This is a genomic window from Enterococcus devriesei, from assembly GCF_001885905.1.
In the GTDB taxonomy this organism is placed as follows: domain Bacteria; phylum Bacillota; class Bacilli; order Lactobacillales; family Enterococcaceae; genus Enterococcus_A; species Enterococcus_A devriesei.
In genome coordinates this window covers 346,030-403,700 of sequence record NZ_JXKM01000003.1, presented here as the reverse complement: position 1 = coordinate 403,700, position 57,671 = coordinate 346,030, and the positions used below count along the sequence as shown (strand labels likewise).

Here is a 57,671-nt window from a genome sequence, read left to right as displayed (position 1 = left end):
CCACAGGAACATGCAAATCAGCAAGGAAAATTGATCGACTCGATCATAGTCGCGCTTCAGCAATATCCTGAGTTAAAGTTGATTCGCTTAGAGTTGGCGGGAAGTTGGCCGCTGTTTCAAACCGAAGCGGGCCGGTTAGATTTAACAGAGTAAACTGGGTTATTTAGTAACTGAATGACAAAAGATTAAGAGCATTTGAAAGGGTGAAGAAAATGGAAATGACATATTTTGAAGGACAGGCAGCTTTTTTTAAGGATTATCAAAAGGTCGCAAAGGCAGAAAAAATAGATCAGCAGCAGGTGATTGATGCGGTCATGAATGACTTGAACAAGCCGACACCAGATGACAGCTTATCCTATATTTTACCGGGATCTGAAACAAAAACAGGGCACTCGGTACGCTTTCCTTTCCGCAAAGAATTAATTGCAACGGACAATGAAGCGACTGTTTCCACCCAATTTTTCTACGAAGGTTCGCCTTATGAGTATGAAGTATTGGAAGATGAACAATTATAAGCGCGATCGCGCCGGATAATCAAAAGGGATCAGGGCTGTATTCAGCCCTGATCCCTCTTTCATTTTAAAAAATCAAACCCGTGATAATCGCGCTTAAAAAGCTGACGAGACTTGCACTTAATAGAATTTTCAAGCCGTGCTTGGCTACCAGATTGCCTTTTTCTTCATTCAAACCTTTCATCGCACCGGAAATGATCCCAATCGACGAGAAGTTTGCAAAGGAAACTAAGAAAACGGAGACGATGGCAGTCGTCCGTGGAGAGAAATGCCAATTTCCTTTGGCTAATTCGGTCATGGCGACGAACTCGTTGGTGACTAATTTAGTCGCCATCAAGCTGCCGGCATCAACGGCTTCTTTCCAAGGAATCCCAGTAATGAAGGCCAATGGGGCGAAGACATAACCAAGAATCTCTTGGAAAGTCAGTCCTGTGATCTTAGCGAAAATGAAGTTGATCATCGCGATCAAGGCGACAAATCCGATCAGCATCGCCGCAACGGTAACTGCGACATGGAAGCCGTCTAAAATATATTCCCCGAGCATTTGGAAAAAGGTTTGTTCTTTGTCCTCTTCAATCACTAATTCATCGTTCTCCAATTGATAAGGATTAACGATGGAGGCGATGATAAAGCCACCGAATAAGTTCAATACTAAAGCCGTAATGACATAGCGTGGTTGAATCAAAGCCATATAAGAACCAACGATCGACATGGAGACTGTTGACATTGCTGAGATACTCATCGTCGTTAGGCGTTGTTCTGACAAGGTCGGTAATTCCTTTTTGATGGAGATAAAGACTTCCGACTGTCCTAAAATCGCAGAAGCGATTCCGTTGTATGATTCCAGCTTGCCCATGCCGTTGATTTTACTTAATGCCAGACCGACACCTTTCATAAATAACGGCAAAATTTTAATGTAACGCAAGATTCCGATGATCGCAGAAATAAAGACGATCGGCATCAGAACGTTTAAGAAAAAGGGGAAGCTACCTTTGTTGGCAATTCCGCCAAAGACAAAGTCCACACCCGAACCGGCAAAACTTAGCAAAGCATCAAAAACGCTGGCCAAACTACCAACGATCTTGGTTCCCACTGATGTACGTAGTAAAATAAAACCTAATAAAAATTGCAAGACCAGCATGATCAAAAGCGGTGTAAAACGAATCTTTTTCCGATCATTGCTGATTAGAAAACTTAATGCCAGGACCAGTCCCAACCCAATAATACCCATTAAAAAATGCAAACAATCACTCCTGTTTCTATTTAATTTTTTTTGCGCTAAATAGATCGGCACAAAAAATAATCTGAACCAGTCTAGCCTTTTTTTGACAAAAAGGCGAAAGATAGCAGCGAAAAAAGTGCTTCTATGAAAAAAAACTAAAAGAAAAAGCACTAACATCTTCATTTAAGCGGTCATAGAATGGTTACAGCTTTTCTAAAAAAAATATGCTATGCTTGAAAAGAATTCTGCAAAAAAGGTAAGTTCCGTTTTTCGCAGTGTGCAGTTCTAATAGGCTGTTCTATAGTAGTTAGTCTGACGGCGTTTGCCGCTTTACCGGAAGGATCGATCCGGTAAGAATCAGACTCATTTTTTGAAAAATAGAAAATATTTAGACGAACTAGGAGGGGTCGAAATGGAAGGGGAAAACAAGAAGCGGGTCTTACTGCCTCGGTACCAACAAGTAGCGGTGGAGATCGCCGAACGGATCGCGGACAATCGCTATCGAGTAGGCGAAAAAATTCACGCTCGTTCTACGCTGGCTAGTAATTTCAATGTTTCACCAGAGACAGCTAGAAAAGCCATCAATGTCTTAGTTGACCTTGGCATCATGGAAGTTCGTCATGGCAGCGGTGCTTATGTACTTTCGCGAGAAAAAGCCAAAGTCTATTTCGAAAAATATCAAGACGTTCAATCCGCCCAAGAGATCAAAAATGATATTCAAACCAGTATTGAAAATCAAAAACAAGAATTAAATAATATGACGCAATTATTGGATCAATTATTTGCGCAGACCAAGCGGGTTCACAACGTCGCACCCTTTGTTCCTTACGAGCTGACTTTAACAGAAGCAGCGGAACATTTAGAACAGACCGTCAATGAATTAAATATTTGGCATGAGACGGGCGCAACCATTATTGCGATTCAGCAAAAAGAACAGCTGCTGCTATCACCAGGCCCCTACGCCAAAATTTGCGTAGGCGACACCTTGTTCTTTGTCGGTAATGAGCTGGTGCTGCAACGCATGCAGCATTTATTTTATCCAGATAAATAAAGCTAATAGAACCTGTGACAAAACGTTTGTCACAGGTTCTATTTACGTATAAACGGTGAGAAGCAGCTTCTTCGGCAATAAACTGAAATTTCTTGAAGCTGATCACTTCTGCCTCGTTCTCCGGTAGCTTATTTTGTTTAAAAGGCAAAATATTAAGAAATGATAACGCTTTCTGAATTACAAAAGTTATTTTTTTACTATTGGTTCTCTCCATGAGACACTTTGTTAACCCTTAATAACTTTTTGAATTTACGAACGGAGGATTTACCATGGAGAAAAAGCTACCAGAATTACCACATTCACTGAAGGATGTTGCAGTATTTCCAGAAGACCCTCGCTATGATGATGTTCGTTCAAACGATTATAAAGTAGGCCAGCCCAAAATTGTCATTTTAGCAGAGAACGAAGAACAAGTCCGAGACGCGATCACCTATGCTGCTAAGATCAAACAAGGGGCAGAATTTCCCTTTTCTGTCCGCTGCGGTGGTCATGGACTATCCGCGACTTCCGTGAACGACCAAGGAATGATCTTAGACCTCTCCCGGATGAATCAGATTCAAGTAATTGATAAAGAAAAAGGCATTGTTAAAATCCAAGCCGGTGCCCTCTGGTCAGATGTAGCGACCAAGCTGCTAGCCGATCAATTAGTGATTTCAAGTGGGGATCATGGTGATACCGGTGTCGGCGGCTTGGCGGTATCCGGTGGGATGGGGATCATTTTACGTTCTTTTGGCTTGACGATCGATCGGGTCATTGGCGGAACACTGATCACGGCGGACGGTGAACGACATGAGCTTGATGACCTGAATGAGCCGGAACTTTTTTGGGGCATTCGTGGAGGCGGCGGACAATTTGGTGTAGTAACGGAATTTCTTTTTCAAGCGGATAAAGTGACCACAACCGATTCGGAATTTTCGATTCCTATGGTCATTCAAACCATCAATTATACGATCACGGATCTTTATGGCTTTACGCAAGCGTGGCATGCATGGTTCAAAAATTCTTCAAATAAATTGACGAGTATTCTTTTGCTTAACAAAGGTGCAGATCAAACGATCACGGTACAGACGAGAAACTTTTGGTACGGCGAGGAAACCCCTGAAGCAAGAGCGGTGCTGGCTGAGGCTCTTCATTTAGGCAACGTTTCCGCTAAAACAGAAGTAGCGATGAACTACGCCGATTTCTTTCCCGATGAGCATGCCCGCATTGATGGAAAAAATACGGCTTTTGGGAAAAATACGTTGGTAACAGATATTCCGCAAGCAATAGCGGCCGAAATGGAAAAACTGCTGGAGCCGCCTTTTGTCTATGGCGTAGAATTGCGGGCACTCGGCGGAGCGATGAATGATAAAGCCGCCGATTTCAACGCATGGTCTTTTAGAGAAGCAGAGATTATGATTGCCTATTGGGTCAATCAAGCACATGCGGATGAAGCGCTTCGGCTTTTCCAACCGATCCAGGAATTTGGTCAAGGTATTTATGGCGCCTATTCAAGCGATACGAGTACGGCGGAAAATCTCCGCGTTTGGTCTAACCAAACCGCGGCTAGATTAAAAAAATTGAAACAAGTATACGATCCAATGCATTTCTTTACTCAAAATCGAGAAGTCTAGCTGATCCTTGTAGCGAAAAAATCTAAGCAGAAATGCTTAGATTTTTTTGCTTTGAATTTGTTTTCCTGAAAACTTTCTGCATCATTTTTGACAAAGTGACCACACCGTGTTAGTGTTGTATGGTCACTTTTTCAGTGAGAGCATTTTTTAATGCAGATGAAATTTGGTTTCGCGAACGAGGTTCGTAAAGCTTTTTAATAAGGAGGATACATTTTGAGTAAAGTTAAGGTTGAACATCTGACGAAAATCTTTGGTAAGAAGCAGCAACAAGCCCTTGCGATGATCCAAGAGAATCGCAGTAAGAACGAGATCGTCGAGCAAACGGGTGCGACAGTTGGTGTGTATGATGCCAGTTTTGAAGTCAATGAAGGAGAAATATTTGTGATTATGGGGCTTTCCGGTAGCGGAAAATCCACGATGATTCGTTTGTTAAATCGGTTGATCGATCCAACTTCTGGTGAGATTTATATTGATGGTGAGAATATTGCCCAAATGGATAAAGAAGCACTGCGGGAAGTGCGCCGCCATAAAATCAATATGGTCTTTCAAAATTTTGGATTGTTTCCACATCGAACGATTTTAGAAAATACGGAATACGGACTTGAAGTCCGGGGTGTACCGAAAGCGGAACGTCAAGCCAAGGCGGAGCAAGCCTTAGACAACTCCGGTTTGCTGACCTTTAAGGATCAATACCCTGATCAATTATCCGGTGGGATGCAGCAGCGGGTCGGTTTGGCGCGGGCCTTAGCCAACGATCCAGAAATCTTATTGATGGATGAAGCCTTCTCAGCGTTAGATCCATTGATTCGCCGTGAAATGCAAGATGAGCTATTGGATTTACAATCAAATGTGCAAAAAACGATTATCTTCATTACCCATGACTTGAATGAAGCCTTACGGATCGGTGATCGAATCGCCTTGATGAAGGACGGACAAATCATGCAGATCGGTACGGGGGAAGAAATTTTGACCCATCCAGCCAACCAATATGTCCGCGACTTCGTGGAAGACGTGGATCGTTCAAAAGTCCTGACTGCGCAAAATATCATGGTACCGGCTTTGACGACCAATATCGAAGTCGATGGTCCAAATGTGGCCTTGAACCGAATGCGGAAAGAAGAAGTCAGCATGCTGTTAGCCGTTGACCGCAAGCGTAAATTAAAAGGCAGCCTGACGGCGGATAAAGCCTTAGAAGCTCGGAAAAATAATCTAACCTTAAAAGAAGTCATTGATAAAAATGTCCGCCGTATTCCTAAAGACATGCTGGTGACCGACATTTTTAATCTGATTTTTGATTCGCCAGCTCCTTTAGCTGTGGTTGAAGGCGACCGCTTAGTCGGCGTTGTGATTCGCGGCAGTGTCTTAGAAGCGTTGGCAAATACAGAAGAAGAGGTGACGACGAATGTTTAGTTTTTTACAACAAGCTTTACCCGTTGCAGATTGGGTTGAAAATTTCACCGACTGGTTAACTAGCACCTTCGCAGGATTATTTTCAGCATTGCAACAGGCCGGACAATTTTTGATGGATGGCATGACGGGAATCTTAACAATGATTCCGCCACTCTTATTTATTTTAGTTTTGACAGTTGCCGCATTTTTCATCTCCAATAAAAAATGGGGATTAACCAGCTTTACCTTGATCGGACTATTATTCATTTATAATCAAGGTTTATGGATGGATTTAATGAGTACCGTTACGCTTGTGCTTTTATCTAGCTTGCTATCGATCATCATCGGGGTACCGTTAGGGATCTTGATGGCGAAAAACGAGACGGCGAAAAAGATCATTACACCGATTTTGGATTTCATGCAGACGATGCCTGGTTTTGTTTATTTGATCCCAGCCGTTGCCTTCTTTGGAATCGGTATGGTGCCAGGGGTCTTCGCGTCAGTGATTTTCGCCTTGCCACCAACGGTCCGTTTTACGAATTTAGGGATTCGTCAAATTCCAAAAGAGTTAGTCGAAGCTTCTGATTCATTCGGTGGTACTGCCAAACAAAAATTATTCAAATTAGAATTGCCGTTAGCTAAAAGTACTATTTTAGCCGGGATCAACCAAACAACGATGCTGGCTTTATCAATGGTAGTAATCGCCTCAATGATCGGTGCTCCCGGTCTAGGACGTGGGGTCTTATCTGCCTTGCAACGAGCACAGGTCGGAAATGGGTTCGTCAATGGTTTAGCACTAGTTATTTTAGCAATCATCATTGACCGCTTTACCCAAAATATCAATAAACCGAAACAACAAGCCGCTGAAAAAATGCCGAAGAGCAAGAAGAGAAAATTGGGTATTGCAGCCGGTGTGGTCGCTGCTGTTGTGTTGTTGGCGTCATTTGGTTTTGGCGGGGCGTCTGAGAAAACCAAAGGTACGATCAATCTTTCTTACGTGGAATGGGATACCGAAGTCGCTTCAACCCACGTTGTGGGAGAAGTATTGAAAGAAATGGGCTACAAAGTCAACACGACCCCATTAGATAATGCGATTATGTGGGAATCCGTTGCAAAAGGCGAATCGGATGCAATGGTTGCGGCTTGGCTGCCAAATACCCACAAATCACAATATGCCCAATATAAAGATCAAGTCGATGATTTAGGCGTCAACTTGAAAGGTGCTAAAGTTGGAATCGTCGTACCGGATTATATGGATGTAAATTCCATCGCAGATCTATCCGACCAAGCCAATAAAACCATCACCGGGATTGAACCTGGTGCGGGCGTTGTCAATGCGGCGGAAAATACGGTGAAGGCTTATCCAAACTTAGCGGATTGGAAAGTTTCAACCTCTTCTTCTGGAGCAATGACCGTCGCACTAGGCCAAGCAATCAAAAACAAACAACCCATCGTAATCACCGGCTGGTCACCCCACTGGATGTTTGCAAAATATGGTTTGAAATATTTAGAAGATCCTAAAAATGCGATGGGCTCAGCCGAATCGATCCACACTATGGCTCGCCAAGGTCTAAAAAAAGACCAGCCCGAAGCTTATAAAGTATTAGACAACTTCCACTGGATCCAAAAAGATATGGAAAGTGTCATGTTAGCAATCAACGAAGGTGAAGATCCATCGCAAGCAGCGAAGGACTGGATCAAAGATCATCAAAAAGAAGTTGATGAGTGGAAGAAATAAGATAAGAGAAAATTGCTGGTCGATATGATCAGCAATTTTTTTGTGGCTAATTATTTCTTTCCTAGTTCCTCGTCTTTTCGAATCGTCGCATCGATTCCCTTGATAACGGTCGAGATAAAGGCGTTGTCTTCTAACTCCACGATCCCTGCGACTGTCGTTCCGCCTGGTGAGCTGACCCGATCGATCAAGGTCCACGGATTTTCTTGACTAGTGGCCAAAGTTTGAGCGCTGCCTAGAATGGCTTGGGTCGCCATTTCTAGAGCGAGATCCTTTGGCAAGCCATTCTTCACTGCAGCCCGAGCGATTGAGTCGATAAATAAGAAGGTATAGGCTGGTGAACTGCCAGCGATCGCAGTAAAGATGGAGAAATATTTCTCTTCTAAAGGCCAAGCTTTCCCTACAGCGTTGAAGAGATCAATGATTTGTTTAACATCTTCCTCAGTCGCGGCACTGTTTCCGCAGACTGCCGCCGCCCCTTCACCAACCATGGCGTTCATATTCGGCATGACTCGGACGATGCGGATCGGCTGATCGGTCTCGAAAACGTCATATAACGCAGCCGTGCTAGTTCCCGCTGCGATAGAGACGATCAGTGGATCATTGGCAACGATCGCTTCTTTGGCTGCTAACAAGACTCCTTTAATGACATTCGGTTTGACTGCTAGGATCAACGTGTCGACAGTTTGAATAACGGCTTGCGGGTCTTTCAGCGCATGCGCGCCGATTTTTTCCGCGAAGGCTTGGACTTTCTCCGTTGCGATATCATATAAATAAATGTCTTCTGGATTGCTGAAGCCCTTTTGTACGATTCCTTCCACGATTGCCGTGGCCATGTTGCCGGCACCGATAAAACCAATTTTCATAATAAATCCCCCTTAGAAGTGTTTGAATCTAATGTAATGAAACGCTAAAAATGCTACAATCAATAAATAAATTATATGCTGATAAGCAGCTGTTTGAAATAGTGTAGATAAAGAAAAAAGTGTTCGATTCTAAGGTGGTGGAAAAGTGAAGGTAACGGAGCAGCAATATGATCAGTTTTATCAGTTTTTGGAAACATTGGATTGCTATCTTGTTGAGGATAAAGAAATGAAAAACGAGGTCCGGCAGTTTGCGGAAAATCCCAAGCGTGAGATCGCGGCTTTTGTAACGCGCAAGAGTGAACAGCGGATCGAAGTTTCTTCGGAATTTATTCGGGTATTCTATGTACTGAAAGGTTCGGTTGAGGTGAAACTTGATACCTCTGAAAGACGGCTTGATATGGGTGGATTAATCTTGATGAATGGTGCGGCGCGACTTTCTTTTCAAGGAGACCAGAACGCGGAAGTCATCACGTTTTATTTTAAAGCTAGCTATTTCACCGATTCATTATTAGGCCAATTTTTTGAAGAACCGCTGTTGTATCGCTTTTTTATCGAGGCAATAAGTTCAGAATTTTTAGGAGTTAGCCGCTATTTGGTGTATGATTTTGCGACATTAACGGATATTCATTTTTATACGTTGCTGTTGTTAAAACAGGTGGTCAAGATGGCTTATTTCAATAATAAGGTAACGAAGGCGGCCTTTGTACTGCTGATTGTTGAGATCAGTCAGGCCGAGACGGGACATCTTGTTGCCAGAGACAGCTTCGTGTCCAGCGGTCAATTAACGGAAGAAATTTTAGCCTATATCGATGTCCGCTTGGAGCAAGTGACACTAGAAGAGGTCGCTCAGAAATTTCATTTTCACCCGAATTATTTGTCGAGCTTATTAAAGGAAAAAACGGGGCAGGCCTTTACGGAGATCGTATTGCTGCGCCGCATCCAGCGTTGTAAGCTCTATTTAGAGCAAACAGATCTGACTATCCAAACAATTGTCGAACGCTTAGGCTACAAAGATAAGGCCTTTTTCTATAAACGTTTCAAGCAAATCGAAGGCCTTACCCCGCGTCAATATCGAGAAATTCAGGAGGAAAAAACCAATGTATGAAGATATTTTTGCTGACGTTCAACTGACCGTCGTAGAACAGCCGATCGAGTGGCTGGAAAACTTGCCTCTTTATCGCGGTCATTTGAAGGAACTTCCATTTATTACTGGCGAAGGTTCCTCGAAAAAAGCGCTGTACCGTCAATTAGCGGAGCAGTACCAAGAATACGTCGCGTTGAATCAAGTGGAGGAAGAAAAGGACGAAGAAATGACCTCTTCTTTATTAACGGCAGATCAATTATTGAAATATTATGATGGTGAGACCTTTGACGGCTTTTCTTTAGGGGAGAACGTGAAGGAAGAATAGAGCAGTTTTGTATCCCTTTTCAACCTTTTCCGCTAGACTAAAAGAAAAAAGGACGTGAAGCGATGACAGCAATCGAAGAATATATCAATGAGGCTGAAAAAGATCAGCAGCCCAAGCTAAAAGAAATTTATCAAGTAATTAAAGAAACGGTTCCACCCGAAACGAAAGAGAAGATTTCTTACCAGATGCCAACCTTTTATTTAAAAGAAAATCTGGTTCATTTCGGGGCAATGAAAAAGCATATCGGCTTTTATCCGACACCTAGCGCTATGGAAGCTTTTGAAAAACAATTAAAGGACTACAAAACTTCTAAGGGAGCCGTCCAGTTTCCTTATGACCAAGATTTGCCAATTGATTTGATTAAAGAAATGGTGCGCTTTCGTTTACAAGAAGTCATGGAAGATCAATAAATGAAGAGCTGTAAGGAGGTTGGGACAGAAGTGTTCAGCTTCAAGAAATTTTGGCTTATTTCCGAAGAAACTACTTCTGTCACACCGTTTATACGGAAATAGGAGCTGAGACAAATTAATGTCCCAGCTCCTTTTTTTGTGTGAAGCTTAGCACTTTTTATAAGATTTATTTGACGAATATCATCAAATTGTTATTTAATTTCAGTCAAAAAGTATGTGAATTGTTGTACCATCTTTACAGGTAAAAGAGCTTTCATTCAATTAAATATTCAAAGGAGAGAATTATGGTACAGATTTTATTGGGACTTTTAGCAGTCCTCTTGGTTTACTATCTTTTTTATTTTATTCGCGATTTGGTTGCGGAACGAAAAAATTTAGGCGGCGGGAATTGGCTCGTTGCCGGGTTGATCGGATTGGTGACGGACGCGATGGACACGCTGGGAATCGGGAGTTTTGCACCGACGACGATGCTATTAGAAACGACGAAGCAATTAGACAATGATCGTCAATTACCGGGAACATTGAATGTTTCTCACACGGTACCGGTGATTATTGAAGCGTTCATTTTTATTACGGTAGTAAAAGTAGCGCCGTTGACTTTATTTTCGCTAGTCATTGCCGCAATTGTCGGTTCTTACATTGGTTCGAAAACGGTCAGCAAGCTGCCTGAGAAAAAAGTCCAATTTTACATGGGAATCGCCTTGATCGTCACAGCCGCACTAATGGCGCTAAAACAATTAGGATTATTGGATCTATTAGGAACAGGCAATCATTTAACCGGTTTGACGGGTTCAAAATTAATCATTGGTATTATCGGTAATTTTATTTTGGGCGCCTTGATGACGATTGGAGTAGGACTTTACGCACCGTGTATGGCGTTGGTTTATATGCTTGGCTTAAGTCCGTTGGTGGCTTTTCCAATCATGATGGCTTCATGTGCAGGTCTAATGCCAGTTGCTGGTACAAACTTTATTAAATCGGGGGATTATTCTCGTAAAGTTAGTTTGGGGATTACGATCGGTGGAATTATCGGAGTAATCATCGCGACGCGCTTTGTCACCGGGTTGAACATGAACGTTTTGACATGGATTGTTATCGTAGTCGTGCTTTATTCCGGTTTTACCTATATTCGTAAAGGGAAGCAGGCCTTTGCGGGGAATTTGAAGAAGAGCTAAAAACGAAGCCACTGAAAAGTTCACTTTTCAGTGGCTTTATTTTTTTAATTAATAACACTTCGCACAGGCGGTTAATCCGCGACCTTGTGCTTCCTCTAGTGTAGCGGGGCTGTAAGTGCCGTTGCCGCACTTGTGCGTATGATATTTGCTGCCTGTCGGTGTGACATAAACGGTCTGACCTTGAGCCGGCTGGGCTGCTTGCTGAACCTGTGCTTCTTGTTGGGCACGAGCATCCGCCTCTGACTGTGCTTGAGCCGCGACTTGTTGCTCTTCCGCTTGTTTTCTTGCAGCTGCTTCTTGTGCGACGCGCTGTTCTTCTGCCTTACGAGTCGCTTCTGCTTCTTCTGCAATTCGTTTTTCCTCGGCCTGTTTGGCAACCTCCGCTTGTTCCGCTGCTTGTTTCTCGGCGGCAGCCTGAGCTTCTTGTTCTTTGCGTTGCTGTTCTTCTTCGGCTTTCTTCGTATTGGCTAATTCCCTTTGTTTTTGCTCTTGCTCGGCGTTCTGTGTTTTTTCCTTCGCCGCTTTTTCTTTTTCAAAAGAATTCACGGTCTTCTCTAAAGATGAGACGGTCGCCTTTAAGTCTTGATTGCTTTTTTCCAGCGAGCTGATTGTTTGCGACTGACTGGTAGTGGTTTCATTAGTGGCATTGTCACCACAACCAACAAAAGTCAATCCTAATGCGAGAACAAGTCCTAACTTAATAAATTTTTTCATATCCGTTCCTCCTAATCTGATTTTTTTCGGGGAAAATAATGATCAAACAACAAAAAAAGTTTTATTATAAATAAATTATACTATAATTAAGTTTTTGTTAGAAATAAAAATGATTTTAGATGGATTAAATACAATGAACGATATTTATTTAGGAAGAATGAGTTTTTCTTCAACCTAGAATAGGTTAATAAAGTTAGAACTCTAATTTTTAGAAAACGAATCTTTTCCGTTGACTTTTATTTTAACGGCGTGTATATTCTTTTCGAACAGTTAGATATCTAATAGTTAGCGAGGAGGAATTCTTTTGGATAGAATGGTCGTTTCCAATCTACTGCGCTCGATTATGCACAAATCTCGTGAATTGATGAAAGATCGTGCGGAATCGTTAGGTGTCAGTCCGCAACAAGCTCGAATGATTGCGTATATTGCGCAGAACGAAGACAAAGGCTTGATCCAAAAAGATTTAGCGGAAGTCTTTCAACGACGCGGTGCCAGTATTACCAGTATGCTGCAAGGCTTAGAAAAAAAAGGGTATATCGAACGTCGAATTCCAGCCGATAATGAGCGGCAAAAAAATATTTATGTTCTTCCTAAGGGAAAAGCGATCGTCAATGAAACCAATGAGGCGTTTTATGCGGCGGAAAAAGAATTGGTCAAAGCGCTAGACCCGGAAGAAGTGCAAGAATTGACCGAACTGCTTAGAAAAATCGACCGCAGTTTATAAGAACAAGCAGCGCAAAACTGCTTGCACCTAAATAGTTAGAATTCTAACTATTATAAATGAATAGAAGAAGGTAGTATCATGGAAGAATTTGAAGTCAACGAATCGAATATTTATTATTTAAAGGAAAGTCCCATTCGCAAAGCCATCGCCCATTTGTCGATCCCGATGATGGTGGGGATCTCAGCCACGACGATCTACAATTTGATCAACGCTTATTTTATTGGTCGGATCCATGACACGAATATGATGTCGGCGATTACGTTGGCGATGCCGATCACGATCATTTTGATGGCGGTCGGAAATATGTTTGGTGTCGGTGGCGGCAGCTTTATTACGCGGCTATTAGGCAGCGGGGATACTCAGAAGGGGAAGAAAGTCGCTGGCTATTCCTTTTACACAAGCATTATTCTTGGGTTGGTTATCGGAGCAGTCGCTATCTTATTTATGACACCGTTTGTTCACTTACTTGGCGCCGACGGACAAACACTGCTTTACACAAAACAATATTCAACGATTTTATTTGCTGGTGGATTTGCCTTTATTCTGAACTTTGCCTTGGAGCAAATGGTTCGCTCAGAAGGCGCCTCAAAGGAATCGATGTATGGAATGTTTATTAGTGTGGCTGTTAGTATTGCGCTGGATGCGCTATTGATCTTGGTTTTTAACCTGCATGTGATTGGGGCCGGAATCTCAACAGTTATTGCCAATTTGGCTTCCACCGCTTATTATGTTTGGTTTTTAGAAAATAGAAGCGAATCCTTGAAGGGCTTCTTGAAACATTTCAAACTTTCTTTTAGCGATCAATTAGAAGTCTATAAAATCGGTGTTTCAGAACTGTTTAAATCAGCCTTTATGATCGTAACAACGTTATTGTTGAACAATTTTTCAGTTGAATATGGCGATAATGTTGTCGCCAGCTTCGGGATCGCGGTGCGGATTACACAGTTGCCTGAATTTTTGACGATGGGTCTATTTTTAGGCGCCATGCCGTTATTTGCTTATAGTTTCTCCGCCCACAATACCAAACGTCTAAAAGAAGCGTTGAAAGAAGTTTCTTTATGGATTGGTGGTATCTCAATCATTTTCGCGGTCGCCGTTTATCTCTTCCGAGTGCCCGTACTAAGCGTATTTACTAGCGACCCTCGCGTAGTACAAGTTGGTTTAACGATTTTAGCAGCACAATTAGTTTCTTCCGTCTTTAACGGATTCTCGGGTTTATTTACCGGAATCTTCCAATCCTCAGGTTTTGGCGCTCAAACGGGAATCATGTCTACGATCCAAGGAACCTTTTTCATTCCAGTCGTTCTTTTACTGCACCATTTTTATGGTTTGAACGGCTTGATTTGGTCAATGACTATTACCGAAGGGATCGCCTTTATCGCTGGTACAATCATGATGATCCCTTACTTGAATAAATTAAATAAAAACGAATTACCAGCGATGCAAGAATAATCAACGGGTGAATAAAAAAAGAACGTGCTATTAAAGGAAAAGAAATCCTTTAGTAGCACGTTCGTCTTTAAAAAATTATTCTGTCTCGTCATTTTTTTCTGACCAATGCAAGGCGAGATAGTATCCAGTAATTCCCATACCTAGCAAAAAGCAGGCTGCATCAAAGCTATTGATGTCTGGCTTGAAGAGTGCAAACAAAATAATCACCACTAACCAATTCGTAATCGCCCACAAGACATTCGTTGGAGCGGATGCGAATGTTTTCCAAGGAACAGGCCATTTTTCTGCGGTAATCCCTTTGACAAAATGGGGGATGCCGTTTGCGAAGATCATTCCTAGAACGATACAAAAAATTGAATCCATCGTCATCTTCTCCTCTCATTGCTATTCAATTTGTAGTATACCTCTTTCTTACTTTTTTTTCTGCCGATCTAAGAAAAAATTGCTTACGCTGAGCAGAGAATTTAACAAGGCCAAGAATTTGGTGGTAAGGTGGAATGGTGATGAGAAGATACACTTAAACATGAGTATTTTTTTAACTTGTGGAAGGATAAATAAAAATTAGGAGGAATTTGCTGATGACTGCACCATTGATAACATTGAATGACGGACATTTTTTACCGGCTGTTGGACTGGGAACCTATCAGATCCGAGGAGGTCAAGGGGTGGATCAAGTGTTGACAGCGATCCAAGATGGCTATCGCTTGTTAGACACGTCAACGAATTATGACAGCGAAGGAATTGTGGGGGAAGCGATTCGCCGTTCAGGACTTCCTCGTTCGGAATTTTTTGTAACGACGAAGCTACCAGGAAAATACCACCATTATGCTGATGCCTTAATGATGATTCAAGAATCCTTATTTCGGATGGGCTTAACGTATTTTGATCTGTATTTGATTCATTGGCCATTACCTAAGCGGGGTCTGTATACTGAAGCGTGGCAGGCATTAGTTGATGCGCAAAAGTTAGGCTTGATTCGCTCGATTGGTGTTTCTAATTTTGAGCCAGAGCATTTGGATAAAATTATCGAAGCAACCGGTGTGACACCGGCGGTCAATCAAATCGAGATCCATCCTTACTGGGTCCAAGAACGAATGGTTGCTGAAAATAAAAAACGCGGCATTCTAACAGAGGCTTGGAGTCCGTTAGGCCGCGGCAATGACGCGCTAACGGAATCGGTGATTCAAGAACTCGCAGAAAAATATCACAAGACTCCGGCGCAAATCGTTTTACGTTGGCATCATCAACGTGGAATTGTGCCAATCCCAAAATCGCGCAACTTGCAGCATCAACGGGAGAATTTGACGATATTTGATTTTGAATTGTCACAAACAGAGCTCGAAAGAATCAATCTATTAGAAAAAGCGGACGGTCGAATCGACGATCAAGACCCAAATGAATACGAAGAATTCGAGTAAAAAACACAGCTAAGAACCCTTACAGGTTTTTAGCTTTTTTTGATTCAGTCAAAGCCTATTTATCGAGAAAGACTGCTTTTCATTCAAAAACGCTTTCAATTATGGCATACTAATAATAAACAGAATCGTTGGAGGCGGATTGGATGAAAAAAATTGCAGCGCTTGTTGTTGTGTTAGCAGCCGTTTTACTCTTTTTTTGGTTTGATCAGAAGGACCAAGTCGCGGTCGAACCGACGACGGAGTTTTCACAAACCGAGCCAGAGGAGCGAATGGAGGATTTTTTCACGAATCGCGATCTCAATGAGTTGGAGGCCGTCGTTTATCCAGAGTACAAAGCGTTGATGGATGATTTAAGCGGCGAAGGTGATTTAGTCAGAAAATCAACTCAAAAAGCCTTCGTAGGAGCAAAGGTCAACGAAGAAGATCGCTCTTGGACGGGGTATTTTGAAAAGTAACATTTAACTATAAAAGAAGGGACAAACTCGATGAACGATGTTTGCCCCTTCTTTTTTTAGCTTCCACCCATTAGGAAGTCTAGAATATTCCAACCATCCGACGTTGTTCCGCGATAGAGTTCGGTGTAGCCGCATTGTTTGCAGCTAATAGTCGTGAATTTTTTATTTTGTACATCGAAGATCTTTGCGAAATTTCCCCCCGTTGCTTGGAATTGGTCAGATGTATAATGCTGGCATCCGCACTTGTCACAAACATATTGTTTTCTTTCCATCTTTCATTCTCCTTATCCTTATCTGACAGTACAGCTAACTCATTTCCGACTGGAAAAGTAACGAACAGCTGTGGTTATGTCTAAAAGTATAGCAAATTCTCAAATGACGTCATCCGTCTTTAGAAGTATCTCACAAGAAAATTTTTGACAAAGAAGACTTTCTTTGGTTAAATAAGAACATAGGTTCGATAAAAAGGAGAGCTTTCGATGGAGCTGGAAAGAAAAATTGAAATTTTGGCTGAGTCAGCGAAATATGATGTATCCTGTTCCAGCAGTGGTGTGGAAAATAATACCAGGAAGGGGACGGTAGGTAGTACGCAAGTCTCTGGGATTTGTCATTCCTTTACGCCCGATGGACGGTGCGTATCGTTATTAAAATTATTGTTCACTAATGCCTGCATCTTTGATTGTCATTATTGCATCAATCGAAAATCGAATGCGATTCCGCGAGCGACTTTCACGCCGCAAGAGGTGGCGGATTTGACGATGGATTTCTATATGCGTAATTATATCGAAGGCCTGTTTTTGAGCTCTGCAATTATTAAGAATCCGGACTACACTTGCGAGCTCTTAATCAAGACGCTAAAAATTTTAAGGGAAGAAAAAGGTTTTCGTGGCTATATCCACGTTAAGGCGATTCCAGGCGCGGATGAAAAATTAATCGAAGAACTTGGTTTTCTGGCGGATCGAATGAGTGTCAATGTTGAACTGCCTTCCCGCGAAAGTCTAAAATTGCTGGCTCCAGATAAAGATCCCTTTGACTTATACAAGCCGATGAAGCAGATTACGACGGTAAAAAAAGAACAGGAATTTTTACCCATGGTGCGGAATGCACCAAGTTTTGTGCCAGCCGGACAGTCAACCCAGATGATCATCGGAGCTAGCCCTGAGAGTGATCGCTCGATCGTGAAGATTTCGGAGAATTTATATCAAAAATATCAATTGAAGCGGGTCTATTATTCGGCCTATATTCCCGTCAATCAAGATAATTTATTGCCGGCAGTGACGACAGATCCACCACTATTAAGAGAACATCGCTTGTATCAGGCGGATTGGTTGCTGCGCTATTACAAATTTACCGCGGACGAGATTTTGTCTGAGGACAAACCAAACTTTAATTTGTATCTCGATCCGAAAGCCAATTGGGCGGTCCAAAATTACCAACGCTTCCCCGTTGACGTCCAGACGGCATCCTACGATCAGTTGTTGCGCGTTCCCGGGATCGGGCCGAAAAGTGCGCAAAATATCGTAAAGGCAAGAAAATATTATCGATTGCATCTAACCGATTTAAAAAAATTGGGTATCGTAATCAAGCGGGCGCAATATTTTATCGCCTGTAATCATGAAACGCCTGCCGGATTGATCAAAGATCCGGAATGGATCATCACCTCGTTGATTTCTTCAAAGCAATATGAGGTATTAAAGAAACACAACACGCAATCCACCAGTGAACAGCTATCCTTATTTGATGTGGAACGTTTTGAACATGCGAAAAGTAGGTGAGTTTCATGGAAGAATCCGCGGACCATTGGGAGTATGACGGTAGCTTTTTAGGGTTTATGACCATTGTGGATCGTAGCTTTCGGGAGAAAAAGTTTCCGACACTGATCTTATCACCGGAGACAGCGGTCGAAAATTTATTTTTGGCGGAGTGGATCGAAACCGACGTGCTGAGAGGGAAAAAAATCTATCGCCGTCTGCGTCAACGCTTGCGATCAGAAAATTTTCAATTTATTCAAAATGGTTTTTACGCCACACTAGAGGGGAAAGAACGCTATTTATTAGAAGCGATCGAGATTGCATTACAAACAAAGGATCTATTAGAAAACCATTTAGGGCACCCTGCGATCTTAGCGTTAGCCAAAAGTATTCGGACCCTGCTTGGAGAAAATCATGCATTGACGGGGTTTGTTCGGTTTGAATATGTTGGCGACGTGTTATTCAGCAAAATCCATCCAAAGCACTATGTCATGCCTTATCTTTGTCCTCATTTCGCCGAGCGCTATCCTCAAGAAAAAATCATGATTTATGATGAGACCCATGAACTTTTGGGAATCATTGATCAGGGGGACATCCATTTGATGGAAAATACTAGCTGTCCCGAGTTTTCGGATTCCGGTGATGAACAGGACATTCGCCAGCAATGGAAGACTTTTTTACGAGCAGTGACGATTGATGAACGTGCCAATTATCGGGCTCAACGAAATCATTTACCTTTGCGTTTTCGCGGGGATATGACCGAGTTCAAGGCTTAGTCAAAAAGATGCCTTTTTGCACCAGATTCAGCAGACATTCTGTTAGATAATCTTCATTATGTTCGGGATAGATCGGACGAGTGAGGGCCAATGGCTGGATCGCTACTAAAGGAGATAAGTTTTTCCCACGGTACAGCGGATCGAACCATAAGGAATCAGGCTTGTAGCCACGGCGCTTCATTTCCTCCATAACCAACAAATGAAATTGATACAATTTGTAATAAGGATGAGTGAAAACATAATCCACCGTGGCGTGCTTTTTGCCCCAACCTTTGCCCCGCAACGCCGCAACTTCGCGATGCTGTCCTAATAATTGTTGTCGCGGAAGCGCGGGTATCAGTGCTTCATGCCATAGACGCATAAAAATCCCTCCTAGCTTTCTTTTGATTTTTCCACAATTCAGCTTTAAAGACGAGCGATTTGCTTCACGAATGGAAAGAGATATGTTTTTATGATTTTTCCTTTCTGATTTATAATAGATACAATCAGGAAGTGAGTGAATCAAATGGAAGAGAAAAAAACGCAAGGGTCGATGGCCGTACTGGCTGCGCTGTTAGCGAATATTTTAGTAGCAGTCAGCAAATTTGTCGGCTATATGCTTAGCGGTAGTGCCGCAATGATGAATGAAAGCATCCATAGTGTGGTGGATTGCAGCAATCAAATTTTACTATTATTCGGCAATCGCCGGGCGAATCGGGGCCAAAGTGAGCTGCATCAGTTTGGTGAAGGCCGGGCCAAATATTTCTTTAGTACCATTGTAGCAACAATGCTGTTTTTTGGTGGGGGTGCTTTAGGGATTTGGGAGGCCGTGGAAAAATTGTTCCATCCCAGCCATGAAGTAGAAAATCCTTTAATCATCTTAGCAATCCTCGTTTTCGGGATTCTAGTTGAAGGCAGTTCGTTGCGGGTCGCAATTAAGGAAATTCATGAGCTGAATACGGAAAAGCTGCCGCTATTCCAATTTTTACATGAAAGTCGTCACAGTGAAATCTTGATTATTTTTACAGAAGATTTTTGTGCGGTGATTGGGTTAGTTTTAGCGATTATCGGAACTATTTTAACGATGCTGACTGGCAACCCGATGTTTGACGCATTGAGTGGGTTGTTGATCGGGATGATGCTTTTGTTTGCCTCGATCTTTTTAGCGCGAGAATTTTACAGCTTGATTATTGGCGAAAGTGTCTCAAAAGCAGACCTATTGAAAATTCAAACGGCCTTCAACCGCGAAGAAGTCAAAAAAGTCATTGACATTAAAACGGTGCACTTAGGCCCAACTGAAGTGATGATCGCCGCCAAGATCGATATCGCGGATTCTTACGAAGGCGTCAGTTACGATGTCGTCAATCAGATCGAGCGAGTGATCCGCCAAGCACTGCCAGATAAAAAAGCCTATATTTATATCGAAACCGACGAATTTGATCCCAACTACGATCAAAAACGCCAAACCCAATCGGACACATAACCATTCTGTGCCCGATTATTCTTGTCAGTCCAACTTTTCACAGTTCTTAAATTTCAATTTCAATACTAGGATTTGAATGAAAATAATAGTATAAGCTGTTTAATTGGATGATATGCGTACGAGGATCACCTTTCTTTTTCCGATTTTGAAAAAAGAAAAACCATAAAACGAGTTAGCGGTCAGTCCAACTTTTCGCAGTTCTTAAATTTCAATTTCAATACTAGGATTTGAATGAAAATAATAGTATAAGCTGTTTAATTGGATGATATGCGTACGAGGATCACCTTTCTTTTTCCGATTTTGAAAAAAGAAAAACCATAAAACGAGTTAGCGGTCAGTCCAACTTTTCGCAGTTCTTAAATTTCAATTTCAATACTAGGATTTGAATGAAAATAATAGTATAAGCTGTTTAATTGGATGATATGCGTACGAGGATCACCTTTCTTTTTCCGATTTTGGAAAAAGAAAAACCATAAATCGAGTTAGCGGTCAGTTATGCTTTTCGCAGTTGCTTAAAGTGTTTTATCTTTATTAAGGAGGGATGCAGAGTGTCTTCACTTCGGTTTTTCTTTACCTATTCACGGGAATTTCTGCGTCATTGGGGCAGCTATATTCTTTTGATTGTTGGTACGAATATTGTCTTAGAGATGCTAGTAATTCCTGTGGTCCAATTTTTAGTGGTCTTTATTTTACAACGAGGTAATATTCCTTATGTTTCTAACACAAATATTTTAACGATCATCACGAAGCATCCAGCCGTCTTGATTGCGCTGCTCTTGTTGCTTGCTTTAGTTTTGACCTTAGTTTTTTTACAATTTACGTTTCAATTATTTGGCATCAAAAGTATTCAAACGAAGGAAGATCGGTCGCTGTGGGGGATTTTTAAGCAATCGCTCTATCACATGCGGCATCTACGTCCAGCGACGTTCTTTTTCTTTCTATTTTATTTTCTCTTGATTTTGCCTTTTGCTAATGCAATTTTTCGAACACCTTTATTAAGTAAAGTCACGATTCCGGTTTTTATTTTGGAATATTTGAATGAAAATGTGGTTTTCGCCCTTTTACTAGTAGCGGGTTCGATCGTAGTGTCTTATATCGGAATACGGTTATTATTTGTCTTGCCGCTAATGATTTTCTCTGACGAAAGACCAAAGGCTGCGATTGAAAAAAGTTTAAAACTGACACATCATCGGTTCTGGCACTACGGTTGGCGTATTTTTATTTTGACGATGTTCTTGACCTTTATTTCTTATGTTGGTTACGGATTCAGCTATCTTTGCCAAACAATCTTTGATTTATTGCCCGCACCTTTTCCAGCGGTGGGAGCGATGCTGACTTTGACGAGTATTCAATTTTTTAGTCAATTAATGCTGGCTTGGGCGACAGTCCTTTACTTCAGTATCTTAGTACAAAAATTTTATCCGCTGATAATTAGCGGCGAACGGCCTTTGCGCTTGATTCGTCCGAGTCTTTGGACACGAATCGCAGCCGGAGCATTGTGCCTCTTTTTTGGCGGTTCGATTCTAATCAGCAATGCCCTGTATCTCACTGGTTTGGCTGATGCGATTCCGCTAACCATTTCTCATCGAGGAGTGGATGATGGAAACGGTGTTCAAAATACGATTCCCGCGATGGCTGAAACAATCAAAGAAAAGCCGGATTATATTGAGATGGATATTCAAGAAACCAAGGATCATCAATTCGTTGTGATGCATGATAAAAATCTGAAAAATTTAACTGGGCAAGACAAAACGACCCATGACTTGACCTTAGTGGAATTACAGGATTTGTTTGCGACGGAAAATGGTCATGTGGCACCGGTGGCAAGTTTTGACGATTATTTAGCTTATGCCAATCAGCATCAGCAAAAATTGTTGATTGAAATCAAAACAAGCGCTGCAGATTCGAAAGATATGGTGAAAAATTTTGTCAAAAAATATCAAAAAAATATTTTGACCCACCATCATCGCATTCATTCGTTAGACTATGATGTAGTGGTAGATTTGAAAAAGGAAGCGCCAAAGTTGTTTGTCAGCTACATCCTGCCGTATAATTTAGTATTCCCTCAAACAGTGGCGAATGGTTATACGATGGAGGAAACGACACTGACGAGTGATTTTGTTCAACGAGCCCATCAGGAGAAGAAGAGCGTCTATGCTTGGACAGTGAATGATGCGGATTCAATGGATCGAATGATCTCGTTAAACGTGAATGGCATCATAACAGATGATTTGGGAACATTGAAGAATCAAATCAAAACGTATGAGGAAAAACCTTCTTATGCGAAGCGGATCGAGATGTATATTAATCGGATTCCGGCACTGGATCAACGGATCAGTGAAAATTAATAAAAAAGAAAAAAATTCATTAAATTTACCCAGAGTTTTCGTAAAAGAATGACGAATCCAAAGGCTCACTATGTTAAAATAGCTATATGTTTCACAAAGAACGAGCGTCTTATTTTGACCAGAGTTTCTTTAGGTTTTCGGACGATTCGTTAAATCGTCTGAGCAATGATCAAAAAAGCATTTTTGTTTTTAAAAAAAGGGAGTCTAACATGACAGTAAGAGGGTTTGAAATTACAACCGCATATCAAGCTAAAGGTATCAATTTGCCAATACGGGCAACAAAAAATGCTGCTGGCTATGATTTTGAAGCGGCAGAGGATATCGTTATTCCGGCAATTTGGAAGCAAGTGATCCAACATTTCACGAAAGGCGCAGAAGCTTCAGAGAAAATCCTTAAGCCAGTTTTGGTCCCAACTGGAATCAAAGCTTATATGGGCGAGGATGAGTATTTGCAGTTAGCCAATCGCTCTAGCAATCCGTTGAAACGTTTCATTACCTTAAGCAACGGGATCGGCGTGATCGATAGCGATTATTACAACAATCCTGATAACGAGGGACACATCATGTTCCAATTTTCGAATTTTGGTTTAACTGATGTAAAAATTAAAAAAGGTGAACGCATCGGCCAAGGCATTTTCTTGCCATTTCTTAAAGCGGATAATGACCGGGCTGAAACGCTTAGGACTGGCGGATTTGGTTCATCTGATCAACAATAAAATTTAATCTGAGTGAGGCGAAAGTTTTGGCAAAAAAATCCAAGACGCAATTTATCTGTCAAGAGTGCGGTTATGTTTCGCCTAAATATCTGGGGCGCTGTCCCAACTGTGGCAATTGGAATACGATGGTGGAGGAAATCGAACAAAATCATCCAGAAGATCGCCGCAACCGGGTCAGTTTAACCGGTGAACGAGCACAGCCAACCAAATTAAAAGACGTGGTCTTCAAAAAGGAGACGCGTGTTCAAACGGAGCTCGCCGAATTGAACCGCGTGCTGGGCGGTGGCGTGGTACCAGGTTCGCTCGTCTTAATCGGTGGTGATCCCGGAATCGGGAAGTCGACACTGCTTTTACAAGTTTCGCATCAATTAGCGGCGACTGGCGGTACAGTTTTGTATGTGTCTGGTGAGGAAAGCGCGCAGCAAATTAAGTTGCGGGCAGAACGTCTAGGTTCTAGCGATACTGATTTTTACTTGTATGCCGAGACAGACATGGGAGAAATCAGCCGTACGATTGAAAATCTGAAGCCGGATTATGTGATCATCGACTCGATCCAAACCATGACCCAGCCAGACATTACCAGTGTGGCGGGTTCGGTCAGTCAAGTGCGAGAAACGACCGCGGAATTATTGAAGTTAGCGAAGACCAATGGCATTGCGATCTTTATCGTCGGTCACGTGACTAAAGAAGGAAACATCGCTGGTCCGCGAATGTTAGAGCATATGGTGGACACTGTGTTGTACTTTGAAGGCGAGAAGCACCACAGCTTCCGGATCTTGCGGGCGGTGAAAAATCGTTTTGGTTCGACTAATGAGATCGGAATTTTTGAAATGCGGGAAAGCGGCTTAGTTGAAGTGGCCAATCCTTCGCAGGTTTTCTTAGAAGAACGCTTGGAAGGAGCTACCGGTTCGGCGATCGTCGTCGCCATGGAAGGCAGCCGGCCAATTTTAGTGGAGGTCCAGGCCTTAGTCACGCCAACGGTTTTCGGCAATGCTAAACGGACGACGACGGGACTCGATTTTAATCGCGTTTCATTAATCATGGCGGTTCTAGAAAAACGGGCCGGCCTACTGCTGCAAAACCAAGATGCCTATTTGAAAGCCGCTGGCGGCGTCAAGCTAAATGAGCCGGCGATTGACTTGGCGGTAGCGGTAGCGATTGCTTCCAGCTACAAAGAAAACGGTACGGAGGCCACCGAGTGTTTTATCGGTGAAATTGGTTTGACCGGCGAGATTCGCCGCGTCAGCAGTATTGAACAACGTGTCAAAGAAGCAAGTAAATTAGGCTTCAAAAAAATCTATTTACCGAAGAACAATATGGGTGAATGGACACCGCCGAAGGGCATCGAATTGATTCCAGTGGCGACTTTAGGGGAAACCTTGAGAAAAGTATTTCGTTAATCACGGGTGTGGAGATCTTTCTCCGCACCATTGAATAATTTTTTAGGAGGGATGGCATGCAAAAACGTGTGTTGACAGTGATCGTTACCATTGTTGGGATTAGTTTAGGGATTACCTTATTACCCATAGCATGGTTAGCGGTCGGTTATGCAAACAATATGTGGTTGAATAATTCATTTACGAACGGCCTGATCGGTGCAATTATTTTTTATCTTATTTCTTTGGCGATCGTAGAACCAATCACAGTTGGTGTAAAGAAAATCGAAAAACAATTAAATGAACTGAGCTTAACTTATATTTTATTTGGAGTGGTCGGTGCGATCTTAGGATTGACGCTAGGATTGATTGGTACGACGCCGTTGTATCAAATCCCGATCCCCTTCATTAATAGCGCGTTACCGATCTTGATTATGCTGCTATTAGGTTATTTAGGTTTTCGGATGGGGACGACCCGGATCGATGAATTAAAAAAATTCTTCGGTGGCCGGAATAAAAAAGCCGAGACGAACGATGGAGAAGTGTTAGAACGTAAAGCCGATGATCATTTTCATAAGTACAAGATCTTGGATACTAGCGTGATCATCGATGGTCGAATCTACGATATTGCGAAGACTGGTTTTTTAGAAGGCGTCTTGATGATTCCGAATTTTGTCTTATATGAATTGCAATATATCGCGGACTCTGGTGACAGCTTGAAACGTGTTCGTGGGCGTCGCGGGTTAGATATCTTGAATGCTTTGCAAAAAGAAGAAGGCATCGCTGTTGAAATGTATGATGGCGATTTTGAAGATATTAGCGAAGTCGATAGTAAATTGATTAAATTAGCAAAATTGTTAGATGGTGTGATCGTAACCAACGATTATAACTTGAATAAAGTATCCGAATTTCAAAATGTCGCGGTCTTGAACATCAATGCTCTAGCCAATGCGGTGAAGCCGGTTGTGATCCCGGGGGAAAATATGAATGTCTTAGTCGTTAAAGCCGGAACAGAACGGCAACAAGGGGTCGCTTATTTAGACGACGGTACGATGGTAGTTGTAGAAGATGGTCAGCATTACATGAATGAGCATATCGAAGTCGTCGTGACTAGTGCCTTGCAAACAGCCGCTGGACGGATGATTTTTGCGAAACCAGCCCATTCGAGCCGCAATATCAAAGACGATTCACCTGAAAAGAAATTAGATTATACCAATGATAAGACAGCAAAGTAACGCTGTGACTTTACTAAACAATGGATTGATTGTACAATTTGAGCTATGGAGCAGACGTTTCGTTTGCTAAAAAAGCGGGAAAGAGGAACCAAATATGTCAAAAATTCGTGTACGTTATGCACCAAGTCCAACTGGACACTTACACATCGGAAATGCTCGAACAGCATTATTCAATTATTTATTCGCTCGTCACAATGATGGAGAATTCATCATTCGGATCGAGGATACTGACTTGAAACGCAACATTGAAGATGGTGAAAAAAGTCAGCTAGAAAACTTGGCATGGTTAGGGATCGACTGGGATGAATCACCAGCAAATCCAGGAGAATACGGGCCTTACCGTCAATCTGAACGCAGAGATATTTATCAACCATTGATCGACCAATTACTGGCTAGTAATTTGGCTTATAAATGTTATTGCACCCCAGAAGAATTAGAAGCCGAACGTGAAGCACAACGCGCTCGTGGCGAGATGCCTCATTATGGCGGCAAATGTGCCAACTTAACACCTGAACAACAAGCTGAAAAAGAAGCACAAGGTTTAGAACCAGTGATTCGTTTCCGAGTTCCTCGCAATACTAGCTTTGCTTTTGACGATATGGTCAAAGGCGAAATCAGCTTTGAATCGGATAATGTCGGTGGCGATTTTGTTATTCAAAAACGTGATGGCATGCCAACCTATAACTTTGCGGTAGCCGTTGATGATCACTTTATGAAGATCACACATGTATTGCGTGGGGACGATCATATCGCCAACACGCCAAAACAATTAATGATTTACGACGCTTTCGGTTGGACACGTCCAACCTTTGGTCACATGACGTTGATCATTAACAGTGAAACAGGTAAAAAATTAAGTAAACGTGATGAAAGTATTCTACAATTCATTGAACAATACCGTGAATTAGGTTATTTGCCAGAAGCAATGTTTAACTTCATTACTTTACTAGGCTGGTCTCCAGTTGGCGAAGATGAAATCTTTTCTCAAGAAGAATTGATTAAGTTGTTTGATACAAAACGTTTAAGCAAATCACCAGCAGCCTTTGATCCGAAGAAACTAGAATGGGTCAATAACCATTACATCAAAGCAATGGACTTAGACAAATTAACTGAATTGTGTCTGCCATTCTTGATCAAAGCTGGCAAAGTTGAAGAAAATCCAACACCTGAACGCAAAGATTGGGTGAAACGAGTAGTCAGCTTGTACCAACCACAAATGAGCTACACCGCAGAAATTACGGAAGTCTCAAACTTATTCTTTGAAGAACATCCTGTTTTGGATGATGCTGCTAAAGAAGTTTTGGCTGAAGAAGATGTACCAACGGTATTGAAGGCTTTTAAAGCCCAATTAGAAGCAATGGAAACTGTGGATGCAGCGAATGTTTTGGCTGCGATCAAAGCTGTTCAAAAAGAAACCGGCGTTAAAGGAAAAAAATTGTGGATGCCGATTCGTGTAGCCGTCAGCGGCGTGACCCACGGACCTGAATTACCTGAAACGGTTGAATTATTAGGCAAAGAAAAAGCCTTAGCACATTTAAATCAAGTTATGTAAACACATAGAAGAGAAGAAGTAGCAACGAAGGATTTTTCAGAGAGACTGCGGCCGGTGCAAGCAGTCAAGTCAACCGTTGTGAAATGCATCTCGGAGTGGCCTTAGCGATACGTAGCTAAGGACGATTCACAGACGTTACCTGTTTCAAGGCAAGCAATTGCAAACAAAAGTGGGACCACGTCTAAGCGTCTTTTGAGGAAACTCAAAAGACGCTTTTTTGCGAGTTGGACTTTTCGCAGTGTAATTTTTCAAGATCAAGTTGATATTATTAAAACTAGATATGAAACGAACCGTTTAGTCCAATCGTATGCGCAGTGAAAATCAAATTCATTTTTCTGGTTTTTAGAAAAATGAGTTCATACAAACGAAATAGCTGCCAGTTCCCCTTCGCGTCTTCAGTGGGATTAGTGGAATGGTATGCGAAGCGAGAATCAGAATTATTTTTCGCAGTTTACTTGGTTCAAAAATAAAAAATGAAGGTTGTTACTCAAGGCAAGGCGCAAACGTTGGGAACGTGGCGCCGCTCAGAAAAGGAGTTGAGTTTAATGGGATGGTGGCAAGAAGCGATTGTAGCAGCAAAACGTAATGATCCAGCGGTTCGTTCAGGTGTTGAGGTAGTCCTTACCTATCCGGGTGTCCATGCGTTGTTCTTTCACAAGTTTTCGCATTTTCTCTATCGACACAAGCGGTTTTTGTTGGCACGGATTCATTCGCAATTTTGGCGCTTTTTGACCGGAATCGAGATCCATCCCGGTGCTAAGATTGCTCCCGGTGTTTTTATTGATCACGGAATGGGTGTCGTGATTGGGGAGACAGCGGAAATCGAACGGGACGTGGTATTGTTCCATGGCGTAACTTTGGGTGGAACCGGCAAAGACACCGGCAAGCGGCATCCTACCGTTCGGCAAGGGGCGTTTATTTCCGCCAACGCACAAATTTTAGGACCAATCGAGATTGGTGCAAGGGTCAAAATTGGTGCTGGTGCCGTCGTATTGAAAAGTATACCAACAGATGCAACAGCCGTGGGTGTCCCAGCAAAAGTAGTAAAAATAAATGGAAAGAAGGTTCCTCATGATTAAAATACACAATACATTAACACGAGAGAAAGAACTTTTTAAACCAATCGAAGAAAATAAAGTTCGGATGTATGTCTGCGGACCAACAGTGTATAACTATATCCATATTGGTAATGCCCGTAGCTCAATCGCTTTTGATGTGATTCGCCGCTATTTTGAGTACCGCGGTTATGAAGTGAATTATGTTTCGAATTTTACCGATGTGGATGATAAGATCATCAAAGCAGCAAAAGAATTAGCAGTCACCGCACCAGAGTTGGCCGATCGTTTTATCGCCGCCTTTGAAGAAGACACCGCCGCTTTGAATGTCAAACCGGCGACACTGCATCCTCGAGTAATGGATCATATTCCAGATATCTTGTCCTTCATTGAAGCCTTGATCGAAAAAGGCTATGCCTATGAAGTGGCTGGTGATGTTTATTACCGGACACGGAAATTTGAGCATTATGGTGAGCTAAGCGACCAATCGATTGATGAACTAGAAATTGGTGCTAGCCAACGAACGGGCGTGGAGCAAGCAATCAAAGAAGATCCCTTGGACTTTGCTTTGTGGAAGAGTGCGAAGCCAGATGAAATCTCGTGGGAATCTCCGTGGGGCGCTGGTCGTCCAGGCTGGCATATTGAGTGCTCGGTAATGGCAACGAAGCATTTGGGCGAAACCATCGACATTCATGGCGGCGGCCAAGATTTGGAGTTTCCCCACCATGAAAACGAGATCGCCCAAAGTGAAGCGAAGACCGGCAAACGTTTCGCCAATTATTGGATGCATAACGGTTATGTGACGATTGGTGAAGATGACGCTAAGATGAGTAAATCTCTAGGCAACTTTGTCACGGTTCATGATCTAGTGAAAGAGATCGATCCGCAGATTTTACGTTTCTTTATGGCGACGACTCAATATCGCCGTCCGATCCGTTATAGCGAAACGACGATGAAGGATGCACAAGCAAATCTACAAAAATTGCGCACGGCTTTTGAAAACGCGACTTTCCGTCAAGCGACGGCAGAAAATGAATTAGCTGACGATCAAGCAAAATTAGTTGAACTGCGTACCTTGAAAGATCGTTTTATTGAAGAGATGGACGATGATTTCAATGCAGCCAATGGAATCACTGTGGTTTATGAAGTAGCGAAATGGTTGAATCACTACAGTGAGCAAGACCAAGTTTCGGCGGCGGTCTTGACTGCAGCGTTGGAAGAATTTACGAAGCTTTTGTCTGTTTTTGGCATCGAGTTTCAAACGGCTGGTTTATTAGATGAGGAAGTTGACCAATTGATCGAAGAACGGAATCAAGCGCGGAAAGATAAAAATTTTGCCCGCAGCGATGAGATTCGTGACCAATTGAAAGAACAAGGAATTATTTTAGAAGATACCCCACAAGGTGTCCGTTGGAGAAGAGCCTAATGACTGATTACAAACAATTAAATGCCTTAGCGTTAGCCTACGTAGGCGATGCGATCTATGAAACGTACATTCGCGATCATCTTGTTCGTTCGGGACAAACGCGTCCGAATAAATTGCATCATTTGGCGACTCATTATGTTTCAGCCAAGGCGCAAGCAATGTTGATCCAAAAAATGCTGGAAGATGGTATGCTGACAGAAGAAGAAGCCGGCATTTATCGGCGCGGACGAAATGCGAAAAGCTATACCTCCGCTAAGAATACCGATATCATGACCTACCGGATGTCTACGGGCTTTGAAGCCTTGATGGGCTATTTACATTTATTGGAACAAACAGAGCGTTTAGAAGAATTAATCGCTTGGTGTATCGAGAAAGCGGGTGAAACAATTGAAGGATAAAAAACCACGTCGAAGCAATGATCGTCGGAATCAACGAAAAAATGATCGGCCAAAAGAGCGACGGGTCGAACCAATCGTACCAACGGAATCAGAAGAAAATAATTTTGTCTTTGGTCACCATGCCAGTGTGGAAGCATTGCAAGCTGGCCGCGGTAATAAATTATTTATGCAAGAAGATGCCCACGGCGATAAAATCGATCAGTTAAAAAGCTTAGCTAAAGAGCAAGCTGTACCGGTGAAATGGGTACCAAAGCAAAAATTAGACACGTTAAGTGACGGTGGTGTCCACCAAGGGATCGTTTTAGGCATCACGCCTTATGAGTATTTAACGTTGGATGAGCTACTAGGAAAAACGTCTGCCGAAGAAGCGCCTTTTCTGTTGATTTTGGATAGCTTGGAGGACCCACATAATTTTGGGTCGATCTTGCGAACCGCAGACGCTAGTGGCGTCTCTGGCGTGATTATTCCCAAACATCGTTCTGTCGGCATTACACCGGTGGTGACGAAGGCTTCAACAGGCGCGGTGGAATATGTACCGATCGCGCGAGTGACGAATCTCGCTCAAAGTATCAAGCAATTGAAAGATGCCGGTTATTGGATTTTTGGTACCGACATGGAAGGAACAGATTATCGTCAGTGGAAAGTGACGGGACCGATCGCGTTGATCATCGGAAATGAAGGCAAAGGCATGAGTGCCGGCTTGAAAAAAGATGTCGATGAAATGCTGACGATTCCAATGACCGGGCATGTCCAAAGTCTAAATGCCGGTGTGGCAGCGGGGCTTTTGATGTATGAGGTGTTCCGAAAGCGAAGTGAGCTCTAATGAAAAAGCAATTACTGATCGTGGATGGCTACAATATGATTGGTGCTTGGCCGGAGCTCGTGAGCTTGAAAAATCAAGATCGTTTGGAAGAAGCTCGTGAAGCCTTGCTATTCCGCTTGTCGAATTTCGCGAAATACCAAGGCTTGGAAATCATCATTGTTTTTGATGCGCAATTTGTTCCCGGTGTGACTCAAAGCTATAAGAAATATTTGCTGACAGTGGTCTTTACAGAAGAAGGCGAAACCGCGGATAGCTATATCGAACGGGTCGCCGGAGAATTAAATGATCGGTTGACGCAAGTGACTGTGGCGACTAGTGATTTGGCTGAACAGTGGACGGTTTTTTCTCAAGGAGCCTTACGAACCTCTGCGCGGGAGTTGTATAAAACAGTGCAACAAACCGAAGCTTTGATCGCTGGTGACACCGAAGATACGCATTATCAAAATTTTCGCCGGAATTCTCCTTGGAATAATGCACAATTACAAAAATTGTCGCAAAAATTGGACGAACTTAGTCGAAAAAAATAAATTTTCCGAATATACTCCTCTCTTATTTTAGTTACGTGTATGCTTTTACGTGACGAGAGGGGTGTAAAAATGGAAAACGTTGAGTATCTGGAAACAATTGATAGTATGGTCTTTGAAGAAATGTTTCAACAGTATGTGCCGATCATTTATAAAATGGAGTCTCGCTATCTTATTCGGGACTTTGAACATGATGATTGGTTGCAGGAGGGCCGAATTGCTTTGAACAGTGCGTTGAGGAGCTATCGCACGGATCGCGGAACAACATTCGGTCTCTACTATAAAATGATTCTAGAAAATCGGATTCGGTCACTTTTACGACGTCAGCAGGCGAAGAAACGCCTTGCTCAGCAGCAGGCTGTGTCGATTGAAAAAGTCGGCAGCGAGACCTTCAGCGAATATTTTCACTACCACCAACAGTTGGAGGAAAGTCTTTCAATTAGCGAACTCCTATTGAAGGGCGAAATTACCTTGTCTCAGTTAGAAACGTACGCGCTTTATTATTATATTAGAGGCGAAGAACCTTTTGAGATCGCCAAGCGCTTGGGAGAAACGGAAAAAGCAATTCGTAATGCCTTGAATCGAACCAAGAACAAAATCAAGAAAGAGCTAGCTGCGGAGCTTTCATAAAATGAAAACGGATTCTTTTTAACGACGCCATTAAAATCAAAAATAATAAATCATAGTCCAGATCTGTCGCTAGCAGATCTGGACTATGATTTTTTTTAAGCCGTTTTCGAATATGTTACAATTATTGTATGGAAGCGATTGCGAATAAAAAACTAGCTTCTCCAAGAAAAATAGTGGAGCTAGTGATGTTGATGCCGTAACTAGTCAATTGAAGGATAACAAGTGAAATTGTAAACAAGCGGAAGAATTCAAGGTTAAAAATGGCTGCTGAATAATCGTAGAAGACAAAAGGGAGTAAATGTATGGAAGTGAAGAAGGTTGGTTTTACTGAGACTGTTTTACGAGACGCCCATCAAAGTTTGATGGCGACTCGCATGTCAATTGAAGACATGCTGCCGATTTTGCCGGTATTAGATGAAATTGGTTTCGATTCGGTGGAGTGCTGGGGCGGTGCGACGTTTGACGCCTGTATTCGTTTTTTAAATGAAGATCCGTGGGAACGATTGCGAGTGATCAAAAAAAATATGCCTAAGACGCCGCTGCAGATGCTGCTACGGGGACAAAACATTTTAGGTTATCGCCATTATGCAGATGATGTCGTTGAAAAATTTGTTCAAGCCTCAGCTGAAAATGGGATCGCCATTTTTCGTATATTCGATGCCTTAAATGATTTAAGAAATTTAGAGACCGTATTGCGAGCCGTAAAAAAAACGGGAAAAGAAGCCCAGCTGGTCTTAGCCTACACAATCAGTGAAGTGCATACTATTGATTATTTTGTGGAATTGGCTCAAAAAATGGAAGCGATGGGAGCGGATTCCATTTGCATCAAAGATATGGCGGGAATTTTGACGCCGGTCAAAGGTGCTCAGCTAGTCCGTCGCCTGAAAGCAGCTGTGGAGGTGCCGATCATCGTGCATACCCATTGTACTAGCGGAGTGGCAGCCATGACCTATCAAGCTGTCGTTGAAGCCGGCGCGGATCGGATCGATACGGCCCTCTCTCCTTTTAGCGAAGGAACTAGCCAGCCTGCCACCGAAACGATGGCGATGGTTTTGCAGGAGGAAGGTTACCGTGTTTCTTTAGACTTGGAAAAGCTAGAAGAGGCAGCCGGCTATTTCCGAAAAATCAAAGATCATTATTTGGAGGCAGGTATCTTAGATCCAAAGATGCTATCGCCGGATCCTCGTGCGTTGATCTATCAAATTCCCGGCGGCATGCTGTCTAATATGTATTCACAGCTAAAAAAAGCGAATGCGGTAGATAAGTACGAAGCCGTTTTAAAGGAAGTCCCTCATGTTCGTGCAGCTTTGGGCTATCCGCCATTAGTGACACCATTGAGTCAAATGGTAGGCACACAGGCGGCGATGAATGTAATTACCGGAACGGCCTATTCAATGGTCTCCAATGAAATCAAAGCTTATCTCGCAGGAGAATATGGTAAGTCACCGGTCCCGATTGCGGATGATTTTCGCCGCAGTATCATCGGGGATAAAAAAGTGATGACGGATCGTCCCGCCGATCATTTGAAACCTGAGTTCGCTGTCTTGCAATCAGAGATTGGCTCATTGGCTAAAAACGAAGAGGACGTCTTAATCTATGCGCTATTTCCAAAAGTTGGCAAAGAATTTTTAACGGCGCGCACAACGCCGAAAAAAAATGATTTGGTCATTAAAGTAGCGGGTTTTTTATAAAAAATGATGAGTTGAAATGAGGGGAATTAGATGCACTATTCATTAATAGAGGTTTTAAGATTAACGGTATTTTCGATGGCGGTCGTTTTTCTGATCCTGTTAGGCATCATGGGTTTAATGATGCTCAGTGCCAAGCTTTTCGCTGAAAAGCCAGTCGAAGAGGCACAGACGTCCTTTAGTAAAGAGGCGACTGAGCTATCAACGAAGGAACTATTTACCCAAGACCCGTTAGCCAAAGCTGCGGCGATTATTGCTTTGGCTGAGGCTAGCGGCGAGAAGGACGGGAAAAAATTTAAAATTCAAACGATTAGAAAGATCAAGTAAGCGGAGGCGAAAACATGACGATGAAAAAGTATGAAGTAACCATTGAAGGACAAGTGTATCAAGTGACGCTAAAAGAATTAACCGCTGAGGAAGCGGAGCAAATGCCGCAAACAGCAGCTCCTTCTGCGGATCCCTTGGAAAAGCCGGCGGCCGCTTCAACGGGTTCACCGGTTGTTGCGCCGATGGCAGGTACGATTTTGTCTATTAAGGTGAAGTTGGGAGAAACCGTTAAAAAAGGCGATACCTTGTGTGTGTTGGAGGCGATGAAGATGGAGACACCGGTCTTGGCCCCAGCCGACGGTAAAGTTGCCAGTATTGAAGTTTCTGAAAACCAAACGGTCGAATCCAATCAGCAGCTTTTAGCGATTTAGGAGGTAGCGTATGAGTGAAATAGTCCAGCAATTGATTGATACCTCAGGTTTTGCCAACCTAACCTTCAATAATTTATTTATGATTGTGCTGGCTTGCTTTTTTCTTTATTTAGGAATCAAGAAACAGTACGAGCCGTATCTAATGATTCCGATTTCTTTTGGAATCTTATTGGTGAATCTGCCGTTGGCTAATTTGATGGCTAGCGGCTCGGATGGGACACCAGGAGGCTTATTATATTATCTTTATCAAGGAACCAATTTAGGGATTTATCCACCGTTGATCTTTTTATGTTTAGGGGCATCAACGGATTTTGGTCCGTTATTAGCTAATCCCAAAACGATTTTGTTAGGCGGTGCGGCACAATTTGGGATTTTTGCGGCTTTCTTCTTAGCGGTAGTTTTAGGCATGACTCCTAACGAAGCCGCCTCGATTGGAATCATCGGTGGGGCAGACGGACCGACGTCGATCTTTTTGACGACTCGCTTAGCTCCTCATCTGCTTTCGGCGATCGCTTTAGCCGCTTATTCGTATATGGCGCTGGTGCCGATCATTCAGCCGCCGATCATACGTTTATTAACGACAAAAAAAGAGCGGCAAGTGCAAATGAAGGAAGCTCGGAAAGTCAGTCAAAAGGAAAAAATTGTTTTTCCAATCATCGTCACGATCTTCGTTAGTCTGCTCGTACCGAGTGCGACGACCTTGATCGGGATGCTGATGCTAGGAAACCTGATTCGTGAATGCAAGCTGGTACCGAAATTGACAGACGCTTTACAAAACTCATTGATGTATATTGTGACGATTCTTTTAGGTGTTACCGTCGGTGCAAAGGCGGACGGTGATATCTTTTTGTCGGTCACGACCTTAAAAATTATTTTCTTAGGCTTGCTGGCTTTTTGTGTCGGAACGGCAGCCGGGGTACTGTTAGGGAAGGTAATGTATCGTCTTAGCGGTGGGAAAATCAATCCGATGATTGGAGCCGCCGGAGTCTCAGCGGTCCCAATGGCTGCGCGAGTTGTACAAAATGAAGGACAAAAAGAAAATCCCCATAATTATCTGCTGATGCATGCGATGGGGCCAAATGTCGCTGGAGTCATCGGTTCGGCGGTGGCAGCGGGTGTGCTGCTGGCCTTTTTTGGTAGGTAAGGTCTTTAGGGAGAAAAACGCCTTAGGATCATCGTTTTGTTCGAGAATAATTTGCAAATTATTTTATCTTATGATACATTGAAAAGTTTTGGATTTGTGCTATAATGTATGTTGAGGTGAACTGTATGCCAACAACTTTAGCGACTATCAAGAAAAACTTGGAAGATCGTATCGGCGCTCCAATTATGCTTGTAGCTCAAACGGGACGTAAGCGTCAAACGCAACGTAAAGGGATTTTAACTGAAACATATCCTTCCGTCTTTGTTGTCGATTTGGACCCAGAGGAAAATTCTTTCGAACGTGTTTCATACAGCTATTCCGATGTATTGACTCGCACAGTAGAGATCGAATTTTTAAGTGAAGCAATTTAAAAACCATGGAGCGTTCGCTCCATGGTTTTTATTTGTCTTCAGTTTGGTCGAAGTTTTCTCGCGTGGCTTTTTTTTGTTCGACTAAGAGGTCGCGAATGTCCGCTAAGTAATCTTCGGCCGTCGGCATTTTAACTTCTGGAACCACTGCTTCTTCCTCTTTGGTACCTTTTTCTTTGGCTTTATTAGCCGCTTTGACGATTAGAAACAGCACAAACCCGGTAATCACAAACGTAATCAGCGCACTGACCACATCTCCAAAGGCAAAGGTAACGCCTTTGACTGGCTTCCAGTCTAATACAGACATCGCTTCGTTTAAATCTTTTCCTTTAGTAAACAACGAAACGATCAGTCCTACCAATGGTGTGATCAAGCCGTTCACCACGTTGGTCACGATTGCCGTAAAGGCAGTCCCAATAACGACACCAACTGCTAGATCAAGGACATTGCCTCGCATCAAAAATTCTTTAAATTCTTTAATCATCGTGTCACTCCCTATCTTAAATAATATTCCCGCCTGTTTCCGCCAGTGCTTTTTCCAAGTAGGTTTTCTCATAAAGCTCGGTACATTGGCTCGGCATCATTTTCTTTATATTTTAGTATAGCGAAAGAAGAAAAAAATTTGAAATAAAAGCGACTATTCGCTGAAGCTGATTTCAGTCCTTAAAGAGCGCCTGTGCTATAATTGTTCTTAACGATGAGACGAAGGAGCTTTGTGATGATCGAACTAAAAAAAGGCGTGCGCTTGCACGTTATCGCCACAAAAAAATATAAAACGATTCAACTCTACGGGCGTTTTACGACTCGTTTAACGAAAGAAATTATGACCAGACGGGCACTCTTAGCAAATTTATTAGAAACAAATTCGCTACATTATCCCGATCAAACTAAATTAAGCGGGAAATTGGCGGAGCTTTACGGGGCCAGCTTTGGTTTAAGTGTTGGACGCAAAGGCAATCTGCATTGGCTAGACGTTGGTCTTGGGGTCGTGAACGGAAAATATGTTGAAGATCCGCAGCTATTACCTGACGCGTTAGACTTTTTACAGGAAATTTTATTCAATCCCAATATTCGTGAAGGAAAATTCGATGAGCAGACCTTCCGTTTAGAAAAGGAGAATCTGCAAAGCTATATCGAGACGCTGCAGGAAGATAAACAAACGTTGGCCTCTTTAAAGATCAAAGAGACCTATTTCACTGACGACGCGCAAAAACTGCCAAGCTTCGGTACGGTCGAAGACTTGGCTAATGAGACCAGCGAAGGCTTGGCGGCGTATTATCAGGAAATGATCACGCAGGATCAAGTAGACTTGTTTGTGATTGGGGATGTAGAAGAAGCAGAGATGTTAGAGCTGTTCAAGCGCTTGCCCTTTACTGAGCGCGAAGAAAGTTTCCCATCAATTTATTATCATCAAGCCCATGACAATGTGATTCGCCAACAACAGATTCAAGAAACCGTGACGCAAGGAAAGCTGAATTTGGCTTATGCGACAGATGTCTATTACGAAGACCTCGATCGTTTCGCGCTGTTAGTTTTTAATGGCCTGTTCGGCGGCTTCCCTCATTCAAAATTATTTATGAATGTACGAGAAAAAGCTAGTCTAGCATATTACGCCTCCAGCTCCTTTGATACCTTCCGGGGCTACTTGCAAGTTCAAACTGGGATCAACAGCGACAATCGCGAAAAGGTTCTGCACTTGATCGCAGAGCAATTGCTTGAGTTGCAGGCGGGAAAATTCACTGAGTTGGCCTTCCAGCAAACCAAAGCGATGCTGAAAAATCATTATTTGTTAGGTCTGGATAGTATGCAAAATACGATCGAGACAACTTATTTGGCGCAATGGCTGCCGCAAAGTAAACTGACAGACGAAGAATGGTTGAAACGGTTAGCGGCTGTGACACCGGAAGATGTCCAACGAGTCGCGAAAAAAATTCGTTTGCAGGCGATCTTCTTCTTAGATGGAGGACAGCAACATGGATAAAGTAGCGTATCAAAAAATCAATGAGACCTTGTATAAAGAAATTCTGCCCAATGGCTTGACGGTCTATCTTTTGCCGAAAGCCGGCTATCATAAAACGTACGGTCTATTCAGTACTAATTATGGCTCGATCGACAATGAATTCATTCCCCGCGGTGGTCAAGACTATGTCAAAGTACCAGATGGGATCGCGCATTTTTTAGAACATAAAATGTTTGAAAAAGAAGATGGGGATGTCTTCCAAAAATTCGGTGAGCAAGGGGCATCAGCCAATGCCTTCACCAGCTTTACCCGGACCAGCTATCTATTTTCAACGACGGATCAATTGGAATTAAACTTAGGAACGTTGTTAGACTTTGTTCAAGCACCCTATTTCACGGAAGAATCGGTGCAAAAAGAGCAAGGCATCATCGGTCAAGAAATTCAAATGTATCAAGACGATCCAAGCTGGCAGCAGTTTTTCGCAATTTTGAAAAATATGTATCCGAAGCATCCGCTGCATATCGATATCGCTGGAACGATTGAGTCGATCGCGGAGATCACGGCGGAGGATTTGTACACCTGCTACAATACCTTTTATCATCCTAGCAACATGACGCTGTTTGTTGTGGGGAATCTAGAACCGGAAGCTTTGATGGACTTCATTCGGGAAAATCAAGCCGCGAAAACGTTTGAGGCACCGGAAACGATCCAACGTCGCTTCCCGCAAGAGACACCAGCAGAGATTATCAAGCTCAGTGAAGAAAACATGCCGATTACGATTCCTAAAGCGATCGTCGGTGTCAAAGGTCTGGCGGAATTACCAACAGATGACAAGGAACGATTGATCTTCAAAGTTTCGCTGGATTTATTGTTCCAAATGTTGCTAGGGACGACCTCACAAAATTATTTACAGCTGTATAATGAAGGTCTGCTAGATGATAGCTTCGGCTATGAATTCTCGCTAGATCGCAGTTTCTATTTTGCGGATTTTGGCGGCGATAGTGAGGAGCCACAAAAATTAGCGGATCGTTTGACGGAGATTTTACTGCATTTTGCGACGGACCCAGAGCTTAATCAAGCAAATTTAGACTTACTGAAGAAAAAGATGTTAGGAAAATATTTTCAATCTTTGAATTCCTTAGAATACGTTGCAAATCAATTCACGCAATCATTGTTTGGTGATTGGACGTTGTTTGATATGCCGGAAATTATTCAGGAAATCGAATTAGCGGATGTGTTAGCGGCGGGGAAATTATTTATTAAAGAAGAGGCCTTCACCCGTTTTTATATGGAAAAGGAGGCGTAAGATGCCTTACGCGTTAGTCATGGGTGCCAGTGGAGATATCGGCCAAGCCATCTGTGAGAAATTGGCAGGAGAAGGCTGGTCCCTTTACTGCCACTACAATCAACAAAAAGCGAAAGTCTTAAGTTTCGTTTCAGACTTACAGAAACGTTATCCTCAGCAAGATTTTTTTATGGTATCCTTAGACATGTTGAGGGAAGCGGAAATCCCTCATTTCTTAGATCAACTCTTTCAAGTGGACGGGATCGTTTTTGCCTCAGGTTTTACTTTTTATGAGTTATTACCAGAGACCAAAGCTGATCAGATGGAAGCTTTATGGCAAGTTCATTTAAAGACACCGTTACTTTTGCTACAAGCCTTACAGGAAAAATTGGCTAGAAATAACAATGGGCGCGTGGTCTTTATCGGTTCAGTCTATGGTCATCGTGGCAGCAGCATGGAGACGGTCTATAGTGCTGTCAAAGGGGCGCAGGAGGCTTTTGCTAAGGCGTATGCCAAAGAAGTTGCCACCTTGGGCATCACGGTCAATGTGGTGGCGCCTGGAGCGGTTCAGACAAAGATGAACACGAATTGGACGGAGCAGGAATTAGCGGAGTTAAACGCGGAGATTCCTTTGGGACGGTTAGCCGATCCGAAAGAAATCGCAGCAGCCTGTCAGTATTTATTTTCAAAAGAGGCCAGTTATACGACCGGGATCGTTTTGCCGGTAGCTGGTGGTTGGATGGAATAAAATCCCTTGTTTAGTGAAAGTCTGCAGTGTCTGTGAGAAAATGATCGAAGAATGACAGTGAGATGAATGAGCTGCCAAATTCATTTTATGAATGGGCAAGCATAATGAAAATAGGATATAGGAGTCGAGAATCAAGTGGCTAGTATTAATATTGGAGAAACGTTACGCAAAGCCCGTATCGATAAAAAAATTAGTTTAGATGAACTGCAGCAGCGCACAAAAATCCAAAAGCGCTATTTATTAGCGATTGAAGAAAATGACTTTCATGAGTTGCCGAGTGATTATTATTTGCGGACGTTTATTCGCCAATATGCAGATGAGGTAAACGTGGACGGCAATCATTTGATCGATGTTTTAGACGGTAAGGATCGGCCGTTGCCGACGTATCCGGAGCTTCAAACCGTCGATGAGTTGCGAAAAAATAAACACGCGGAGAATCCTACTCGGGCTCGTTTTAGAGCGACGCTGCCGATGGTTGTTTTAGGCTTGGTAGCTTTGGCAATCATTTCAGTGGTTGGGTATATGACTTGGCTGGATCATCAAGAGACCGCTATTATTCCCGAAAACAGTTCTGTCCAAGTCGAGCGCTCAGAAAATACGTCATCACAGGCAGAAAAAGTTTCGTCGTCACAGCCAAAACCAACGGTGGAATCTTCTAAGCCGCCGGAAAAACCAAAAATGGCCTTAGCGATGGAAAACAATACCGTCAATGCTGCAACAATGAAGGTCGATCACGCGGAAAAACCATTGAAGCTTACTTTTACAGGTAAAGAACGCGTGTGGATCGGGGTGCAAGTTAACGGTGCTTTGATTTATCAATATACCTTACAGCCGGGTGAGTCACAAACGACCGAATTACCCGCGGATACTGCCCAAGCGCTGATCACTATCGGGATGGCGAAATACGCAGACATCAAGGTCAATGATCAAGGTCTGGATTTTCAACCGGGAGACTCTTTGCTGAAAAAAGACATTACCTTAAATATCGCCTACGCTGCTTAAAAGCCGTAGGAAAGTTACATAGGAGGAATCAATGATGAATTTACCAAATAAATTGACGGTCGTCCGAATCTTTATGATCCCATTATTTATGGTTGTTGTCTTAGCGCCATGGGATTGGGGCACGTTACAAGTTGGCAATACGACTTTAGCGGTCACACAATTAGTCGGTGCGATCATCTTTGCTATCGCTAGCTACACGGACCATTTAGATGGGAAAATCGCTCGCGCTCGCGGACTGGTGACCAACTTCGGAAAATTCGCTGATCCTTTAGCGGATAAAATGTTAGTGATGACCGCCTTTATTATTTTAGTTCAACAAGGCAAGGCACCTGCGTGGGTCATCGCGATTATCGTCTGTCGAGAATTAGCGGTAACCGGCTTGCGTCTTCTGATCGTTGAGCAAGGTGGCGGTGTAATGGCAGCGGCGATGCCAGGGAAAATCAAGACTACTACACAAATGGTCGGAATCGTTTTATTATACTTAAACAATGTGCCTTTCAATTATATCGGGATTCCGATGGATCAAATCATGCTGTATATCTGTTTATTCTTTACGATTTATTCAGGGTATGATTATTTCGCTAAAAACACTGGACTATTTAAAGGCTCTATGTAAAAAATGCTTAGGACGTGCCGTGAGGGTGCGTTCTTTTTTTTATTTTTGAGCCAATTCTCAAAGCCTTTTTGAAATAAAAATGATATAGTTGAGAAAAATGCGTATCTTAATGTTAGAAGGAAGAGGATTACATGAAAGCAGAGATCATTGCTGTAGGAACGGAACTTTTATTAGGACAAGTAGTCAATACGAACGCGACTTTTTTATCAGAAAAATTAGCGGATATGGGGATCGAAGTTTATTTCCATACAGTCGTCGGTGATAACCCCAAACGTTTGGAGGAATTGTTGCAGTTGGCCGATTCACGCAGCGATTTGATTCTTTTATGCGGCGGCTTGGGACCAACCGATGATGACTTGACGAAAAATGTTTTGGCTGATCACGTCGGCGTGCCGCTCGTGCAAAATGAAGCAGGCTTAGCAGCGTTAAACGCCTTTTTCGCACAGCGTCAAAGTACGATGACACCGAATAATTTACGGCAAATCGAGACCCTGCAAGACGGGATTCCATTACCGAATCGGACAGGGCTAGCCATTGGCTGTTTGTATAAAGGAACAAAGAACAATTATATTCTGTTACCGGGGCCACCTAGCGAATTGAAACCAATGTTTTTGGAACAAGCACGTCCGCTACTAGAAAAAGAATTTCCGACGACGGAAAAATTGACCTCACGCGTCCTACGTTTCTTTGGTATCGGCGAATCAAAACTAGTGACGGATCTAGCAGAAATGATCGAACATCAATCCAATCCGACGATTGCTCCCTACGCCAAACCCAATGAAGTCACGTTAAGAATCACAGCTAAGACGGAAGATGAACGCTCAGCGAACGCCTTATTGGATCAAACAGAAGCAGAGATCCTAGCGAAGGTCGGCGAATTTTTCTATGGCTACGGCGAGGAAAATAGTTTGGTTGAAGTGGTCGTTGAACTATTGAAAAAGGAAAAACTGACAATTACGGCGGCAGAAAGTTTGACGGCGGGAGAGTTCCAAGCGACCTTAGGAACGATTTCAGGCGTTTCAGAGGTCTTCCCCGGTGGTTTTGTAACTTATTCCAAGGCGACGAAGGTAAGCTTCCTAGGGCTTGATCCTGAGCATCTAGAGCAAACGGGTGTTGTTAGCGAGGACTGCGCGAAAGAAATGGCAGAAGCTGCGCTGCGTTTAGCTGGGACGGACTATGCATTGTCCTTTACGGGTGTTGCCGGTCCTGACGAATTAGAAGGGCAACCGAAGGGAACGGTTTATATTGGCTTGGCGCAAAAAAATGGACCGACCGTAGTGACAGAAAATCACTTCACCAGAGATCGTTCGTATGTTCGTCACAGCTCCGTGATGAAGGGTTTAGACATGTTGCGGCGAGCAATTCTAAACAAAAATTAAAAATGCGAATGTTTGTTCGTTTTTTACTTGCTTTTTTGATTTTAAACCGATAAACTAAGACTATTGAAAAAGCAATAATGATGTGAGCGCATTGCCAGTTCTATTTCTTGCTTTGGTAAGATCAGTAGAAGGGTATGCATACGAGAATTTTTGGATTTTTACGTTAGAGAAATTCATCCATTGTTAACGAGCAAGCTCTTTAGCAGAATAATATACGTGTTGAACATCAACTTCATTTTTCGTTTTTTGAAAAATAATTACATTATAGGAAATAGGAGGATCAGCTATTGGCAAATGATCGCAAGGCGGCTTTAGATGCTGCAATGAAGAAGATTGAAAAGAACTATGGAAAAGGCTCGATCATGAAATTAGGTGAAAAGGTTGATCAACAGATTTCAACGATCCCAAGTGGTTCTTTAGCATTAGATGTAGCATTAGGTGTCGGTGGATATCCACGAGGACGGATCATTGAAGTCTATGGACCAGAAAGTTCTGGTAAAACGACGGTTGCCTTACATGCTATCGCAGAAGTACAAAAACAAGGCGGTACAGCAGCTTTTATCGATGCTGAGCATGCGTTAGACCCGCAATATGCGCAACGTCTAGGTGTTAATATTGACGAACTATTGCTTTCACAGCCAGATACTGGTGAGCAAGGGTTGGAAATCGCTGATGCATTGGTTTCTAGTGGTGCTGTTGATATCATCGTTATCGACTCTGTAGCAGCGTTGGTTCCTCGGGCTGAAATCGATGGTGAAATGGGTGACGCTCACGTTGGTTTACAAGCACGTCTGATGTCACAAGCATTGCGTAAATTATCTGGTTCTATCAATAAGACGAAGACGATTGCGGTCTTCATCAACCAAATTCGGGAAAAAGTCGGCGTAATGTTCGGTAACCCAGAAGTAACTCCTGGTGGACGTGCGTTGAAGTTCTACGCGACTGTACGGTTAGAGGTCCGTCGTGCGGAACAATTGAAAAACGGTACAGATATTGTTGGTAACCGGACGAAGATCAAAGTCGTGAAAAACAAAGTGGCTCCTCCCTTTAAGGTGGCTGAAGTGGATCTGATGTATGGTCGGGGAATTTCGCAAGAAGGCGAACTCTTAGACATGGCTGTAGAGCAAGATATCATCGACAAGAGCGGTGCTTGGTATGGCTACAAAGAAGATCGGATCGGTCAAGGTCGTGAAAATGCGAAGAAATATTTAGCGGACCATCCAGAAATGATGGCTGAAGTCGATACACGTGTGCGGGCTGCTTACGGTATCGGTGAAGCAGGTGAAGCGGCTGAGGCAGACGAAGCAGGACAAGAAGAACTGCCATTAGACGAATAAAAAACAAATCGACACTAATGACAAAGGCTATTTGCTCGGTCATTAGTGTTTTTTTGTGGAATTTTCAAAACAAAGCAAAGCGCTTTAACGGGAAGTCTGTCAAAAGAGAAATAAAGTTGACACGCTATCAGACAAACATTAGAATAAAGTTGTGTGACACCACACATATGCAAGTAGGCATATTGATAATTTGACATTCGTTTATCAAAAAACTACAGATAGGTAAATAAGATAGTACGGAGGTGGATTTAATGTTAGTTCCGATTCTCCTCGCTATCATCGGTTTAATTGTCGGTCTTGGTTTGGGTTTCATGGTGGCAAAATCACGCCATGAAAAAGAAATTGATGGGGCACAAAACACAGCTAGAGGGATCATTACGCATGCTAATAAAGAGGCGGAGACCTTAAAGAAAGAAGCTTTGTTGGAAGCCAAGGAAGAAAACCAGCAGTATCGCGCACAAGTTGAAAGTGAGTTGAAAGAAAGCAGACAAGAATTAAAATCGCAAGAAAATCGCTTGCTTCAAAGAGAACAAACCTTAGATCGTAAGGATGATTCTCTTGAAAAGCGTGAGCACTCACTTGAAGAAAAAGAAACAAAAATCAGTGCTAGACAGCAATTAATTGACGAGCGAGAAAAAGATGTAGAACAACTGATCGATGAACAAAAAACAAAACTTGAACAAGTTGCGTCATTAACTAAAGATGAAGCAAAAGAAATGATTATGAAGACGACGGAAGAGGAACTGAACCATGAATTGAACGTCATGGTCAGAGAATCTGAACAACGGGCCAAAGAAGAAGCTGATCGCAAGGCGAAAAATCTTCTGGCAATGGCTATTCAACGTTGTGGTGCGGATGCCGTTTCTGAGACAACCGTTTCAGTGGTAACTTTACCAAATGATGAGATGAAAGGTCGCATCATTGGACGTGAAGGCCGTAATATCCGGACGTTAGAAACATTGACGGGGATTGATTTGATCATTGATGATACCCCAGAAGCAGTTGTTTTATCAGGCTTTGATCCAATCAGACGGGAAATTGCCCGCATGACTTTGGAAAAATTGATTCAAGATGGTCGAATCCATCCAGCACGAATCGAAGAAATGGTCGAAAAATCGCGTAAAGAAATGGATGAACGCATTCGCGAATATGGGGAACAAGCAGCCTTTGAAGTGGGCGCTCATACCTTGCATCCAGATTTGATCAAGATTTTAGGACGTTTGCATTTCCGTACCAGCTACGGACAAAATGTTTTGAACCATTCCATCGAAGTTGCCAAGTTGACGGGAGTCCTTGCCGCAGAATTAGGCGAAGATGTTCAGTTAGCACAACGCGCTGGCTTGCTTCATGATATCGGTAAAGCGTTAGATCATGAAATCGAAGGTTCACACGTTGAAATTGGGGCAGAACTTGCCGCTAAATATCGTGAAAATTCAGTAGTCATCAACGCCATCGCTTCTCACCATGGAGACACCGAAGCCACTTCAGTGATTTCCGTATTGGTTGCCGCAGCAGATGCCGTATCAGCTGCACGACCAGGAGCACGAAGCGAATCACTAGAAAACTATATTCGCCGTTTAGAAAACTTAGAAAATATTTCCAACAGCTTTGACGGAGTAGAATCAAGCTTCGCAGTTCAAGCTGGACGAGAAGTTCGTGTCATGGTTAAACCAGAAGAAATTTCAGATTTGGATTCTGTTCGCTTAGTCCGCGACATCCGTCGTAAGATCGAAGACGAATTAGATTATCCAGGACACATCAAAGTCGTGGTTATTCGCGAAACACGAGCAACCGATTATGCAAAATAGCCGAAAGCCTCAGAAATGAGGCTTTTTGTTTTGCGAGTTTTTCTTCGCGCTTCAGCGCTTAGAAAAATCGTATGCGTGCTGAGGATCAAATTTATTTTTCACGGGCTTCGAAAAATAAAAACCTTAAAGTGAAATAGCTGCCAGTTCTGCTTTTCGTAGTGGCTATCGTTTGATTAGTAAACTTTGTTTTAATCAAAATTAGAAACAGGCAGTTTAGCAGAATGGTATGCGTACGAAAAAAAGCGTCCTTAGTTTGAGCTAGCTGCCAGCAGTTTTTATGTTTTTGATTTTTAAAGTGAACAACCACAAATCGTAGATTAAAAATAACTAATCATATTTGATTGGAATCATTAATTTAAAAGGATGGCTTCAAAACAAGAATTCATTTAGAATAGAGTAACAAGAAAAGGAAGAACGGGAGAAGAAGGATGACGACTATTAGTCGCTGGTTCAAACGATATGCCACGTTGCTTAAAATTATTTTTTTCGGGGTTGTCTTATTTTTCGTCGCTAATCAGGTGAAAAATATTGCCCATGGAATGAGCTGGCAAACGGTTTGGCAAACAATCAAACAACAGGATCAAATCGCATTACTAAGTATGTTCGGAATCGGCCTTTGCGGCGTTCTCCCCATGCTTTTATATGATCACGTTGCCATCACGACGCTGGAAGCGTCGGGGCGTCCGCGGATGAATCGCAGAGAGTGGTTGGTGTCTGCGTGGACGACCAATACGATCAATAATTTAGCCGGCTTTGGCGGTGTGGTCGGCGTGAGTTTGCGCTCAAGTTTTTATGGCAAAGGGATGGAAAGAAAAAAAGTGCTGGCGGTGATTTCTAAGATTGCTCTGTTTATGTTGGCAGGTCTTTCGATCATGGCGTTTTTTACAGCATTGGATTTGTTTTTCATTCAAACACAAAGTCCGTTTGTTCGTTATCGTTTTTGGCTGTTAGCAGGAGGGGCGTTTGCGCCGATTCTTTTCGGTTTTGTTTATGGTCGGCGACGGACGATCTTTAAAGAGTTCCAGCTGAAACAAGTTTTAGAATTGTATATCGCTTCGATTGGTCAATGGCTGGGGGCTTTAACGGTCTTTTTAGCAGTCGGCTACTTGATGGGGGCAAAGGTGAATGTGGCTGAGGTTTATCCGATGTTTGTGATCGCCACCGGCTTAGGGATGCTGACGATGGTTCCAGGGGGGGCCGGAACTTTTGACGTCATGATGATCTTAGGGCTGGGGCATCTTGGCCTCAGTCAAAGTACGGCCGTGGTTTGGATTTTATTCTATCGGATTTTCTATTATCTTGTGCCATTTGTTACAGGCATCGCGATCTTTTTGACCAATACGAGTGTCAAAATGAACCGCTATTTTGATAATCTGCCGCGCCTGCTTTCCCAAAAATTTGCTCATGTAATGATGGTCAGTGCGGTTTATTTTGCTGGGATCATGATGATTTTATTATCGACGTTAACGAATTTATCTAATATCAGCCGCTTGTTTCAAGTGCTGCTGCCCTTCTCTTTTGATTTTCTAGACCAGACCTTGAATTTATTGATTGGTTTCTTACTGCTAGGCTTTGCCCGCGGCATCTCGCAAAAAGTCAAACGGGCTTTTTGGCCGACGATCTTATTATTGATTTTCGGGATTGTTAACACGGTGGCTCGGACGGCATCGATTCGCCTGATCGTCGTTTACTTGGTGATTTTATTGATCGTCTGGATGTCACGGAAAGAATTTTATCGTCAACGGTTTGTCTATTCATGGGGCGCATTGCTGTTTGACGGCGTGTTGTTCGGTCTACTATTTATTTTCTACGCAGTGGCAGGTTATCACAGTGGACAAATTTGGAGCACCGAACGGTTATCAACGAAGTATTTCGCCTTTCCTTCTGAAGAAATTTGGTTTTCCGGTCTGCTAGGATTGATTCTATCTATTTTGTGCTTAGCGATCTTATACCAATATTTGACGCAGAGCGAGGAAAAAATCGGAACGACCTGGGACGAGAAACGTTTCAACTATTTAATCAATCGTTATGGTGGGACTGCAGCCAGCCATTATTTACGCGTCACCGGCTACCGCTATTTTTATTATCAAGAAAATGGCAACGATCAGATCGTTTTTGGCTTCCAAACGAAAGCAAATAAATGTTTTGTCTTAGGCGATCCAGCGGGAAATCCGCAGAAATGGCAAGCGGCGACATTGGCGTTTATGGAGTACGCCGATCAGCATGGCTACCAACTAGCGTTTTACAAAATTTCAGAAGAATATGTTTTGCTGTTGCATGATCTAGGCTTTCACTTTGATAAGATTGGTGAGACAGGGGTAACCGATTTTACTCAGCATAAACTGGAAGTATTCTCTGATCGTTTTGAATTCAAACGTTTAACCAATGAAGGCTATCAATTCATTTATTTTGAAAAGTTGCCTGACGAAGTTTTCGATGAACTAGAAGAAATTTCGGATGAGTGGTTAAATGGGGAAAAAGAAAAATGCTTCTCTGTGGGTCGTTTTGATCGCGGATATATCGAAACCAGTAATGTTGGGATCGCTCGTGATCCGCAAAATCGAATCGTTGGTTTTATTACGGAACAACCAATTAATCAGGAAAATGCCTCTTTTGACTTACTGCGTTTTCGGAACGATGTACCGAATGAATTGCCGACGTTTCTAAAATTGCATTTAATGGATGAATTGAAAAAGCAGGGCTATCATGAGATTTATCAGGGGATGGCGCCGCTAGCCAAAGTGGGGGAGACCTCCTTTGCCTTTTTCGGAGAGCGTATCATGAACTTGATTTATAAATATGGTCATTCAATCTACGCCTTTCAACAAGTCGCTGAGGAAAAAACGATCTACGTGGATCAATGGCGGCCGAGATATTTTGCTTATATGAAGGACAGTAGCTTCTTATTTTCTGCCCTACAGCTATTATTATTGATTGGCCGTGGAAAGAATAAGGGTGCGACTATCTCAGAAGAAATGATTGAACTGTAAAAGAGGACCTGACAGAAGTATTCGGCTTATTTCCATAGCAGCTACTGCTGGAATGTCGTTTATTCGTAAAAAGAACCTGTGACAAAATTTTGTCACAGGTTCTTCTCGTTTAAACAGCAGTTAATCAATCGAGATCGCTTTGCCTTTTTTCTCTTCGTAATCGGTTTTTGGCAGCTTCAAGGTTAGGACGCCGTTTTCAAATTTTGCGTTGATTCTTTCTTCGTCAATGCTTTTTACGACAAATTGCCGGTGAAAGGCACTGCTAGAACGTTCCCTGCGTACAAAACGGCCATCATCTTTGACTTCGTGTTCACTGGTGTGTTCGGCATCAATCGAAAGAATTTCATTGTTGTACCGAACGGAAATTTCTGATTTTTCAAAACCGGGCAAGTCTGCTTTGACTTCATAGTGATCATCGAGATCGCGAATATCAACACTCATTTTTCGATCGTCCCAAAACGTGTTCATGAGGCGTCCCATTAAATCTTCTCCATCTAGCCAATCATTTTTCGGCAATAGATTCATAACGCATTCCTCCTTGACTCCTATTTTTTAGCTTAAACAGTAACCGTCTTCATCATTGACAACTTCTTCTATTATAATGGTAAGACCTGAAAGCGAAATTTTCAACTATTTTGTAAGCCCTATGCTAGAATGAAGTATCTATACATTTTTTATAGGCTATGATAGAATCGTCTAGTGAAAAATTTGAACGGGTGAGAAAATGGAAGTTACGGAAAAAGCCCCAGCAAAAATCAATCTAGGTCTTGATATTTTAGGTAAGAGACTAGATGGGCTGCATGAGTTATCAATGGTGATGGCCAGTATTGATTTGGCTGATCGCTTACACTTGGAAGAAATTCCGGAAGATACGATCATTATTGAGACGAATAAAGCTTTTTTGCCCACGGATAAAAAAAATCATGTCTACGAGGCGTTGGATTTAGTCAAGCAGCGCTTTGACATAAAAAAAGGCCTACGGGTCAAAATTCATAAAGAAATACCAGTAGCAGCTGGACTCGGTGGTGGTTCAACGGATTCTGCCGCAGCACTGCGGGCGGTCAATCGCTTGTGGAATCTCGGCTTATCGATTGAAGAATTGGCTAGTTTAGGGGCTGAAGTCGGTTCGGATGTTCCTTACTGTGTTTACGGTCAGACATCGCTAGTCGAGGGTTTCGGTGAAAAGGTTACGCCGCTTGCTCCGATGCCGCAATGTTGGGTGGTCGTTGTAAAACCTCGCATGAGTGTCTCCACCCGCACGATTTTTTCAAAGATTGTGATGGAGGAGCTTTATCATCCGAATATCTCTGCTTTAGTGGACGCGATCGAAGCCGGTGACTATCAAAAGCTGACGGAGAATCTTGGAAACTCGATGGAAGTTGTCACGATCAAAAAGCATCCTGTCATTCAACAATTAAAAGATCGAATGTTGAAATACGGAGCGGATGCAGCGATGATGAGCGGCAGCGGACCGACCGTTTACGCGCTCTGTCATAAATACTCGCGCGCTAAGCATGTTTTTAATGCGCTGAAGGGCTTTTGCGATGAAGTCTATCTAGTGCGTACGTTAAAGTAGATCCTTGAGGGTCTATTTTTTTTGATTGTCAGCTGTCTGATTGCTTGGAAAAAGATGACCAAGCTTAGCTTAAAATAACAAAACAATCATATGAAAGCAGATGCAGGTAGAAGCTTTCATATGAACCGAAAGTCATCTGTTTTACGGTTTAACAAAGTTTATCGAACTCAAATCGTAAATTTTACGCTTTGGGTTGACGGATAGAAAAACATCTGCTAAATTAATTCTTGTCTTAAAAAGAGAAGAAGGTGTATTAATAGATGAAAAAACAAAAAGGACTACTTATCTTAGGAACTGTGCTACTATCGATTCTATTGACTGCTTGTGGTACGCAGGAAAAAAAGGAGGCATCCTCGAATGATAAGATTCAAGTGATGACTACTTTTTATCCCATGTATGAATTTACGAAGCAAGTGGTAGGAAATAAAGGGAATGTTGAATTATTGATCCCAGCTGGAACCGAGCCTCATGATTTCGAACCTTCCGCCAAAGACTTGGCGAAGATCTCGGATTCGGATGTGTTTGTTTACAACAGTCCCGAGCTGGAAACTTGGACGGATAATTTGACGGATACAATCGACACGAAAAAGACAGAGATCATTCAAGCGTCGAAAAATATTACCTTAATGGAAGGCGCCGAGCATGATCATGAAGAAGCCCACGACCACGATGGAGAAGAACATGAGGAACATGGACATGACCACGAGTTAGATCCCCATGTTTGGTTAGATCCTGTCTTAGCTATTAAAGAAGTGGAAACGATTCGCGATCAGTTAAGCAAGAAGTATCCAGAGGACAAAGCGACTTTTGAAAAAAATGCGGAAAGCTATATCGATGAGTTGAAGGCAGTAGATCAAGAGTATCAAACAGCTTTCAAGGACGCAAAAGAGAAAACATTTGTGACCCAGCATGCGGCGTTTGGTTATTTGGCAAAGCAATATGGCTTGACTCAAGAAGCAATCGCCGGAATTTCACCAGACCAAGAGCCTTCACCAAGCCGCTTGAGTGAGTTGAAGCATTATGTGGAAGACCATCAAGTTAAAGTGATTTATTTTGAAGAGAATGCCTCATCGAAAGTCGCAGAAACGTTATCAAATGAAACAGGCGTAAAATTAGAAGTATTGAATCCCTTAGAAAGTCTGACCGACAAGCAGATTAAGGACGGGGAAAATTATCTTTCAGTGATGCGTGAGAATTTGACGGCTCTAAAAGAAAGTATTCATTAAAGGAGAGACGAGAATGTCGTATATCGAGGTGGAAGGCCTCTCATTTTATTATGATAATGAACCGGTGTTAGAAAACGTGTCTTACCACGTAGATCCAGGGGAGTTCGTCATTTTGACAGGAGAAAATGGTGCCGCAAAATCGACATTGATCAAAGCGACATTAGGCTTATTAAAACCTAGCAGTGGGAAGATCACGATTGCTAAAAAGAATACCCAAGGTAAAAAATTAAGTATTGGCTATATTCCACAACAGGTGGCGTCATTTAATGCCGGATTTCCTAGTACCGTTTTGGAATTGGTGGAATCGGGACGTTATCCTCAAGGAAAATGGTTCAAAAAATTATCTGACCGCGACCACGAACATGCGAAGAAGGCGTTGGAATCGGTCGATATGTGGAATATGCGGCATAAAAAAGTTGGGGAATTATCCGGCGGTCAAAAACAACGGATCAGTTTGGCGCGATTATTCGCCAAAGATCCAGACTTGTTTATTTTAGATGAACCGACAACGGGAATGGATGAAAAATCTCGCAATGACTTTTATGGCTTATTGCAGCATAGCGCCCATGCTCATGGGAAAAGTATCTTGATGATCACCCATGATCATGATGATACAAAAAAATATATTGATCGTCATATTCGATTGGTACGGAAGGAGAATTCAAAATGGCGTTGCTTTCATATGAATTCATGAGACGAGCGTTCCTAGCGGCGATCTTCATTGCTGGAATCGCACCTATGCTAGGTGTCTTTCTTGTTATTCGGCGGCAATCGTTGATGGCGGATACTTTGTCTCATGTGTCGCTAGCAGGTGTGGCGCTAGGCTTTTTCTTAAACTTAAATCCAACCGGTACAACGTTATTAGTCGTCGTAATTGCGGCGATCATTATGGAGTATCTGCAAAATATGTACAGCTCCTATTCAGAAATCTCGATTGCGATCTTAATGGCGGCTGGTTTAGCGGTGGCGCTAGTCTTGATGAGTTTAGCACCAGGTAGTTCGGCAGTCAGCATCCAATCGTATTTGTTTGGTTCGATCGTAACGATTACTTGGCAGCAGGTTGTTTTTCTAGGGATTTTATTTGTCCTTGTGGGGATTTTATTTCTTTTATTTAAACGACCAATGTATGTTCTGACTTTTGATGAAGATATCGCGGCAGTCGATGGCTTACCTGTCCGTATGATGTCTATGATCTTTAATGTAGTCACTGGTGTCGCCATTGCGATCATGATCCCGATTGCGGGAGCCTTGTTGATCTCAGCGATTATGGTGCTACCGGCGGCGATCGGGATGCGAGCTGGAAAAAGCTTTAATATCGTGATCTTGATCAGTGTTTTAGTCGGCTTTATCGGTATGATCGGTGGTCTGACAGGGTCTTATTATTTGGATACACCGCCAGGAGCGACGATCACTTTAGGCTTTATCATTTTATTTTTACTAGTTAATGGAATTCGACAATTGAGGTTTTTAATTCAGCGCAGACAGCTGCAAAAATAGAGGAAAGCGAAAGCTTTTCCTCTTTTTTTGTGGAATAATTAATAAATTCCGAACTTTTTCACTTTAAAACAAGAAAATACTCGAATTTTATTCGCTAAACCCTTATAATGGGAAACGATAAATCAGAATAGAGTGCTATTTGCTTATCATAAGTTTTGTGAGCACAACGAGGAGATTCGTTGAGAATCAAAATTTTTTAATGAATAAAATAAATACTTAGGAGTGAATTATGTGAAAGTGCGTCGAAGTGAACGTTTAATCGACATGACACAATATTTATTGGATCATCCACATGACTTGATCCCATTGACTTTTTTTGCGGCCCGCTACGGTTCGGCCAAGTCTTCCATCAGCGAAGATTTAGCGATTGTTAAAAAAACTTTCAAAGAGCGAGGAACGGGATTTTTAGAAACGATTCCCGGAGCTGCGGGAGGCGTCGTCTTTACACCGAGTATCACCGACGAAGACGCGCGAGAATACATTGAATCCTTAGCTGAACGCTTGTCAGAGGAAGACCGCTTGTTGCCAGGTGGCTATGTGTATTTATCCGATATGTTAGGTCAACCAGACTTATTAAGAAAAGTCGGCCGGATTATCGCTGCACAATATTTAGATAAAAAAGTTGACGCAGTGATGACGGTAGCGACAAAGGGTGTACCAATCGCTCAAGCGGTGTCCTACTATTTGAATGCGCCATTTGTCATCGTTCGTCGGGATTCAAAAATCACGGAAGGTTCAACGGTCAGTGTCAATTACGTTTCTGGCTCGTCTGAACGAATCGAAAAAATGGAGCTTTCAAAGCGCAGTCTAAAACGCGGTTCAAAAGTTTTGATCGTGGATGACTTCATGAAAGGCGGCGGCACCGTCAACGGGATGAAGAGTTTGATCGAAGAATTCGAAGCTGAGTTAGTGGGGATCACGGTCTTTGCGGAATCGAAATTCAAAGGTGAACGGGCCATCGACGACTACAATTCATTGCTATTTGTCCAAGATGTTGATACAAGCACCAAGACGATCACGGTTGTACCAGGTAACTGCTTCGATAAATAAATTCAAAGCTAGTTTTTCAGACTCTCTCCACTTTTTTTAATTGGGAGTCTAATGAGCTAGCCTTTTTTACGTTCAGCTAGTAAAATGATATACGTGTTGAGAATCAGACTTATTTTTTATCTTGGGAAAATAAATCCATTAAAACGAAATAGGATGTCAGTTCTACTTTGAGCTTTAGCCCATTAGTAGAATGATATACGTGTTGAGAATCAAACTTATTTTTCTCTTAGAAAAATAAATCCATTAAAACGAAATAGGAGTGACTTCTTTTGGAAAATCGTTATGCGATTATTTTAGCGGCGGGTAAGGGAACTCGCATGAAATCAAAATTATACAAGGTTTTGCATCCTGTAGCAGGCAAACCGATGGTGGAACATATTATTGAACGAGTAGTTGAGACTGAGCCAACAGAGATTGTGACGATCGTGGGCCACGGGGCGGAAATGGTCAAAGAGCAATTAGGTGACCGTAGCGAATATACGTTGCAAGCAGAACAATTAGGGACTGGGCACGCAGTCATGCAAGCAGCGGAATTTTTAAAAGGTAAGCAGGGCACCACGTTAGTCATCAGCGGCGATACGCCTTTATTAACCACGCAAACCTTGAACAATTTATTTGATTATCATCAAGGCAAGAAGGCTAGTGCCACGATCTTGACCGCTCATGCAGAAGATCCAACGGGCTATGGCCGAATCTTACGTGATCATGTTGGCATCGTTGAAAAAATCGTGGAACAAAAAGACGCAACACCAGAAGAAGCCCGGACACAAGAAATCAACACGGGCACTTATTGTTTTGACAACGAAGAATTATTCGCCGCCCTTGAAAAAATCGGCACGAATAATGCCCAAGGCGAATATTATTTAACCGATATCGTAGAAATCTTAAAAAATGACGGTCAAACAGTCGCAGCGTATCAAACAGAAGACTTTGAAGAATCCCTAGGTGTTAATGATCGTATCGCTTTAGCTAACGCGAATGAAATCATGCGTCGCCGCATCAATCGTCAGCATATGGTCAATGGTGTTACCTTTATCGATCCAGCGTCAACCTACATTGACGCCGGCATTGAGATCGGTTCAGATACGATCATCGAACCCGGTGTACAGCTGCAAGGCAAGACAGTGATTGGCTCTGATTGTGTGATTGGGGCTCATTCAAAGATCGTAGACAGTATCATTGAAGACAATGTTGAGATCAAGTCTTCCGTCTTAGAAGAAGCGATCGTTCGCAAAAATGCGGATGTGGGTCCCCATGCCCATCTACGTCCACAAGCGGATATCGGTGAAAATGCGCATATCGGCAACTATGTCGAAATTAAAAAAGCAACCATCGGAGAAAATACGAAGGTCGGTCATTTAACCTATGTCGGTGACGCAACACTAGGTAAAGATATCAATGTCGGTTGCGGCGTGGTTTTTGTCAATTATGACGGGAAAAATAAACACCATACAACAGTGGGTGATCATGTCTTTATCGGATCGGGAACCAATATTATTGCCCCAGTCACTATCGCAGACAATAGTGTCACAGCGGCAGGTTCAACCATTACAGAAGATGTCAAAGAAGGCGATATGGCTATAGCTCGAGCTCGTCAAGTAAACAAAGCTGGGTATGCCAGTCACTTGCCTTTTTAAGGAAAATCTCTTGATTTCTTAAATGGAAATGACTAGTATTTTATTTGAAATGGTATATAATCGGTAGCGTATGCTTAAAAAGAAAGTGGAGGTCCCCATGTCGAAACATTATTTTGATCCAAGATTGAAAATTTTTGCTTTGAACTCAAATCGTCCCTTAGCTGAAAAAATTGCTGAAGAAGTTGGTGTAGAGCTGGGAAAAAGTTCTGTCACTCAATTTAGCGATGGCGAAATTCAAGTAAATATTGAGGAAAGTATTCGTGGCTGTCATGTCTATGTCGTTCAGTCAACAAGTAGTCCGGTAAATGATAATTTAATGGAACTTTTGATTATGATCGATGCCTTGAAACGCGCGAGTGCAAAAACAATCAACGTCGTAATGCCTTATTACGGTTATGCACGTCAGGACCGTAAAGCACGCGCACGGGAACCAATTACTGCAAAACTAGTTGCCAACATGATTGAAAAAGCAGGAGCAACACGTCTGTTAACGTTAGATTTACATGCTTCACAAATCCAAGGCTTCTTTGATATCCCGGTTGACCATTTGATGGGTGCACCATTGATTGCAGATTATTTCTTAGAAAAAGAAATCTGCGGCGATGATGTCGTAGTTGTCTCACCAGACCACGGCGGTGTAACACGCGCTCGTAAATTAGCCGAATTCTTGAAAGCTCCAATCGCGATCATCGACAAACGTCGTCCGAAAGCGAATGTTGCTGAAGTGATGAACATCATCGGAAAAGTCGATGGCAAAACGTGTGTGATTATCGATGATATGATCGATACAGCAGGTACCATCACACTAGCAGCTAATGCGTTAAAAGAAGCTGGTGCGAAAAAAGTCTACGCTTCATGTACTCATCCCGTTCTATCTGGTCCAGCAATGCAACGGATTCAAGATTCAGCGATCGAGCATTTAGTTGTGACTGATTCAATCTACTTATCAGATGAACGCAAAATCGACAAAATCGATGAAATCAGCGTTGGTGAATTAATGGGCGATGCTATCAAACGCATCCATGAAAATAAACCTGTTAGCCCGTTGTTTGAAACACATAAAAAATAAACTTATTACTAGGCACTCCATGCGGGTGCCTAGTTTTTTGTACTGATAAAGAGATGAAAAAATAAAGCCGTGGATCGTTGGATGACGATCCATGGCTTTTGAAAGTTAAAGTGACAAATTTTTTTTGAGAAAAAGGATTAACGATCTGCTTGCGATTAATAGAAGCCACAGCTAATTCACGTTAAGGGGTTTCATTTTACAGATAAAAAAAGGAGCTCATCGGTGGGTGGCCGATGAGCAAAGGAGTTAAAAAATGAAAAAGTGTTAGGGTTGTTTGTTGGTATGCTTATATAATAGCAACTAGTTGTGAATAAATTGTGAACGATGCTCGACGATAAATAAGATAATAAGTTAAGAAAAAGTAATGGCATTTTAA

At 42.5% G+C, this 57,671-nt stretch carries 57 protein-coding genes and 1 other annotated feature (1 of these 58 running past the window's edge); of the genes, 49 read left to right on the top strand and 8 right to left on the bottom strand.

Annotated features, from left to right (window positions below; translation table 11 throughout):
- On the top strand, window positions 1-153 hold the 3' end of the coding sequence (locus RV00_RS06585; protein ID WP_071861806.1) for a hypothetical protein. The gene continues 249 nt to the left of window position 1, outside the view; the window shows 153 of its 402 coding nt (coding positions 250-402); the start codon falls outside the window, past its left edge; the stop codon is at window positions 151-153.
- Window positions 154-212: 59 nt separating this feature from the next.
- Complete coding sequence (locus RV00_RS06580) at window positions 213-515, top strand: DUF5960 family protein (protein ID WP_071861805.1); 303 nt, start codon at window positions 213-215, stop codon at window positions 513-515.
- A gap of 64 nt (window positions 516-579) precedes the next feature.
- Here the strand turns inward: RV00_RS06580 and RV00_RS06575 are convergent, their stop codons facing one another.
- Window positions 580-1,755, bottom strand: a complete 1,176-nt coding sequence (locus tag RV00_RS06575; RefSeq protein WP_071861804.1) for a NupC/NupG family nucleoside CNT transporter — start codon at window positions 1,753-1,755, stop codon at window positions 580-582.
- A gap of 391 nt (window positions 1,756-2,146) precedes the next feature.
- On the opposite strand from RV00_RS06575, the gene RV00_RS06570 reads away from it, so the two are divergent.
- From RV00_RS06570 to RV00_RS06555, 4 genes are all read left to right on the top strand, one after another.
- Window positions 2,147-2,785: a GntR family transcriptional regulator gene (locus tag RV00_RS06570; RefSeq protein WP_071861803.1), complete on the top strand. Its 639-nt coding sequence runs from the start codon at window positions 2,147-2,149 to the stop codon at window positions 2,783-2,785.
- Between the two features lie 269 nt (window positions 2,786-3,054).
- Window positions 3,055-4,398, top strand: a complete 1,344-nt coding sequence (locus RV00_RS06565; RefSeq protein WP_071861802.1) for an FAD-binding oxidoreductase — start codon at window positions 3,055-3,057, stop codon at window positions 4,396-4,398.
- A gap of 213 nt (window positions 4,399-4,611) precedes the next feature.
- Window positions 4,612-5,808 carry a quaternary amine ABC transporter ATP-binding protein gene (locus RV00_RS06560; protein WP_071861801.1) on the top strand — a complete coding sequence of 399 codons (1,197 nt, stop codon included), beginning with the start codon at window positions 4,612-4,614 and terminating at the stop codon, window positions 5,806-5,808.
- Window positions 5,801-7,525, top strand: coding sequence for an ABC transporter permease/substrate binding protein (locus RV00_RS06555; protein WP_071861800.1), 1,725 nt, complete (start codon window positions 5,801-5,803; stop codon window positions 7,523-7,525). The genes RV00_RS06560 and RV00_RS06555 overlap by 8 nt, the downstream gene beginning before the upstream one ends.
- 50 nt (window positions 7,526-7,575) lie before the next feature.
- Here the strand turns inward: RV00_RS06555 and proC are convergent, their stop codons facing one another.
- A complete protein-coding gene (proC, locus tag RV00_RS06550) occupies window positions 7,576-8,388 on the bottom strand; it encodes a pyrroline-5-carboxylate reductase (protein WP_071861799.1) in 813 nt (270 codons plus the stop codon).
- A gap of 145 nt (window positions 8,389-8,533) precedes the next feature.
- Here proC and RV00_RS06545 point away from each other — a divergent pair, with 145 nt between their 5' ends.
- From RV00_RS06545 to RV00_RS06530, 4 genes are all read left to right on the top strand, one after another.
- Window positions 8,534-9,493 (top strand): helix-turn-helix transcriptional regulator, encoded by a 960-nt coding sequence (locus tag RV00_RS06545; RefSeq protein WP_071861798.1) that lies wholly within the window; start codon window positions 8,534-8,536, stop codon window positions 9,491-9,493.
- Entirely contained in the window at window positions 9,486-9,797 is a 312-nt protein-coding gene (locus RV00_RS06540; RefSeq protein ID WP_071861797.1) for a hypothetical protein, read from the top strand. The genes RV00_RS06545 and RV00_RS06540 overlap by 8 nt, the downstream gene beginning before the upstream one ends.
- A gap of 62 nt (window positions 9,798-9,859) precedes the next feature.
- Entirely contained in the window at window positions 9,860-10,207 is a 348-nt protein-coding gene (locus RV00_RS06535; protein WP_071861796.1) for an iron chaperone, read from the top strand.
- Between the two features lie 284 nt (window positions 10,208-10,491).
- Window positions 10,492-11,382, top strand: coding sequence for a sulfite exporter TauE/SafE family protein (locus RV00_RS06530; RefSeq protein WP_071861795.1), 891 nt, complete (start codon window positions 10,492-10,494; stop codon window positions 11,380-11,382).
- A gap of 48 nt (window positions 11,383-11,430) precedes the next feature.
- Here the strand turns inward: RV00_RS06530 and RV00_RS16655 are convergent, their stop codons facing one another.
- Window positions 11,431-12,096 (bottom strand): hypothetical protein, encoded by a 666-nt coding sequence (locus tag RV00_RS16655; protein ID WP_071861794.1) that lies wholly within the window; start codon window positions 12,094-12,096, stop codon window positions 11,431-11,433.
- A 304-nt stretch (window positions 12,097-12,400) separates the two neighbouring features.
- Here RV00_RS16655 and RV00_RS06520 point away from each other — a divergent pair, with 304 nt between their 5' ends.
- Both RV00_RS06520 and RV00_RS06515 read left to right on the top strand, forming a co-directional pair.
- A complete protein-coding gene (locus RV00_RS06520; protein WP_084133247.1) occupies window positions 12,401-12,820 on the top strand; it encodes a MarR family winged helix-turn-helix transcriptional regulator in 420 nt (139 codons plus the stop codon).
- A gap of 78 nt (window positions 12,821-12,898) precedes the next feature.
- Window positions 12,899-14,272, top strand: coding sequence for an MATE family efflux transporter (locus tag RV00_RS06515; RefSeq protein ID WP_071861793.1), 1,374 nt, complete (start codon window positions 12,899-12,901; stop codon window positions 14,270-14,272).
- A gap of 75 nt (window positions 14,273-14,347) precedes the next feature.
- Here the strand turns inward: RV00_RS06515 and RV00_RS06510 are convergent, their stop codons facing one another.
- On the bottom strand, window positions 14,348-14,635 hold the full coding sequence (locus RV00_RS06510; protein ID WP_071861792.1) for a hypothetical protein: 288 nt from the start codon (window positions 14,633-14,635) through the stop codon (window positions 14,348-14,350).
- Window positions 14,636-14,850: 215 nt separating this feature from the next.
- On the opposite strand from RV00_RS06510, the gene RV00_RS06505 reads away from it, so the two are divergent.
- Both RV00_RS06505 and RV00_RS06500 read left to right on the top strand, forming a co-directional pair.
- Window positions 14,851-15,690 carry an aldo/keto reductase gene (locus tag RV00_RS06505; RefSeq protein WP_071861791.1) on the top strand — a complete coding sequence of 280 codons (840 nt, stop codon included), beginning with the start codon at window positions 14,851-14,853 and terminating at the stop codon, window positions 15,688-15,690.
- A gap of 143 nt (window positions 15,691-15,833) precedes the next feature.
- Complete coding sequence (locus RV00_RS06500; RefSeq protein ID WP_071861790.1) at window positions 15,834-16,145, top strand: hypothetical protein; 312 nt, start codon at window positions 15,834-15,836, stop codon at window positions 16,143-16,145.
- Between the two features lie 56 nt (window positions 16,146-16,201).
- On the opposite strand, the gene RV00_RS06495 is transcribed toward RV00_RS06500, so the two are convergent.
- Window positions 16,202-16,417: a zinc ribbon domain-containing protein gene (locus RV00_RS06495; RefSeq protein WP_071861789.1), complete on the bottom strand. Its 216-nt coding sequence runs from the start codon at window positions 16,415-16,417 to the stop codon at window positions 16,202-16,204.
- Window positions 16,418-16,624: 207 nt separating this feature from the next.
- Here RV00_RS06495 and RV00_RS06490 point away from each other — a divergent pair, with 207 nt between their 5' ends.
- Both RV00_RS06490 and RV00_RS06485 read left to right on the top strand, forming a co-directional pair.
- Entirely contained in the window at window positions 16,625-17,920 is a 1,296-nt protein-coding gene (locus RV00_RS06490; RefSeq protein ID WP_071861788.1) for a putative DNA modification/repair radical SAM protein, read from the top strand.
- Between the two features lie 5 nt (window positions 17,921-17,925).
- A complete protein-coding gene (locus RV00_RS06485) occupies window positions 17,926-18,672 on the top strand; it encodes a TIGR03915 family putative DNA repair protein (protein WP_084133246.1) in 747 nt (248 codons plus the stop codon).
- Here the strand turns inward: RV00_RS06485 and RV00_RS06480 are convergent.
- The gene (locus tag RV00_RS06480) at window positions 18,662-19,033 is read right to left on the bottom strand and encodes a TIGR02328 family protein (protein ID WP_071861786.1); all 372 of its coding nucleotides are present in this window, start codon (window positions 19,031-19,033) and stop codon (window positions 18,662-18,664) included. The genes RV00_RS06485 and RV00_RS06480 overlap by 11 nt on opposite strands.
- Before the next feature lie 144 nt (window positions 19,034-19,177).
- On the opposite strand from RV00_RS06480, the gene RV00_RS06475 reads away from it, so the two are divergent.
- The 17 genes from RV00_RS06475 to RV00_RS06395 all read left to right on the top strand — a co-directional run bounded on the left by RV00_RS06475 (window position 19,178) and on the right by RV00_RS06395 (window position 36,118).
- On the top strand, window positions 19,178-20,134 hold the full coding sequence (locus RV00_RS06475; protein WP_071861785.1) for a cation diffusion facilitator family transporter: 957 nt from the start codon (window positions 19,178-19,180) through the stop codon (window positions 20,132-20,134).
- Window positions 20,135-20,682: 548 nt separating this feature from the next.
- A complete protein-coding gene (locus RV00_RS06470; protein WP_071861784.1) occupies window positions 20,683-22,482 on the top strand; it encodes a glycerophosphoryl diester phosphodiesterase membrane domain-containing protein in 1,800 nt (599 codons plus the stop codon).
- 209 nt (window positions 22,483-22,691) lie between these two features.
- A complete protein-coding gene (locus RV00_RS06465; RefSeq protein ID WP_071861783.1) occupies window positions 22,692-23,198 on the top strand; it encodes a dCTP deaminase/dUTPase family protein in 507 nt (168 codons plus the stop codon).
- A gap of 26 nt (window positions 23,199-23,224) precedes the next feature.
- A complete protein-coding gene (gene radA / locus RV00_RS06460) occupies window positions 23,225-24,598 on the top strand; it encodes a DNA repair protein RadA (RefSeq protein WP_071861782.1) in 1,374 nt (457 codons plus the stop codon).
- A 56-nt stretch (window positions 24,599-24,654) separates the two neighbouring features.
- The gene (locus tag RV00_RS06455) at window positions 24,655-25,809 is read left to right on the top strand and encodes a PIN/TRAM domain-containing protein (RefSeq protein WP_071861781.1); all 1,155 of its coding nucleotides are present in this window, start codon (window positions 24,655-24,657) and stop codon (window positions 25,807-25,809) included.
- Window positions 25,810-25,903: 94 nt separating this feature from the next.
- Complete coding sequence (gene gltX, locus RV00_RS06450; protein ID WP_071861780.1) at window positions 25,904-27,361, top strand: glutamate--tRNA ligase; 1,458 nt, start codon at window positions 25,904-25,906, stop codon at window positions 27,359-27,361.
- Window positions 27,358-27,557, top strand: a binding site (T-box leader). (Overlaps the previous gene by 4 nt.)
- A 349-nt stretch (window positions 27,558-27,906) precedes the next feature.
- A complete protein-coding gene (epsC, locus tag RV00_RS06445) occupies window positions 27,907-28,440 on the top strand; it encodes a serine O-acetyltransferase EpsC (RefSeq protein ID WP_071861779.1) in 534 nt (177 codons plus the stop codon).
- Window positions 28,433-29,842, top strand: coding sequence for a cysteine--tRNA ligase (gene cysS, locus RV00_RS06440; RefSeq protein WP_071861778.1), 1,410 nt, complete (start codon window positions 28,433-28,435; stop codon window positions 29,840-29,842). The genes epsC and cysS overlap by 8 nt, the downstream gene beginning before the upstream one ends.
- Window positions 29,842-30,240 carry a Mini-ribonuclease 3 gene (locus tag RV00_RS06435; RefSeq protein ID WP_071861777.1) on the top strand — a complete coding sequence of 133 codons (399 nt, stop codon included), beginning with the start codon at window positions 29,842-29,844 and terminating at the stop codon, window positions 30,238-30,240. Before cysS ends, RV00_RS06435 begins: the two co-directional genes overlap by 1 nt.
- A complete protein-coding gene (rlmB, locus tag RV00_RS06430; protein ID WP_071861818.1) occupies window positions 30,230-31,063 on the top strand; it encodes a 23S rRNA (guanosine(2251)-2'-O)-methyltransferase RlmB in 834 nt (277 codons plus the stop codon). Before RV00_RS06435 ends, rlmB begins: the two co-directional genes overlap by 11 nt.
- Window positions 31,063-31,590, top strand: coding sequence for an NYN domain-containing protein (locus RV00_RS06425; RefSeq protein WP_071861776.1), 528 nt, complete (start codon window positions 31,063-31,065; stop codon window positions 31,588-31,590). The genes rlmB and RV00_RS06425 overlap by 1 nt, the downstream gene beginning before the upstream one ends.
- A gap of 69 nt (window positions 31,591-31,659) precedes the next feature.
- Window positions 31,660-32,217, top strand: a complete 558-nt coding sequence (locus RV00_RS06420; protein ID WP_071861775.1) for a sigma-70 family RNA polymerase sigma factor — start codon at window positions 31,660-31,662, stop codon at window positions 32,215-32,217.
- 302 nt (window positions 32,218-32,519) lie between these two features.
- Window positions 32,520-33,908 carry an oxaloacetate decarboxylase subunit alpha gene (locus tag RV00_RS06415; RefSeq protein ID WP_071861774.1) on the top strand — a complete coding sequence of 463 codons (1,389 nt, stop codon included), beginning with the start codon at window positions 32,520-32,522 and terminating at the stop codon, window positions 33,906-33,908.
- Window positions 33,909-33,938: 30 nt separating this feature from the next.
- Window positions 33,939-34,232, top strand: coding sequence for an OadG family protein (locus tag RV00_RS06410; RefSeq protein WP_071861773.1), 294 nt, complete (start codon window positions 33,939-33,941; stop codon window positions 34,230-34,232).
- Window positions 34,233-34,246: 14 nt separating this feature from the next.
- Complete coding sequence (locus tag RV00_RS06405; RefSeq protein WP_246569740.1) at window positions 34,247-34,603, top strand: biotin/lipoyl-containing protein; 357 nt, start codon at window positions 34,247-34,249, stop codon at window positions 34,601-34,603.
- Window positions 34,604-34,613: 10 nt separating this feature from the next.
- Window positions 34,614-35,747 (top strand): sodium ion-translocating decarboxylase subunit beta, encoded by a 1,134-nt coding sequence (locus RV00_RS06400; RefSeq protein ID WP_071861772.1) that lies wholly within the window; start codon window positions 34,614-34,616, stop codon window positions 35,745-35,747.
- Between the two features lie 125 nt (window positions 35,748-35,872).
- Window positions 35,873-36,118 (top strand): Veg family protein, encoded by a 246-nt coding sequence (locus RV00_RS06395; protein ID WP_071861771.1) that lies wholly within the window; start codon window positions 35,873-35,875, stop codon window positions 36,116-36,118.
- A 28-nt stretch (window positions 36,119-36,146) separates the two neighbouring features.
- Here RV00_RS06395 and mscL read toward each other — a convergent pair whose 3' ends face one another.
- Window positions 36,147-36,599, bottom strand: coding sequence for a large conductance mechanosensitive channel protein MscL (gene mscL, locus RV00_RS06390; RefSeq protein ID WP_071861770.1), 453 nt, complete (start codon window positions 36,597-36,599; stop codon window positions 36,147-36,149).
- A 234-nt stretch (window positions 36,600-36,833) separates the two neighbouring features.
- Between mscL and yfmF the strand changes: the two genes are divergently transcribed.
- The 9 genes from yfmF to mprF all read left to right on the top strand — a co-directional run bounded on the left by yfmF (window position 36,834) and on the right by mprF (window position 49,240).
- Window positions 36,834-38,096 (top strand): EF-P 5-aminopentanol modification-associated protein YfmF, encoded by a 1,263-nt coding sequence (gene yfmF, locus RV00_RS06385; RefSeq protein ID WP_071861769.1) that lies wholly within the window; start codon window positions 36,834-36,836, stop codon window positions 38,094-38,096.
- Complete coding sequence (yfmH, locus tag RV00_RS06380) at window positions 38,089-39,381, top strand: EF-P 5-aminopentanol modification-associated protein YfmH (RefSeq protein WP_071861768.1); 1,293 nt, start codon at window positions 38,089-38,091, stop codon at window positions 39,379-39,381. The genes yfmF and yfmH overlap by 8 nt, the downstream gene beginning before the upstream one ends.
- Window position 39,382: 1 nt before the next feature.
- Window positions 39,383-40,108: an elongation factor P 5-aminopentanone reductase gene (ymfI, locus tag RV00_RS06375; protein WP_071861767.1), complete on the top strand. Its 726-nt coding sequence runs from the start codon at window positions 39,383-39,385 to the stop codon at window positions 40,106-40,108.
- A gap of 135 nt (window positions 40,109-40,243) precedes the next feature.
- Entirely contained in the window at window positions 40,244-41,110 is an 867-nt protein-coding gene (locus RV00_RS06370; RefSeq protein ID WP_071861766.1) for a RodZ domain-containing protein, read from the top strand.
- 34 nt (window positions 41,111-41,144) lie between these two features.
- On the top strand, window positions 41,145-41,726 hold the full coding sequence (gene pgsA / locus RV00_RS06365) for a CDP-diacylglycerol--glycerol-3-phosphate 3-phosphatidyltransferase (protein ID WP_071861765.1): 582 nt from the start codon (window positions 41,145-41,147) through the stop codon (window positions 41,724-41,726).
- 131 nt (window positions 41,727-41,857) lie between these two features.
- The gene (locus RV00_RS06360; protein WP_071861764.1) at window positions 41,858-43,105 is read left to right on the top strand and encodes a competence/damage-inducible protein A; all 1,248 of its coding nucleotides are present in this window, start codon (window positions 41,858-41,860) and stop codon (window positions 43,103-43,105) included.
- 287 nt (window positions 43,106-43,392) lie between these two features.
- Complete coding sequence (recA, locus tag RV00_RS06355; protein ID WP_071861763.1) at window positions 43,393-44,442, top strand: recombinase RecA; 1,050 nt, start codon at window positions 43,393-43,395, stop codon at window positions 44,440-44,442.
- 251 nt (window positions 44,443-44,693) lie between these two features.
- Complete coding sequence (gene rny, locus RV00_RS06350) at window positions 44,694-46,250, top strand: ribonuclease Y (protein WP_071861762.1); 1,557 nt, start codon at window positions 44,694-44,696, stop codon at window positions 46,248-46,250.
- 428 nt (window positions 46,251-46,678) lie between these two features.
- On the top strand, window positions 46,679-49,240 hold the full coding sequence (gene mprF / locus RV00_RS06345; RefSeq protein ID WP_071861761.1) for a bifunctional lysylphosphatidylglycerol flippase/synthetase MprF: 2,562 nt from the start codon (window positions 46,679-46,681) through the stop codon (window positions 49,238-49,240).
- 120 nt (window positions 49,241-49,360) lie between these two features.
- On the opposite strand, the gene RV00_RS06340 is transcribed toward mprF, so the two are convergent.
- Window positions 49,361-49,765, bottom strand: a complete 405-nt coding sequence (locus tag RV00_RS06340) for an Hsp20/alpha crystallin family protein (RefSeq protein WP_071861760.1) — start codon at window positions 49,763-49,765, stop codon at window positions 49,361-49,363.
- A gap of 199 nt (window positions 49,766-49,964) precedes the next feature.
- Here RV00_RS06340 and ispE point away from each other — a divergent pair, with 199 nt between their 5' ends.
- From ispE to RV00_RS06305, 7 genes are all read left to right on the top strand, one after another.
- The gene (gene ispE, locus RV00_RS06335; protein WP_071861759.1) at window positions 49,965-50,816 is read left to right on the top strand and encodes a 4-(cytidine 5'-diphospho)-2-C-methyl-D-erythritol kinase; all 852 of its coding nucleotides are present in this window, start codon (window positions 49,965-49,967) and stop codon (window positions 50,814-50,816) included.
- 260 nt (window positions 50,817-51,076) lie between these two features.
- Complete coding sequence (locus RV00_RS06330) at window positions 51,077-52,042, top strand: metal ABC transporter substrate-binding protein (RefSeq protein WP_071861758.1); 966 nt, start codon at window positions 51,077-51,079, stop codon at window positions 52,040-52,042.
- 13 nt (window positions 52,043-52,055) lie between these two features.
- Complete coding sequence (locus RV00_RS06325; protein ID WP_071861757.1) at window positions 52,056-52,736, top strand: metal ABC transporter ATP-binding protein; 681 nt, start codon at window positions 52,056-52,058, stop codon at window positions 52,734-52,736.
- On the top strand, window positions 52,709-53,539 hold the full coding sequence (locus RV00_RS06320) for a metal ABC transporter permease (RefSeq protein ID WP_071861756.1): 831 nt from the start codon (window positions 52,709-52,711) through the stop codon (window positions 53,537-53,539). The genes RV00_RS06325 and RV00_RS06320 overlap by 28 nt, the downstream gene beginning before the upstream one ends.
- A gap of 231 nt (window positions 53,540-53,770) precedes the next feature.
- Complete coding sequence (gene purR, locus RV00_RS06315) at window positions 53,771-54,589, top strand: pur operon repressor (protein ID WP_071861755.1); 819 nt, start codon at window positions 53,771-53,773, stop codon at window positions 54,587-54,589.
- Window positions 54,590-54,858: 269 nt separating this feature from the next.
- Window positions 54,859-56,226: a bifunctional UDP-N-acetylglucosamine diphosphorylase/glucosamine-1-phosphate N-acetyltransferase GlmU gene (gene glmU, locus RV00_RS06310; RefSeq protein ID WP_071861754.1), complete on the top strand. Its 1,368-nt coding sequence runs from the start codon at window positions 54,859-54,861 to the stop codon at window positions 56,224-56,226.
- Window positions 56,227-56,323: 97 nt separating this feature from the next.
- Entirely contained in the window at window positions 56,324-57,295 is a 972-nt protein-coding gene (locus RV00_RS06305; protein ID WP_071858651.1) for a ribose-phosphate diphosphokinase, read from the top strand.
- Window positions 57,296-57,671 lie beyond the last annotated feature (376 nt).

Bases quoted from the DNA above. Each gene is read 5' to 3' on its own strand.
- RV00_RS06580 (WP_071861805.1), top strand. From the start codon at position 213: ATGGAAATGACATATTTTGAAGGACAGGCAGCTTTTTTTAAGGATTAT.
- RV00_RS06570 (WP_071861803.1), top strand. From the start codon at position 2,147: ATGGAAGGGGAAAACAAGAAGCGGGTCTTACTGCCTCGGTACCAACAA.
- RV00_RS06565 (WP_071861802.1), top strand. From the start codon at position 3,055: ATGGAGAAAAAGCTACCAGAATTACCACATTCACTGAAGGATGTTGCA.
- RV00_RS06555 (WP_071861800.1), top strand. From the start codon at position 5,801: ATGTTTAGTTTTTTACAACAAGCTTTACCCGTTGCAGATTGGGTTGAA.
- proC (WP_071861799.1), bottom strand. From the start codon at position 8,388: ATGAAAATTGGTTTTATCGGTGCCGGCAACATGGCCACGGCAATCGTG.
- RV00_RS06540 (WP_071861797.1), top strand. From the start codon at position 9,486: ATGTATGAAGATATTTTTGCTGACGTTCAACTGACCGTCGTAGAACAG.
- RV00_RS06535 (WP_071861796.1), top strand. From the start codon at position 9,860: ATGACAGCAATCGAAGAATATATCAATGAGGCTGAAAAAGATCAGCAG.
- RV00_RS06530 (WP_071861795.1), top strand. From the start codon at position 10,492: ATGGTACAGATTTTATTGGGACTTTTAGCAGTCCTCTTGGTTTACTAT.
- RV00_RS16655 (WP_071861794.1), bottom strand. From the start codon at position 12,096: ATGAAAAAATTTATTAAGTTAGGACTTGTTCTCGCATTAGGATTGACT.
- RV00_RS06515 (WP_071861793.1), top strand. From the start codon at position 12,899: ATGGAAGAATTTGAAGTCAACGAATCGAATATTTATTATTTAAAGGAA.
- RV00_RS06510 (WP_071861792.1), bottom strand. From the start codon at position 14,635: ATGGATTCAATTTTTTGTATCGTTCTAGGAATGATCTTCGCAAACGGC.
- RV00_RS06505 (WP_071861791.1), top strand. From the start codon at position 14,851: ATGACTGCACCATTGATAACATTGAATGACGGACATTTTTTACCGGCT.
- RV00_RS06500 (WP_071861790.1), top strand. From the start codon at position 15,834: ATGAAAAAAATTGCAGCGCTTGTTGTTGTGTTAGCAGCCGTTTTACTC.
- RV00_RS06495 (WP_071861789.1), bottom strand. From the start codon at position 16,417: ATGGAAAGAAAACAATATGTTTGTGACAAGTGCGGATGCCAGCATTAT.
- RV00_RS06490 (WP_071861788.1), top strand. From the start codon at position 16,625: ATGGAGCTGGAAAGAAAAATTGAAATTTTGGCTGAGTCAGCGAAATAT.
- RV00_RS06485 (WP_084133246.1), top strand. From the start codon at position 17,926: ATGGAAGAATCCGCGGACCATTGGGAGTATGACGGTAGCTTTTTAGGG.
- RV00_RS06480 (WP_071861786.1), bottom strand. From the start codon at position 19,033: ATGCGTCTATGGCATGAAGCACTGATACCCGCGCTTCCGCGACAACAA.
- RV00_RS06475 (WP_071861785.1), top strand. From the start codon at position 19,178: ATGGAAGAGAAAAAAACGCAAGGGTCGATGGCCGTACTGGCTGCGCTG.
- RV00_RS06465 (WP_071861783.1), top strand. From the start codon at position 22,692: ATGACAGTAAGAGGGTTTGAAATTACAACCGCATATCAAGCTAAAGGT.
- RV00_RS06455 (WP_071861781.1), top strand. From the start codon at position 24,655: ATGCAAAAACGTGTGTTGACAGTGATCGTTACCATTGTTGGGATTAGT.
- gltX (WP_071861780.1), top strand. From the start codon at position 25,904: ATGTCAAAAATTCGTGTACGTTATGCACCAAGTCCAACTGGACACTTA.
- epsC (WP_071861779.1), top strand. From the start codon at position 27,907: ATGGGATGGTGGCAAGAAGCGATTGTAGCAGCAAAACGTAATGATCCA.
- cysS (WP_071861778.1), top strand. From the start codon at position 28,433: ATGATTAAAATACACAATACATTAACACGAGAGAAAGAACTTTTTAAA.
- RV00_RS06435 (WP_071861777.1), top strand. From the start codon at position 29,842: ATGACTGATTACAAACAATTAAATGCCTTAGCGTTAGCCTACGTAGGC.
- RV00_RS06425 (WP_071861776.1), top strand. From the start codon at position 31,063: ATGAAAAAGCAATTACTGATCGTGGATGGCTACAATATGATTGGTGCT.
- RV00_RS06420 (WP_071861775.1), top strand. From the start codon at position 31,660: ATGGAAAACGTTGAGTATCTGGAAACAATTGATAGTATGGTCTTTGAA.
- RV00_RS06415 (WP_071861774.1), top strand. From the start codon at position 32,520: ATGGAAGTGAAGAAGGTTGGTTTTACTGAGACTGTTTTACGAGACGCC.
- RV00_RS06410 (WP_071861773.1), top strand. From the start codon at position 33,939: ATGCACTATTCATTAATAGAGGTTTTAAGATTAACGGTATTTTCGATG.
- RV00_RS06405 (WP_246569740.1), top strand. From the start codon at position 34,247: ATGACGATGAAAAAGTATGAAGTAACCATTGAAGGACAAGTGTATCAA.
- RV00_RS06400 (WP_071861772.1), top strand. From the start codon at position 34,614: ATGAGTGAAATAGTCCAGCAATTGATTGATACCTCAGGTTTTGCCAAC.
- RV00_RS06395 (WP_071861771.1), top strand. From the start codon at position 35,873: ATGCCAACAACTTTAGCGACTATCAAGAAAAACTTGGAAGATCGTATC.
- mscL (WP_071861770.1), bottom strand. From the start codon at position 36,599: ATGATTAAAGAATTTAAAGAATTTTTGATGCGAGGCAATGTCCTTGAT.
- yfmF (WP_071861769.1), top strand. From the start codon at position 36,834: ATGATCGAACTAAAAAAAGGCGTGCGCTTGCACGTTATCGCCACAAAA.
- yfmH (WP_071861768.1), top strand. From the start codon at position 38,089: ATGGATAAAGTAGCGTATCAAAAAATCAATGAGACCTTGTATAAAGAA.
- ymfI (WP_071861767.1), top strand. From the start codon at position 39,383: ATGCCTTACGCGTTAGTCATGGGTGCCAGTGGAGATATCGGCCAAGCC.
- pgsA (WP_071861765.1), top strand. From the start codon at position 41,145: ATGAATTTACCAAATAAATTGACGGTCGTCCGAATCTTTATGATCCCA.
- RV00_RS06360 (WP_071861764.1), top strand. From the start codon at position 41,858: ATGAAAGCAGAGATCATTGCTGTAGGAACGGAACTTTTATTAGGACAA.
- rny (WP_071861762.1), top strand. From the start codon at position 44,694: ATGTTAGTTCCGATTCTCCTCGCTATCATCGGTTTAATTGTCGGTCTT.
- mprF (WP_071861761.1), top strand. From the start codon at position 46,679: ATGACGACTATTAGTCGCTGGTTCAAACGATATGCCACGTTGCTTAAA.
- RV00_RS06340 (WP_071861760.1), bottom strand. From the start codon at position 49,765: ATGAATCTATTGCCGAAAAATGATTGGCTAGATGGAGAAGATTTAATG.
- ispE (WP_071861759.1), top strand. From the start codon at position 49,965: ATGGAAGTTACGGAAAAAGCCCCAGCAAAAATCAATCTAGGTCTTGAT.
- RV00_RS06330 (WP_071861758.1), top strand. From the start codon at position 51,077: ATGAAAAAACAAAAAGGACTACTTATCTTAGGAACTGTGCTACTATCG.
- RV00_RS06325 (WP_071861757.1), top strand. From the start codon at position 52,056: ATGTCGTATATCGAGGTGGAAGGCCTCTCATTTTATTATGATAATGAA.
- RV00_RS06320 (WP_071861756.1), top strand. From the start codon at position 52,709: ATGGCGTTGCTTTCATATGAATTCATGAGACGAGCGTTCCTAGCGGCG.
- RV00_RS06305 (WP_071858651.1), top strand. From the start codon at position 56,324: ATGTCGAAACATTATTTTGATCCAAGATTGAAAATTTTTGCTTTGAAC.